Below are 57671 nucleotides of genomic sequence, written 5' to 3' on the forward strand. Positions count from 1 at the left end.
CAGGTCATGGTGGGAGATATGGAAATTCAGATTACGGATTATAACCCGGTTAACCGCAGGATTTATGAAGTGGGAGAAAAGGCTTGTCTGGATTTTGATCCAAAGGGTGTTTACATCCTGTAGTACTGTGTTAAAATAATAATAATAAGCTTGAAGGGCAGGTAACAGAGATATGAAAGGCTGGATCGGATGTGCCGGGGCCCTTTTGTGCATTGCCTGTCTGGCAGGCTGCGACAGCAGTTCCCGGACAGTGCCGGCAGAGTTTCATGGGGCTGAGGAGCTGGTGGTGTACTGCCCTCATCCCCTGGAATTTATTAATCCCATTGTATCGGAATTTGAGGAGCAGACCGGGATCAAGGTGGAGGTATGCACAGGAGGGACGGGAGAACTGTTAAAAATGGCGGAGGACAGGGAGAAACCCGAATGTGATATTTTCTGGGGAGGCTCCCTGTCTACTACCATGGCCCAAAGTGAGCTTTTTGAGCCTTATATCAGCAAAAATGAATCCATGATCCAGGAAGATTACAGGAATAAAGAAGGGAACATGACCCGGTTTACAGATGTTCCAAGCATTCTTATGGTGAATACCAATCTGGCCGGGAATCTTTCTATAGAAGGGTATGGGGATCTTCTTAAACCTGAGCTTTCCGGAAAGATTGCCATGTGCGACCCTGTCACCTCTTCTTCGGCATTTGAGCATCTGATCAATATGCTTTATGCAATGGGAGAAGGGGACCCGGAGGAAGGCTGGAATTATGTGGAGGCATTTTGCAAAAACCTTGACGGAAAGCTGCTGCAAAGCTCCTCTGAGGTATATCAGGGGGTGGCCGAGGGGCGCTATACGGTGGGCCTTACCTTTGAAGAGGGAGCAGCCCATTACATTGCTTCCGGATATCCGGTCCGTGTGGTGTATATGGAGGAAGGCGTCATATCCAAACCGGATGTGGTATGCATCATCAAGGGGTCTGCTCATATGTGGGAGGCTAAGAAGTTTGTGGATTTTGTAACGGGTAAGGCTGCCCAGACGGTTATCTCCGAAAGCCTTGGAAGGCGTTCCGTAAGGACAGATGTAGATGAACCGGAGTATCTGCTTGATAAGCAGGCAATCCACATGATTTATGATGAGGAAGCTGTGGTAAAGGAGAACAAACTGGAATGGATGAGGCGTTTTTCAGAGGTTTTTCAAGGCACCCTGAAATAGAATAAGGAGGGAGCATGAAAAAGGGACGGTATTTCAAAGATGAGCTGCGCCACCTGATCATGGGGTATGCCATCATTCCTGCTGTGGGCTTTACCCTGATCTGTACCCTGGTTTTTCTTGCGGTCCTGCTCTATGGAAAAAAAAGCGGGAATGAGTCCCACAATGCTTTCGTGGCGGAGGAATTGGAGAAAGTCCTTTCAGGGTACGAGGAGAAGCTTAAGGCGCTTTCAGATTCTGACCTGCTTTTTGACGCCGGTTCCGGCCAGGCCGGCCGGACAGCCGTGTTTGAGGAATTTTACCGGATGTCGGACCAGCTGGGATATAAGGCGGAGCTGTATGTTTTTGACGGAGAGAAGCGGGTGATTTTATCCACCAGAAAGGATATTCCGGATTACTTATCAGGCAGGGAGAACATCCGCTGGGGAATGTTCGGGGCAATGGATGAGAATCCGGGGAAAACCAGGGTGCGTTTGATGGAAGCCTGGAAGGGTCCGGATAAGGATATTGCCATGGGCATGGAGGTGACCCGGGGAGATAAAAAGGCGGGATATCTGGTTTTTACCATTAACAGCAGCCAGTTTAAGCCGGTGCTTGACCGGTCGGATAGCCAGACCATCATTGCAGACCGGTTTGGCTGGGTATATTTAAGCAGTAATTATAATCTGTTGAGCAGCAGCAGCCAGGTTTTAAAGGTGCTTGAGACGGCAGGCAGGTATCTGCCTTATGAAAAGAAGATGTTTCTCATATCCGTTCATCCGGCGTATCATCGAATGTTTTTGGTTTATTCTGTGACGGATATCCAGAACATCGTGTTTTCCCTGGGGCTTAGCAGCGCTCTCATTATAACGGCCCTTGTGCTGATGACCATATGGGTCCTGATCAGCACGAAAAAGGTAACGGAGCGGAAGACCAGGGATTTTTACCGTCTCCTTCATGTCATGGAGAAGGCCAGGAATGGGAATTTAGACGCATCCATAGAGATAGAAAGTGAAAATGAATTCCGGATCATAGCCGATGCCTACCGGGAAACCATTGCCAGCTTAAAGCTACAGATGGAGAACAACAGAAAGATGACGGAGCTGGTGGCGGCCGCACAGAATAAGCAGCTGGAATCCCAGTTTAACCCTCATTTCCTGTTCAATACTTTGGAAAATATCCGGTATATGTGCATCATCCAGCCGGAGACAGCCGGAAAGATGGTGTTCAGCCTTTCAAACCTGCTGCGCTACAGCCTGGATGGCAGCAGGGCAGAAGTGACTCTGGAAGAGGATTTAGAGCACCTGGAGAATTATCTTACCATCTTACAATACCGGTTTAACCGCCGGTTTTCCTATGTGGTTGACGTGGAGGCAGAGGCATTGCCCTGCCGGATCCCCAGGCTGGTGCTGCAGCCCATGATCGAAAATTCTGTAAAATACGGGTTTGGCAACCAGGAAAATTTAAAAGTGGAACTTAAGGCCTATATTCACGAAAACCGGCTGATCATGATCTGCAGGGATGACGGGATCGGAATGACTCCAGGAGTTTTAAGTGATATTCAGGCTCTTTTGGAGCAGGAGGAGAACAACAAAAGGCACTCCGGGCTTTATAATATACACAGGCGGTGCAGGATTCTTTACGGAAGGCCGTATGGGGTAGAGATACGCAGTGCAGAAGGGCTTGGCACAACGCTGGTTGTGACCCTTCCGGCACAAAGGGAGGAATTGTAATGTTACGGGTGATGATAGCGGAAGACGAGGATATTATCCGCAAGGGATTAATCTATACCATGGACTGGATCGGAATGGACTGTGTGGTGGTGGCTGAGGCTGCCAATGGACAGGAGGGGCTTTTAAAGATACTGGAGCATAAGCCGGATGTGGTCATTGCAGATATCTGTATGCCGTTTATGGATGGGATCGAGATGATAAAGGAAGCCTCAAAGAGCGTAAAGTTTAAAAGCATTCTTCTGACAAGCTATGCGGAATTTGAATATGCAAGAAGGGCCATATCTGCCGGGGTCAGCGAATATCTTCTAAAGCCGGTGGATGAAGAGAAGCTTTCGGTTCTTATGAAAAGGCTGGGAGAAGAAATCGCAAGCAGCCGTCAGGTGGAATATGTGATGGAACAGGCGGAATCAGACGCCGGTGTCATGAACCTGGAATATTATATGCAGCTGGACCTTTCAGAAAACAAGTATGTTTCCAGGGCGATCGGGGAAATCAGGTCAGGATATGGGGATAAGCTGAGCGTGGAATCCATATCGGATAAGCTGGGAGTCAGCGCCAGCTATTTAAGCCGGAAATTTAAAGAGGTGACAGGGCAGACCTTTCTGGATTTTTTAAACAAGTACCGGATATCCCAGGCCATTGCTCTCTTAAATACCGGGCAATACCGGATCGGTGAGGTTTCCGATGCAACCGGGTTTACGGATTACAAGCATTTTTGTGCGGTATTTAAAAAGTATACCTTGAAATCACCTTCAAAGTTTATGAAAGGGATGTAACAGAAAGCCCGGCAGCAGGCGCTGGCGGGCAATCATGGAAAAGAAAGAGTTAAAGCTTTAACAATTCGGAAATATCACCAATGGTGTGGGTCGCACCGGTGGGCAGGGGCTTAAGGGAGGGGCAGAAAAGACAGGAATCAATGCCTGCACCTACTGCACCCTGAATGTCGGAAGACAAGCTGTCTCCCACCATGATGGTCTTGTCCTTTTCCAGGTCCTGGATATTTTTAAAACAGTGCTGGAAAAATTGGAGGGCTGGCTTTTCATACCCCACTTTTTCCGATATAAACATTCCGTCGAAAAGATGGAAGATACCGGCGTTTTTAAGACGCTGGATCTGGGTGGAATAAACGCCGTTTGACGCGGTGTATAACTGCTTTCCCATTTCTTTCAGCCTGATCAGGGTTTCCTTGGCGCCGGGGATTAAATCGGAGTTATTTCCAAGATGTCCGCGGTAACGCCCTTCCGCTTCTTCTCCGCTTATTTCCATATCATAAAGGCGGAAGAATTCACGGAAGCGGGTATTAAGCAATTCATCTCTTCCTATCTTTCCCTGTTCTAATAAGTCCCATAAATGGCGGTTCATCTTTTTATATTGGGACAGCATTTCATCATTATATTCCAAATCATAGGATTGGATCATCTTTTTAAAGCCCTGCTTTTCGGCAGCGTCAAAATCCAGCAGAGTATTGTCAATATCCAGTAAAAAAATCCGGTACATATATTTATTCCTCCATAGTTAAATGTTTTATAAAAAATTCATAGCAGATCCCCAGCATCGGCGCCAGGAGAAAAATACTGATAACGGTTCCTTCCCTTATTTGCAGGGGGGTATGTGATAATATGGTCAGGCACAAAGTGACGATCAAAAATATCACATCAAAGCCCATGCGTACAGCGGTGAACTTCTTTTTAAACGCCTCACTAATAATAAGGCACAGGCTTTCCAAAGGGAATTTTATGATTCCGATGGCAAGGATGGCTCCCAGGCTGATGGAAGCGATTATAAGGCCTCCAAAATAAATCATGATTCTATAAAAATAGCTTTCAACGGTAAAAATAGAAAGTAAGTGATACAGAAACAAATTAATAATATATCCGCTTGCAATGGTCGCTATAATCTGTATTGCATCCTTATAGTTTAAACGGGAGCGCCTTAAAAGTAAATAGGAAATGAAGAACAGCGTATTGATCATATTGAGTATGGTGCCAACCTTCATCTGAATGGTGTAAGATAATGTTACTGCCAATGCATTTAAAACGCTTTGCCCGATGGCTGCCTTTAGCTGCAGCGATATTCCGAAGCCGAAAAACACAAAGGATATAATGGTTACGGCCAGGTCGTTTCTTTTTTTTCTGCTCATTGTTTTCACCTCGTGAATATGATACCATAAAATACAGGCTGCCGGCTATGAGAATTATCATATAGGGAATACTTGATTTATCAGGAGGCAAAAAGTGAAAAAATACAGTATGTATGAAATACCGAAAAGCCTTGGTGCGGCCGGAGAAGAACGGCATTTTCCTGCTGGAAAGAATATCTTTCATGTGGATGAAAGGATCACTCATTGCTATCTGATCCTTTCCGGAATGGTAAAAATCTATATTGACCATGAGAACGGACGCCGGTCCATTCTTGATTTTGCAGGAAAGGGAGACTGGCTTGGTGAGCTTTCTTTATTCCGTCAGGAGGATTACATCAAGGAGAATAAGGTGATGGAGGATGTGGTCTGTCTGGAGTTTGAACTTGACCGGTTAAAAGAAATCTGCCAAAAGGATGCGCAAGTTTCCTATTACTTTGCGTCCTATATTGCCAATAAGCTGATGGTCAGGAGTTACCGGTTGAGTGAATACTTAAATTATTCCCTGGAAAAAAGACTGGCTTCCTTTATTTTTAAATATCAGCAGAATGGGAAATACACCATACCCCATACGGATGTTTCGGAGTATATGAATATCAGCTACCGCCATGTACTCTTTGTCATGAAGAAGTTTTGTGATGACGGAATTCTTAAAAAGGATAAGGGATACCGAATCATGGATTATGAAAGACTGAAAGAAATTTCCGACGGTTTCGTATCATAGGGAAGAGAGGAACCTGCTTGCCGGGTTCTTTTATTTTGCGTTTTGGCCTTTTAGATATGTATTGTTTCTTTTCCATTTATTCGCTATAATTGGGGTTACGGGCTAAGCACAGGAAAGAGAAAAGAGGAAGATAAAAGATTGGGAATCAGATATATGGAATCAGAAACTCCTGACAGCAGAAGGGAAACAGGCGTGATTTCCTTTGATGATGGAAGCTCATATTCCTATAAAATCATAAAATCAGACAGGCGGACCATGGCCCTGCAGGTGACGAAAAAGGGAGAGGTTTTCGTAAGGCTTCCAGGATGCCTTCCCTTTAGGGCTGGACATGAGCTGGTGCAGAAGAATAAAGACTGGGTTTTTATGCAGGTGGAAAAGATCCAAAGAGCGATAGAGCAAAAGAATGCTTTTCATTGGGAGGAAGGTGCTTTGGTGCTTCTTTACGGAAACAGCCGCATCCTTCATGTGGAGCCTGATAATAAGAAGAAGGCTATTTGTATACAGGATACAAAGGAGAGTCTGGTGGTTTCCGGGCCAATGGCATCCCATGAGGAGAAAGAGCAGGAAGCAGCCGTGAAAGAGGCGGTGAAGCTTTGGTACAGACGGGAAGCCAGAAGGTATCTGGAGGAAAAGGCGGCCAGGTGGTCTGCTGTTATGGAGGTGGACTACGGGAAAATTGCAATACGGGATCAGGCGACCCGGTGGGGAAGCTGCAGCGCCAGAGGGAATTTGAATTTTAACTGGAGGCTTGTGCTCCTTCCTGAAGAGCTGGCTGATTATGTGGTGGTGCACGAACTGGCACACCGCATTCAAATGAACCATTCCCATGCATTTTGGGCAGTTGTGGAAAGGGTATTACCGGATTACCGGTTAAGGAGGAGGGAATTAAAGCGCTATGAAGCTGAAATCTATCAAAAATATTAATATTAAAACAAAGCTCCTGCTTTTAGGCGGGATCAGCATTATGGGACTGATTTTTATGGGAATGGAGTCGGTGATAACAGCCAGGCAGATCAATGAAGCAAGTACGGAAATTTCCCAGTGCTGGGTACCGGCCATCATCATTGCCGAAGAACTGAATACCAGGACATCAGACTACCGTATTAAGGAATATAACCACGTCATTACCACCGATAAGAAGGATATGGACCGTCTGGAGGAAGAAATGATCCGGATCCGGGAAGATATTGCCCGCGGCTTTAAAGATTATGAACTTTACATTTCCAGTGAATCGGACCGGAAGCTGATGGAGGCGGCGGAAGGAGAGTGGAATAAGTATTTAGAGTACAGTGACCGCCTGTTGGTCATCAGCCGTCAAAACCAGACCCAGGAAGCGTTTGATATGATCATAGGGGATTCCAGGCAGCTATTTGATGATGCCAGCAGCAGGCTTTTAAAGGTAGCCGATTTTAACCGCAAAGGATCTGAAGCGGCCAGCATTCACGGGGATAATCTTTATGGACGGCTTGCAAAGATAAAAATCATAACCATCTGCCTGATCAGCGGGATCATTTCCCTTCTGGTGCTTTATATTATTATGGCCATTGACAAGCCTGTGAAGGCCCTTGTGGAAGGAACCAGGAAAGTTGCCAACGGAGATTTGGAGGTACACCTTCCCTACCGTTCTGAAGACGAGATCGGGATTTTGACCAATTCCGTCAACCAGCTGATTGAGCGGCTTAAGCACATCATTGATGATGAGAAATACCTGTTCCGGGAGATCGGAAGTGAGAATTTCGAGGTAAAATCTACTTGTGAGCATGCATACCGAGGTGATTTTGCCCCGATCCTCTATTCCATTACCGGCTTAATGAGCCGGCTTGATGCGGCGAAAAAACGAAAGGAAAGAGGCGGATCAGCCGGGACAGCAGAAAATGAAAAGGAAGAACTGGCTCAAAGAGCCGTTTGCAGGGAGATAACGAAACATGGCAGAAGAGAAATGGATGCTTCAGACAAAAAGGGCTGATTTTGAGGAGATGGCCAGATGCTATCACATTTCACCGGTGACTGCAAGAATCATAAGAAACCGGGATGTGATGGGTCATGAAGCAGTGGAAAAGTACTTGAACGGGGGATTAGAGGATCTGTATAGCCCCCACCTTCTTAAGGATATGGACCGGACTGTGGCAATCCTTAAAGAAAAGACAGAGCAGTTAAAGCCTGTAAGGATTGTGGGGGATTATGACATTGACGGAGTCTGCTCCACCTATCTTTTGTTCCAGGCCCTGTCCCAGGTAGGAGCTGTGGTGGACTATGAGATCCCGGACCGGCTAAAGGATGGATATGGGATCAATGAATCCATTATCCGGGCTGCGGCGGAGGATGGCATTGATACCATACTCACCTGCGACAATGGAATCGCAGCAGTAGAGCAGATCAGGCTTGCAAAGGAGCTGGGACTTACGGTTCTTATCACAGACCATCATGATATCAGGAAGGACGACGGCGGTGAGATTCTGCCTCCCGCAGATGCGGTGGTAAACCCAAAGCAGGAGGCATGCCAATATCCTTATCCTGATATCTGCGGGGGAATGGTGGCCTATAAGCTGGTTCAGGCTCTTTATGAGGCATTTCATGTGCCCATGGAGAAATGGCTTGAGATGGTGGAGTTCGCTGCCATTGCAACAGTGGGCGATGTGATGAAGCTTCAGGATGAGAACCGGATCATCGTAAAGGAAGGGCTGAAACGGATCGGGCAGACAAAGAGCCTGGGGCTGTTAAAGCTTATTGAGAGAAACGATCTGGATAAGGATCAGATAACCGCCTACCAGATCGGGTTTGTGATCGGTCCCTGTTTAAATGCGGGAGGCCGCTTGCAGACAGCCAAGCTGGCCTTATCCCTGCTTCTTTGCAGGAAGGAAGAGGAAGCAGATCAAATGGCACTGGAATTAAAGGCGTTAAATGACCAGCGAAAGGTCATGACAAAGGAAGGAACCAGTGAGGCAGTGGAACAGGTGGAAGCCCTTTATGGGGAAGATAAGGTTCTGGTGGTGTATCTGCCGGATTGCCATGAATCCCTGGCAGGGATCATTGCAGGACGGCTTCGGGAATACTTCCAGAAGCCGGCGTTTGTTCTTACGGATGGGGAGGAGTGCGTCAAAGGCTCTGGCCGCTCCATTGATACCTACCATATGTTTGACGCCCTGGTAGGGGTGAAAGATCTGCTGCTGAAATTCGGCGGACATCCCATGGCAGCCGGTTTATCCCTTCTTAAAGAGAATGTGGATGAATTCAGGAAATGTTTAAATGAACAGGCAAGGCTGACGGAGGAGGATTTCATACGAAAGGTGTGGATCGACGTTCCCATGCCTCTGGAGTACATAAATGAGCCTTTGATCGAAGAACTGGAGCTTTTGGAGCCATTCGGCCAGGGGAATGAAAAGCCTTTGTTTGCTCAAAAGGGACTCTACATCCGAAGTGTCCGGGTTTTAGGAAAAAACAGGAATGCCGTGAAATTTTCCCTTGCAACGGAACAGGGAATACCAATGGATGCCATGCTGTTTGCTGACGGTGATTCCTTTTTAGAAGAGCTGGGAGACAGGCGGGCCCTGGATGTGATCTATTATCCTTCCGTAAATGAATACAATGGAAATAAAACACTGCAGATCGTGATAAAAAATTATAAGATCCCAAAGAGTGTATGAGCAGATGTGAAAGACCAAAATAGAAGATGAGAAATCCTTGACATTGTGAGGAAGAATGTCTTATAATCTACCACAACGGAAATGTGGTAAAAATAAAAAGGAAAAGCGAGGGAGTGGACATGGTAAATGAAGTAATGAAATTTATCACCGGCTACGATAAAGAAGTAGGAGAAGCCATTGAAAAGGAATGTGCAAGACAGAGAAGAAATCTGGAACTGATTGCATCGGAAAACATTGTTTCAGAACCGGTCATGATGGCAATGGGAACCGTACTTACCAACAAGTATGCAGAAGGCTATCCGGGAAAGCGTTATTATGGCGGCTGTGAGGATGTGGACATCGTTGAAACCATTGCCATAGAGCGTGCGAAAAAGATATTTGGCTGTGATTATGCCAACGTTCAGCCTCATTCCGGGGCTCAGGCCAACATGGCGGTCTTTCTTGCCATGCTTCAGCCAGGGGATACGGTTATGGGCATGAATTTAAACCATGGCGGTCACTTAACCCATGGAAGCCCCGTTAACTTTTCCGGTTTGTATTTTAATATTGTCCCTTACGGCGTAAATGATGAGGGCTTTCTTGATTATGATGAGATGGAAAGGCTTGCAATTTTGCACAAGCCCAAATTAATTGTGGCAGGTGCCAGTGCCTACGGAAGGACCATTGACTTTAAGAGATTCCGTGAGGCTGCGGACAAGGCAGGAGCCTATCTTATGGTGGATATGGCCCATATTGCCGGACTTGTTGCGGCCGGAATGCATCCCAGTCCTATCCCATACGCGGATGTAGTGACAACCACCACTCATAAGACTCTCCGCGGACCGAGAGGCGGAATGATTTTAGCAAATCAGGAAGCTGCGGATAAATTTAACTTTAATAAGGCTATTTTCCCCGGAACCCAGGGCGGTCCTTTGGAGCATGTGATCGCGGGCAAGGCTGTCTGCTTTGGTGAAGCCTTAAAGCCTGAGTTTAAGACTTATCAGGAGCAGGTGGTGAAAAATGCAAAGGCCCTGGCTGCTGCCCTGATCAAGCAGGGATTCAACATCCTGACAGGCGGTACGGATAACCATCTGATGATGATTGATTTAAGAGGAATGGAGGTAACCGGAAAAGAACTGCAGAACCGCTGTGATGAGGTTTATCTTACCCTGAACAAAAATTCAGTGCCAAATGACCCAAGAAGCCCGTTTGTAACTTCTGGTGTCCGTGTGGGAACACCTGCTGTTACCTCAAGAGGTTTAAAGGAAGAGGATATGGAAAAGATCGCGGAGTGTATCTGGCTGGCAGCTACGGATTTTGAAAGTAAAGCTGATTACATCAGAGGTGAAGTGACAAAGATTTGTGAAAAATATCCGCTGTATGAATAAAGGAATATAAAAAAGAGGCTGCCATGAGAGGCGTTATAACTGATATTGTGCATGAAATGGGTTATTTATGCGCTGTATCTGATATAATTTCTTTCATGGCAGCTTTTTCTTTTTTTAACAATTCAATGCAAGTATTTTTTCATCAGCAGGTACATATGCTCCTGCCCTGGGTATTTTGGACACGGTCTTGTTATGAAATTAAACAATACGATAATCTGGAAGAACATCTTGTAAAGTAAATAGATCGCATGAAAAACTGCGCGACATAAAAGCCGCGCAGTTTTTTCAGGAGGAAATTAAATTAGGCTGTTATACCTGGTTCTTGAAAGATTCGCAGTCAGTACACTCTTTCCTGGTAGGATTCTGTTCATGAGTTCCTACTTTAATTTTCTCCAGAGTGCAATAATCTTCGCTTTTTGCATGGTAAGTGCAGTTATCGATGGAGCATTGGATACATTCGTTTTTTCCGTTTACTAGCATGGGTAAACCCTCCTTAATTGATTATTACATCTTTATTGTGGACGAAATCAGTTGAATTATTATGGCAATTTTTTCTTAAAAAAAGTATGTTATATTTTTGTGATATTCTGATTTTTATCAAAACAGCACAAAGTTCTGCTGTATCCAGCTATGGAGGTCTAGTATATGGATAATTCAAACCAATATAATCTTATTAACAACCAGACGGCAGACCTCCGTTAAAAGTGACGGTTCCTTTTGATCTTCAACATGTTGTGGTATACTGTTAAAAAAGAGAGGGAAAAGAATGAAGAAAAAAATAATGGTCACAGGCTCAGAGGGCTTCCTTGGAGGAAGAATTGCCGCATATTATGAACGGGATTATGATGTGATCCGTGTGGGGCACAGGAACCTGGATATTACGGATGAAAAGGCGGTGGCAGAATATATAAAGGATAAAAGCCCTGATGCGGTGATCCATTGCGCCGCCATATCAGACACCAGGGTATGTGAGAACAGCCGGTTGCTTTCTGAGGCGGTGAACCGGAGAGGACCTGTAAACATGGCCAAAGCATGCAGGGAAACCGGCAGCAGGCTGCTTTTTATGAGTTCAGATCAGATTTATGGGGGTAGCAGGCAGAAAGGACCAAATAAAGAAACTGATGAAGTCCCTCTCATCAATGTTTATGGAACTCACAAAAAGCAGGCGGAGGCTGAGATCCTGGAGATTTTACCTGAGGGAATCTGTCTTCGCCTTTCATGGATGTATGATTTTCCGGTCAGGGGCCTTAAAAGCAACTCCAACCTTCTGGTCAACCTGCTAAGATCCATGGTGCAGAACCGCCCCATCAGGCTTTCGGTTTCCGATTACCGCGGTATTACCTGGGTACAGGAGGTTGTAAAAAACATAGAGCCTGCCATGGGTCTGCCTGGGGGAATCTATAATTTTGGAAGTGAAAGCACCCTTTCCGCCTACGAAATAGGAAGCAGGGTCTTTCAGATCCTTGATAAAAACGGAAACAGAGGAAATTTTGTGATTCCAGGTGAAACAGGTGCCAGGGATAATCCCAGAAATCTGACTATGGATATGGGAAAGCTTAAAGCCCATGGGATCGGCTTTTCTGAAACAGTGGAAGGATTTTTAAAATGCCTTGATGCCAGCCCTGAATATGTTCATGCATTAATAGGAGAATCTGCTGTCGAATTTTGATGAATTTAATAAAAAACCCATAAAGCCATTGTCAAAACCGGAAGGAGTATGATATACTCTTTTCGGTTTTTCTAATATATAATACATTATTTATAATATATACTAATGAATAAAATGACATTTTACTGATAGATAAGGGAAAAACGGCTAGCAGACAACGATGAACGCTTGGGAGTCAGGAGGACAGTTCCAATGATTCGATTTAAAAATTATGTAAAAGCAGAAAACCTGGAGGAAGCCTTTGTGCTGAATCAGAAGAAGAGCAGTGTTATAGGCGGAGGCATGATGTGGCTGAAGGTACAGAACCGGGTGAAGATGACGCTGGTGGACTTATCCGGCCTGGGACTTGACGGGATTGAGGAAAGGGAAGACGAGTTTTCCATAGGTGCCATGTGCAACCTCCGCCAGCTGGAAACCCATGAAGGTCTGAATGCCTGCTTTAACGGCGTTTTTAAAGAGTGCACCCGTTCGATTGTAGGTGTCCAGTTCCGCAACGGAGCGACCATAGGAGGAAGCGTGTTTGGCCGGTTTGGATTTTCTGATATCATCACCTGCCTTCTGGCCCTTGACACCTATGTGGAGCTGTACAAGGGAGGTCTGGTTCCTTTAGACGAATTCTGCCGGATGAAGAGTGACAGGGATATCCTGGTCCGCATTCATATAAAAAAGGATGGAAGGAAAGCGGCCTATACCTCCCAGCGCATGTCGAAAACGGATTTTCCTGTGATTGCCTGCTGTGCGGCAAGAAAGGCTGGAAAGCTTTATGTTTCCGTAGGGGCGAGACCGGCAAAGGCAGAGCTGGCCGTGCTTTTAGAAGACCAGGGTTGTCTTAGGGAAGAGCTTGCCAAAAAGGCATCAGAAGGCTTTACCTATGGTACCAACATGAGGGGAAGCGGAGATTACCGGAAGCATTTGGCTGAAATATATATAAAAAGGCTTTTAGAAGCGCTGGATCAGGAGGAGCGGTAAATGGAGATCGAATTTACACTGAACGGAAAATTGGTGTATGAGGAAATTGCAGATGACACTACCTTATTCCAACTGCTTAGAAGGAAGGCATGCTACAGCGTAAAATGCGGCTGTGAAACGGAAAACTGCGGGCTTTGTACGGTGCTGGTCAATGGAAAATCAAGGCTTTCCTGCTCATTATTAGCTGCCAGGGCAAACGGCTGTGAGGTGGTGACCTTAGAAGGCGTGGAAAAGGAGGCCAAATTGTTTGGAATGTATCTGGCGGAAGAAGGAGTGGAACAGTGTGGATTCTGCAGTCCGGGACTCATTATGAATGTACTGGCAATGGAAAGGGAAGAAGTTCTTGATGATGAAGGGATAAAAGAGTATCTGGCCGGGAATTTGTGCCGGTGCAGCGGCTATATGGGACAGCTTCGGGCTATAAAGAAATATTTAAGCAGAGGAGAAGATAGGGATGAATTATAAAATGCGTACGGTAAATACTTCTGTGAAAAAGAAGGATGCCATGGCCCTGGTAACCGGAAAGCCTGTGTATACCGATGACCTGGCTCCCGGAGACTGTCTCATTGTAAAGGTCCTAAGAAGCCCTCATGCCCATGCGCTGATTAAGAAGATCCATAAGGAAAAGGCGGAAAAGGTGGCTGGAATCGCCTGTATCCTTACCTACAAAGATGTTCCTCAGAAACGGTTTACCATGGCAGGACAGTCCTATCCGGAGCCAAGCCCCTATGACAGGCTGATACTGGACCAGAGGATGCGCTTTGTGGGAGATGCGGCGGCCATTGTAGCCGGTGAGACGGAAGAGGCGGTGGATCATGCCCTGCGCCTTTTAAAGGTAGAATATGAGGTTTTGGAGCCGGTGCTGGATTTTAAGCAGGCAAAGGATCATCAGGTATTAGTCCATCCGGAGGAGGACTGGCTCACGCTCTGTCCGGTGGGCGGGGATAATAAGAGGAATTTATGCGCTTCCGGAAGGGAAGAGCATGGCAACGTTGATGAGGTTTTAAAGCAGTGTGATTATGTAGTGGAACAGGTTTACCATACAAAGGCAAACCAGCAGGCAATGATGGAAACCTTCCGGGCTTATTCCTATCTGGATGCTTATGGGCGTTTGAATATGGTTGCATCCACACAGATCACCTTTCACGTTAGGAGGATCCTGGCTCATGCCCTGGATATTCCAAAGTCCCGGATCCGCATTATCAAGCCGCGGATCGGCGGCGGCTTCGGTGCAAAGCAGACCGTGGTAGCTGAGGTGTATCCGGCAATCGTGACGATGAAGACCGGCAGGCCGGCCAAGATGATCTACAGCCGGTATGAGTCCCAGATCGCCTCTTCTCCCCGCCATGAGATGGAAGTCCATGTGCGGGTGGGTGCCAATAAGGAAGGAATCCTTCAGGCAATCGATTTGTATACGCTGTCAAATACAGGGGCTTACGGGGAACACGGACCTACTACGGTAGGCTTGTCCGGACATAAGACCATCCCCCTTTACCGGACGGCCAAAGCCTTCCGCTTCGGATATGATGTGGTTTATACAAACCGCATGTCCGCAGGAGCTTATCGTGGATACGGAGCCACCCAGGGTATATTTGCGGTGGAATCTGCGGTCAATGAGCTGGCGGAAAAGATGGGAATGGATTCCGTAAAGTTAAGGGAATTAAACATGGTAAAGGAAGGCGATATCATGCCCGCTTACTATGGGGAAACTTTAAACAGCTGTGCCTTAGACCGGTGCATGGCCCGGGCCAAGGAGATGATCCGCTGGGATGAGAAGTATCCCAGGGTTGACATGGGAAATGGAAAGGTGCGGGGCGTAGGCGTAGCCATGTCCATGCAGGGGTCAAGCATTTCCGGCCTGGATGTGGCTTCCGTGGAGCTGCGCCTTAATGATGATGGCTTTTACACTCTTATGATCGGAGCTTCAGACATGGGAACTGGCTGCGACACCACCCTTGCCCAGGTAGCGGCTGATTGTCTGGAATGCGATGTGGATGAGATCGTGGTCCACGGAACGGATACGGATGTTTCCCCTTATGATTCCGGTTCTTATGCTTCCAGCACCATGTATCTGACCGGAATGGCTGTAGTAAAGGCCTGCGGGGAAATGCGGGAAAAAATAATAAGAAAAGGTGCCCGGTATCTTGACTGCCCGGAGGATTCCCTGGAATTTGACGGGAACAGGGTCTACCAGCCGTCGGGAGAGCTGGAAATATCCTTAAAGGATATAGGAAACAGGGTCATGTGCTTTAATGAAGACATGCTCACTGCCGGAGCCAGCCATACGTCTCCTGTATCGCCGCCTCCCTTTATGGTGGGAATGGCTGAGGTTGAGGTGGATAAGGAGACCGGTGAAGTAGAGCTTCTGGACTATGTGGCGGTTGTGGACTGCGGAACAGCCATTAATCCAAATCTGGCAAGGATTCAGACCGAGGGTGGAATCGCCCAGGGCATTGGCATGGCCATGTACGAAGATATCACTTATTCCGCCAAGGGACAGATGCTTCAGAATTCCTTCATGCAGTACAAGCTTCCGACCAGGCAGGATGTGGGCCATATCCGGGTGGAATTTGAAAGCAGCTATGAGCCTACAGGGCCTTTTGGAGCCAAGTCCATTGGTGAGATCGTGATCAATACTCCTTCTCCTGCCATTGCGGATGCAGTAGCCAATGCGGTAGGAGTGAGAGTAAGGGAATTGCCTGTTACGGCTGAAAAGGTGTATTGGGGAATGAATCGGTAATATTTCATGATCAGGACCAGGTATTTGAACTTAGTGTGATAGAAGAGGGATAATAGAAAGAGTGCCGGACATTTGGGTTCCGGTGCTTTTTTTTGTCTCTTTTTTCGTTTGATTATATAAATGATGACTGTTGATAAAAACAATCATCTGGCTCTATGAACAGGTGATTGCATTGATAATAACATGGGTGTATGATGGGAAAAGAGAAAGAAAGGAGGATTTATGGAGGCTTTAATCAGAGCAGAAAAAGTGTGCAAGGATTATGAAGCGGGTGAGGTCAGTGTCCAGGCCTTAAAGCATGTATCTTTTGAGATTCTCCGTGGAGAATTTATTGTGATTTTAGGGCCAAGCGGATCTGGAAAAAGCACCCTTTTAAATATATTGGGCGGGATTGAAACCGTTACCAGCGGGACTGTCTATTACGATGGTACGCCTCTTTCCTGGGGAGATTTAAAGAGCCTTACGGCTTATCGCCGGGCCCATGCCGGGTTTATCTTTCAGTTTTATAATTTGATGCCAGGACTGACTGCACTGGAAAATGTTCAGCTGGCGGCAGAACTTTCCACGGATCCTTTGGACCCGGAAACGCTGCTTGAGCAGGTGGGGCTTTTGGACAGGGCAGGCCATTTCCCAAGCAGGCTGTCGGGAGGCCAGCAGCAGAGGGTGGCCATTGCCAGAGCCTTGTGTAAGAATCCTGATATCCTTCTTTGCGACGAACCTACGGGGGCCTTAGACAGCGGCACAGGAAGCCAGATATTAAAGCTGTTGTCGGATTTTAACAGGCAGTATGAAAAGACCGTACTTTTAATCACCCATAATGAAAACATTGCAGAAATTGCAGACCGGGTTTTTTATTTTAAGGATGGGTGTCTGGAAAAGATTCGTGTCAATGAAAGACCCTTAAAGCCGGAGGAGGTGGTCTGGTAGTGAAAAGCTTCCGCAAGAACGTGGTCCGGTGCGCCAGGCAAAATCCAGGGTCTTTTCTGGGGGCGGTTTTCATCATTGCCATCGGCATATTTGTCTATGTGGCTATGATGGACACATTGAGAAACTTAGGGGACCAGGTGCAGCATTATTATGAGAGCAGTGCCATGGCAGATGTATTTGCCCAGGTTTCAGGAATCTCTGAGGTGGATTTAGAACGGTTAAAGGAGATTCCGGGGATTGAAGAGGTTTCCGGAAAAATGGCCGTTGATGTCAGACTGTTTGCCCCTTCCCAGACGGAGATCGTAACGGTGCATCTGATGTCTTACGATTCCTCAGATTCCTTAAACAGACTAATGTTAAAAGGGACGGGGACGGGAAAGGACAGCATTTATCTGGGAAACCGGATGGCCGGATTATATGGATACGAAAACGGAACACCGCTCACTCTCATGATTGATGGGAAAAGCGTGAGATGTGAGCTTGCCGGAACCTGTTACGGGCCGGATTACATATATGCCATTCCTCCCGGAGGAGCCATGATCCCTGATGGAGAGATATACGACATTGCCTGTATAGAAAAAAACAGGATGGAGGAACTGACAGGGAAAAAGGATTCCATGAATGAGCTGGGTTTCCGGTTGGCAAATGGATATACCTACGAAGACGTGCGCTATCAGCTGATGGACCGCCTTTCCGGGTATGGCCTGATTTCTATCTCTTCTAAGGAAGACCAGGTCAGCTATAATATGGTAAAGGGAGAGATAAATGAGCTGTACTCCATGGGAACGGTACTCCCTGTTCTGTTTATGTCGATTTCCGTGTTCATGCTTTATGTGGTATTAAAAAAGATGATAGACAGGGATCAGAGCCTTATAGGCACTATGAAATCCTTTGGAATGAAAGACGGGGAACTGATTTTGGCATACCTTTATCAGGGCGCTGAGGTGGGGGTTTTAGGTGCTTTGGCAGGAAGTATTCTGGCGGTTCCTTTTGGCAAGTATATGTTTCTTATATATGTGGACTTTTTTAATCTGCCGGACACGGTCTATCACAGCTACATGAATACAAGGATAAGCGGCATGGGCATCGCGGTGGGGACCGGGCTTTTAGCGGTTTATTTAGGGGTCAGGGGAATCTTAAAGATCACTCCGGCCCAGGCCATGAGAGCAAAGGCTCCTGCTGCCGCAGGGAATTTAAGGCTGCCCGCTTTTCTGGCCTCCAGGTTTGGTGCCATGGAAAAAATGGGGCTCCGCTCCGTGGTGAGGAACCCTTTTCGAGGGTTTTTGATTATCCTGGCTATTGCATTTCCTTTTTCCATGTCTTCCGTGCTTTTTTCTTTTAATGGAGTAGCAGATCAGATGTTTCTGGATCAGTTCAGCAAGGTGCAGACTTATGATATACAAATTTCCCTGGACCGCTATGTATCTCCCTCCCGGGGGGAATCGGCAGGGGAAGGAATCAGGGGAGTGGGGAAGAGCGAAGCAGTCATCCAGAAGGCAGTGGAATTAAAGCATGAAAATCTGTCGGAATTTGCCATGATTTACGGACTGAACCGGGGATCTGACATGTGGAGGATCATGGATCTCTACGGCCGGTTTTATGAACCGCCGGAGGATGGGATTATTATAAACAGCCGGATTGCAGATAAGCTCCATCTGGAGGAAGGGGATGTTATGGAAGTATCCGTCCCCGGCCTGACTGCGGAAGCAGTAAAGGTTCCGGTAAAAGCTGTCATAAAGGAGAGTCTGGGAGGCGGCTGCTATATGTCGGCAAAGGGATTTTACCGCTTTTTTGATTCTGTCCCAATGGCTGGAACCATTCTTTTAAAGGTGGAAAAAGGAAGGCTTAATGAAGTCCGGGAAGAACTTTTAAAAACCAGCCGGGTGACCTGGATGGTGGATACCGGCCGAATCACCCAGGGCTACCGGGACATGATGGGCAGCATGATGGCAATGGTCCAGATGTTTTCCTTTATGGCTGTGGCGGCAGGAGGGATTCTCATTTATAATATTTCCATGATCAATATCAGGGAACGGATCTCAGAGCTTGGAACGTTTATCATCATGGGAGGAACGGATAAGGAAACCGGAAGGATTCTCCTGTTTGAACAGGTGGTCTACTTCATTCTGGGAATTGTCTTAGGAGTGCTTGGGAGCATTGGGATAAAGTACCTTTTGGAACATCTGGTCATATCCGATTCCTATACCATTGATCTGGCTATACGGCCATCCTGCTATGGGATAGCGTTTCTTACCTGTCTTGCAATGGCAGGGGCTTCTTTGCTGGCCCAGACTCGGTTTATAAGAAAGATAAGACTCACGGATATTTTAAAGGAAAGGGAGTAAGCTTATGAAGATCCGAATGGAAGGCAGGAAAAAGAAATTGTGCTTTCTGGCTGCAGGAATCGCCCTTGTACTGATCATAGGGTGGACTGCAGTTAAAAGTTTTAAGGGGACCCCGGTGCAGACCGTGGCGGCTTCCTATGAAAACGTAGAAGACCGTTATACGGAGGAAGGAATCATTACGGCAGGAGGGGAATACCGCCTGGTTTCAGAGGTATCAGGGCCGGTAAAGGAGGTCATGGTCAGGGAAAATGATGGGGTGAAGGCAGGAGATATCCTGTTTACCATTGATGACAAGGACCTGTTGCATGAAAGATCCCTTTGTGAGAGCGCACTGGCAGGGTATAAGGCCAAGCTGGAACAGAGCCGGATCGGGCAGGTGATGACATCATCCCCTCAGGAGTATCTGGATTCCATAAGAGCGGAAGTGTCGGCAAAGGAGGCGGATTATCAGGCGGCAAAAACTCTTTTTGACGCTTCCCAGTCCCTTTATTCGGCCGGAAGCATTTCTAAAATCGAATGGGAGAAAGACAGGGCTTCTTATGAATACGCCTCTCTGGCGTGGGAACAGGCCAAGAGCCGGTATGAGGAGAGCCGGAGGTTTTTAGAGAGCTTAAAGGCGGGAGGCATTGATGAAACTACCATTAACGGAAGGTTTTATGAAAGCGTGGAGGAACAGTTAAAGGCCCAGATCAAATCCCAGGAAACTACCATGGAGCAGCTGGAAGACAGATTGAAAAAATGTGTGGTGGCTGCGGACCGGGCAGGGATCGTTACCTCCCTTCCGGTGAAGGATATGTCCTACATACAGGCAGGGGAAACTGCCGCGACCATAAGCGGGAGAGGAAAGGTCCAGGCAGAGTCTGACGTGCTTACCAGCATTGCGCCCTATCTCACTACAGGAGATAAGGTGACGGTGATCCTGCAGCTTAGGAATCAGGACCAAATGTACGGCGGGATCATAAGCCAGGTCTATGACTATGCGGCCAAAGGGACCTCTGCCCTGGGAATGGATGAATACAGGGTGCATGTGAAGATCGATATGGATGAGAATCCGGACCTGGAGGGAAAAGAAGGGTATGGGGCCAATATCCGCTTTACCCTGTATCAGGGGGAGAATAAGCTGGTGATCCCTTCAAGCGCTGTTTTTGAACTGGATGACCAGAAATATGTTTTTGTGATTAAAAACGGAAAGGCAGAAAAGCAGCCCGTTAAGATCGAATACAGGACCGCATCCCAGGCGGTCATAAAGGAAGGGCTGACAGAGGGAGAGAAGGTCATTGACCATGTGGACTCGGAAGAGATCTATGAAGGGGCAAAGGTGTATGCAGCTTCATAAAGAAATAAAAGGGCGGCAGCATGGAAATTCCAATGCTGCCGCTTCATCATATGTTATTATTTTATCTTATCGTAGCTGGATTCTTTGATGGTTCCGTCACTGTTGGTCTTGTAGTATTTACCGTCGCCATCCTGAACGTTTGTCTTGCTCTTTGCAAGCTTTCCGCTTGTACCAACTAAGTACTCTTTATCATTGTATGCTACTACTTTATACTTTTCATCTTTGTCAGCCTTGATCAGTCTGCCCTGAATGTAGATGCTGTCATCGGTGATAGTATTGTAGCCGGCTCCCTTGTTGCTTCCAGCCTTGCGGAAGTTGTAGGTGTATTTCTCGCCGTCAATATCAATGGTTGTCTTGCCGGTTGCCATAGCGCCTTCCTTTGGAGATGTGCCGAAGTAGTAAACCTCTGCTGCATCATCTACTGCAGGGAAATCGCTTTCGGTTTCGATCTCATCGTAGGTTGCGATTGTCTTGCCTGATTCAAAGGTCAGCTTATAAAGACCCTGAAGCATTTCGCCCTTTTCGTTGAAGGCATAGCTTAAACCGTTAATGGACTTAATCTGGCTTGTTGTCAGCTGTCCGTTGGTGGAAGAATAGAACCAGTATTCTGTACCGTCATCATAAGCTTCTGCATCAACCTCTTCACTTGGAACAGTCTTGAACCAGCCTTTTGCAAGCCAGCACTGTTCTGGGAGATTGTAATACTGGTTGCCAGAGCTTGTTGTTGAAGCGGAGGCTAAATCATACCATTCGGATTCAGCAGCTCCATTTTCATTGAAGCGATATTTTAAGCCGTTGATGGTTTTGGTGGTATCCTTTACTTTTTTGCCATTGGTACCGAAATAGAACCAGTAAGCTCCGTTAAAGTTGTCTTGTTCATTTTCTGAATCTTCAACTTCAATGGATTTCCATCCGTTAGCCTGAGCGCCGTCAGAGGAATCTCCTAAGTAATAGATTCCGTCCTTCCATGCGTCGTCACCGGTCTGGCGTGTGGATTCTTCATTGACCCAGCCAAACAGCATTCTTCCTTCTGAATCAAAGGAATAGTTATGGAATTCTCCATTGGCAACCTTTATGGATTTAAAGGAAGTTTTGCCGGAGGTAGGAGCCTTGAAGGCCTTTCCATTGCTGCCAAAGTAGTACCAGTAGGTATCAGGCGCATCTTCTTCATCCTGGTCGGCAGTAACTTCACGCCATTCATTTGCAACCATGGCTCCTGATGAATTTACATAATAGTAATTGCCGTCGGATTCGATTAAGCTGCTTGTAGCCAGCTCGCCATCTTCGTTCAGATAGAACCAGTTGTCACCGGATTTGCGCCAAGATTCGGTTGTTACGTCTCCATTGGAATCGTAGTATACCCAGGTGTCATTTTCCTGTGTCCAACCCTGTGCTGCAAAGGAGGTCATGGATGCACCTATGGTAAAGATCGCTGCGGCGCAGGGAATCAGCCATTTAAGTTTCTGTTTTCTCATGTTTGTTCTCCTTTCATAAGAACCCTTTTTGTTACTTTTTTCAGCAGGTCTTGCTGATGAAATGACTTTAAACCATGGAGTTGGTCTAAGGTCAAGTGATGTAAAAAAGGCGTAAGAATGCGTAAGAAAAGCCGTAGAATTTAAGAAAACCGTAATCTCACCATATTCTGGAAGCTGTTCCTGTGGCTGGAAATAGAGGACTGAAGTCAGAGATAACCTGGACCGCAAAGGGAATAAAAAAAGAGACAGGAATCTCCTATCTCTTATGCAATAATAATACCACAAAAATGACTTTTTTCAAGTCTTGTAATTTATCCCTGTCGGGAGTAGACTTTGTATTTATCAAAGGAATGGAGGAGTTTTTATGGATGATGGGAAGTGGCTGCAGACTGCAAATGACAGCTTTCAGGTCGCCATGGTAAAAGCCGCCAATGATTATACAAAGAAGTTCGGACTTGCTTTAACGGATGAGGAGGCAGCTTTGCTTATCAGGGAGGGAAGGCTTCAGGATATGTTCTACTTTTATAAAAATGAATCATTGGATGAAATTTCAGATGATGGACAGGAAGAAATGGGAGATTATCTAAAGGCCGATCTGCATGATTATTGCTTTGAACTGAAAAATGCAGTGAAAAACCAGTGCCTGGAGTCCATTCTGGCCATATAAATATGAGGAGTGGGGAGACCGCCATCCAAGCCCAGTATCTGTGTTATACTGGTGGAAGGATATCGGAAGATGGCTCATGGGAAATATTAAACACAAAAAGTCCGTAATGTAAATATATGAGTTAAAGAGTGTACATAGCTGATATGAAATGCAAAGATACCGGGAAGACGTTCGTCTCTTCCCGGTATCTTGTTATAGTGTTTCCGATGGTTCTTTTCCTCTGCGCATATTTTTCTGGGCAGTGGAGAGCATCAGCTTGATGCGGTTCAACTGGTTTACCTCGCTTGCACCTGGATCATAGTCCACGGCAATGATATTGGAGCCAGGATAAGCTTTCCGAAGCTCCTTAATAACACCCTTTCCAACGATGTGGTTGGGGAGGCAGCCAAAGGGCTGGGTGCACACGATATTGTTGGTGCCGCTGTGGATCAGCTCCAGCATTTCTCCGGTCAAAAACCAACCTTCGCCGGTCTGGTTTCCAATGGATACAAAATCCTTTGCCATATCCGCCAGATTTCCGATGTGGGCTGGGGCTGTGAAGTGTTTGCTCTTTAACAGCTCCTTCTTTGCAGTCCTGCGGAAATATTCCAGCAGGGAAATCCCCATATTGGATAAGGCTGCGGTGGTTTTCTTGCCGCCTAATTTCTGGGCCTTAAAGTTATTGTTGTAGAAGCAGTATAAAAGGAAGTCCATCAAATCCGGCATAACGGCTTCCGCACCTTCCGATTCCAGAAGCTCTACAATGTGATTATTGGCCAGAGGAGAAAACTTAACAAGGATTTCTCCTACGATTCCTACCTTGGGTTTCTGACCGGGGTTTCTTGGAAGATTGTCAAAATCTCTGATAATTCCCTTTATGTTGCGGGAGAAAGCCATCATGTCCGGGGATTTCTTAGACAGGGACTTAATACACTGTTCTTTCCATTTCTCATGAAGAGAATTGGCTGAGCCGGGCACCTTCTCATAAGGGCGGGTCGCATATAAAACTCTCATAAAGACGTCGCCGTATACCACTGCCTGCATGGCTTTTGTCAGCATGGGCAGGGTGATGGTGAATCCCGGGTTTGTCTCCATGTTGTTTGCATTGACGGAAATGACCGGGATATGTCCCATGCCTGATTTCTCCAGGGCCCGCCTGATGAATCCGATGTAATTGGAAGCCCGGCATCCGCCTCCGGTCTGGCTCATGAATACCGCAGTGCGGTCTAAGTCGTATTTACCGGAAAGAAGTGCATCCATAATCTGGCCCACCACGATAAGGGATGGGTAGCAGGCATCGTTATTTACGTATTTTAATCCGGTATCAATGGCAGAGCGGTTGTCATTTTGAAGAACCTCTACCCGGTAGCCAAAGGAACGGATGGCAGGTTCAATTAAGTCAAAATGAATGGGTGACATCTGAGGACACAGGATGGTATAATCTCTTTTCATTTCTTTGGTAAACATAATCCTGTGATAAGCGCTGGAAACCACCTTTTGCTCATAGTGGCGTTTGTCACGCACCCGCAGTGCCGCGATCAGGGAGCGGATGCGGATCCTGGCGGCTCCCAGGTTATTGACCTCATCGATCTTTAAAACCGTATAGATCTTGCCGGACCCGGTTAAGATGTCATTAACCTGGTCTGTGGTAACTGCATCCAAACCGCAGCCAAAGGAATTAAGCTGGATCAAGTCCAGGCGGCTCTCCCTTTTTACAAGAGCGGCGGCCCGGTAAAGTCTGGTGTGGTACATCCACTGGTCAGTAACCACCAGAGGGCGTTCAATTTCAGCCAGATGGGAAACGGAATCCTCTGTAAGCACTGCAAATCCATAGGAGGTAATAAGCTCCGGAATGCCGTGGTTGATTTCCGGATCCACATGGTATGGGCGGCCTGCAAGCACGATTCCGTGGCGGTCATTGTCCTCCAGCCATTTTAAGGTTTCCTCGCCCTTTTTCTCCATATCGGTTCTGGAAGCCATAAGCTCCTTCCAGCCCTTTTCAGCAGCAGCAGAAACTTCAGATGCCGGGATCTGGAATTCCTTTGCAAATATCTCTGTCAGGCGTCCGGTGAGTATTTCTTCGTTGGTAAAGGCCATGAACGGGTTTAAAAAGCGGATATTTTCCGTTTTAAGACCTTCCACGTTGTTCTTAATGTTTTCTGCGTAGGAGGTGACGATGGGGCAGTTAAAATGGTTTCCTGCCTCAGGGGTCTCATTCCGCTCATAGGGAATGCAGGGATAAAAAATGGTTTTGATTCCCTGCTTGATCAGCCATTCAATGTGGCCGTGGGCGATCTTTGCCGGATAGCATTCCGATTCGCTTGGTATGGATTCAATGCCCAGTTCATAGATCTTTCTGGTGGACTGAGGGGAGAGCACGGTCCGGAATTTCAGTTCTTTAAAGAAAACAGCCCAGAAGGGGTAGTTTTCATACATGTTTAAGACCCTGGGAATGCCAATGGTGCCCCGCTCCGCAAGATCCGGGCTAAGGGGTTCGTAATCAAACATACGGCGGTTTTTATAATCAAAGAGGTTTGGTATTTCTCTCTTTGCTTTTTCCTTGCCAAGGCCCCGTTCACAGCGGTTTCCCGTAATGAACTGGCGGCCTCCGTCAAAACGGTTCACGGTGAGCACACAGTTGTTGGTACAGCCCTTGCAGCGGGCCATGGAGGTTTCGTAATGCAGTCCCAGAATTTTATCCAGGCTCAGCATGGTGGTTGTTTTAGATTCTTCATAGCGTTCCCTTGCAATGAGAGCGGCACCAAAGGCTCCCATAATGCCTGCAATGTCAGGGCGGATGGCTTCACAGCCTGCAATCTTTTCAAAGCTTCTTAAAACGGCATTGTTGTAAAAAGTACCGCCCTGAACCACTACATGCTGGCCCAGATCGGAAGCGTTTGTGATCTTAATTACCTTAAACAGGGCATTTTTAATGACAGAATAAGCAAGCCCTGCAGAAATATCGGATACCTCGGCCCCTTCTTTTTGGGCCTGCTTTACGTTGGAATTCATGAATACCGTGCATCTGGTACCTAAGTCAGTGGGGTTCCTGGCAAATATAGCTTCCTGTGCAAAATTCTCCACCTGATAATTTAAGGAGTTTGCAAAGGTTTCGATAAAGGAGCCGCAGCCCGAGGAGCAGGCTTCGTTTAACTGAACGCTGTCCACAGTGCCGTTTTTAATGCGGATGCATTTCATGTCCTGCCCGCCGATATCCAGGATGCAGTCTACCTCTGGCTCAAAAAAGGCTGCCGCATAGTAGTGGGAGATGGTCTCCACCTCGCCCTCATCAAGCAGGAATGCTGATTTTAACAGGGCTTCTCCGTATCCTGTGGAACAGGACCATACAATCTGGCTGTCCTTTGGCAATTGTTCCTTGATTTCACTCATGGCCCGGATCGCCGTTGCAAGAGGGCTTCCGTTGTTGTTGCTGTAAAATTTATATAACAGGGTGCCGTCTTCACCAACAAGGGCCACCTTTGTAGTGGTGGAGCCTGCATCGATTCCTAAAAAGCATTTTCCATGGTAGGAGGATAAATCACCCTTTTTAACGCAGTGGTTGTTGTGACGTTCTATGAATGCGTCAAAATCAGCCTGATCCGCAAACAGGGGTTCCATGCGTTTTACTTCGAATTCCATCCGGATGCCGGAGGATAAGCGGTTTATCATTTCCTCTAAGGAGATGTCCCCTCCGTGTGTTTCCTCTGCATTCATGGCCGCACCGATAGCGGCAAATAAGTGGGAATGCTCCGGAGAGATGATCTCATCCCCGGATAAATGGAGGGTGCGGACAAACGCCTTCTGAAGCTCAGGAAGGAAGTGCAGTGGACCGCCAAGGAAAGCTACATTGCCTCTGATCGGCTTTCCGCATGCCAGGCCGCTGATGGTCTGATTCACCACTGCCTGAAAAATGGAAGCTGCAAGATCTTCTCTGGTAGCCCCTTCATTGATGAGCGGCTGGATGTCTGTTTTTGCAAATACGCCGCAGCGTGCTGCAATGGGGTAAATCGCCTTATAATTGGCCGCATATTCATTTAATCCGGAGGCATTGGTCTGTAAAAGTGCTGCCATCTGATCGATAAAGGACCCGGTACCGCCGGCACAGATCCCGTTCATGCGCTGGTCAATGCCGCCGGTGAAGTAAATAATTTTTGCATCTTCTCCGCCTAGTTCGATTGCCACGTCGGTCTGCGGGGCATAATCCTTAAGAGAGGTAGCGACTGATACCACCTCCTGGACAAAGGGAACCTTTAAATGCCTGGACAGAGTTAATCCGCCGGAGCCTGTGATGGCAGGGCGCAAATCCATAGGGCCTAACTTATCATAGGCCTTCTTTAAAAGGCCTGCCAGTGTTTCCTGTATGTTTGCATAATGCCGCTCATAATCAGCGAACAAGATATCATGATTTTCATTTAATATAGCTATTTTAACTGTAGTGGAACCGATATCGATTCCTAATGTGCGATATGTAATCATATGTGCGGGGTCTCCCCCTGCCTCCTTTTGTATAAAAGTAAGTTGCTGACTCACCGGACATCAGTTTAACATAAAATAAGAAATAATACAATTGCCATAACATGCTAAAAAAATGTTAAATCTAGTAAAATTTGTTTAAGTTCACGAAAAGGGTTTCCTTTTCATTTGACAAAAATGGCCTGGGAAATTATAATGTATAAGTCAAAGTCTGCCAATGTTTTTATTTAGATTTTTCAGCGAAAGAGAGAAAAGCTATGATTCAGATTTATAAAACAGAAGACGGCCTGATTCAGCAAAAGGATGAGCTTTCTCCTGGTTCCTGGATCGCCCTTACCAATCCTACTGCCACAGAGATTCTGGAAATCGCCAATACCTGTAAAATCGATCCTGATGACTTAAGGGCTCCTCTTGATGAGGAAGAGCGTTCCCGTATCCAGATAGAGGATCATTACACGCTTATCCTGGTAGACGTTCCCACCATAGAGGAACGTGGCGGCAAAGACTGGTATGTTACCATACCAATGGGTATCATAACGACGGAAGATGCCATTATTACGGTCTGTCTGGAAGATACCACAGTTCTCAATGCATTTATGGATGGCAGGGTCAGGGATTTCCACACGTATATGAAAACCCGGTTTATCCTGCAGATCCTGTATAAGAATGCATCTTTGTATCTGCAATATTTAAGGATCATTGACAAAAAGAGCGCAGTGGTCGAAGAGAAGCTTCACAAATCCACGAAGAACCGGGAGCTTATCGAGCTTTTGGAACTGGAAAAGAGCCTTGTGTACTTTACCACCTCCCTGCGCTCCAATGAGATGGTGCTTGAAAAACTGATGAGAAATGAAAAAATCAAAAAGTACCCGGAGGATACGGAGCTTTTGGAGGACGTCATTGTAGAGAACAAGCAGGCCATTGAGATGGCCAATATCTACAGCGGGATTTTAAGCGGAACCATGGATGCCTTTGCTTCCGTTATATCCAACAACTTAAATATTGTAATGAAGTTTCTGGCAACCATTACCATTGTTATGTCCATACCGACCATGGTGGCAAGCTTTTACGGAATGAATGTTAATTCCATGGGCATGCCTTTTGCGGATAATCCTCATGGTTTTATCATCGTTTTAGGCCTGACGCTGGCCCTGACGCTGATTGTAGCGTGGATTTTTTCCAAAAAAGATCTATTTTAATGTCCAATAAACCTGGTAAAAGTAGGAAAAGGCTGAAACACCCTGCGGGTATGTCTTTATGCCTGAAAGGCGTGGGCAGAAAAGAGGAAAGTATGAAGTTTTTTTTAAATTTTGAACGCAGATTCAGAAAGTATGCGATTCCGAATCTGATGTACTATATTATCGGCATGTATGGTGTGGGACTCTTCATGGAGATGCTTGCACCGGGATTTTACTGGCAGTACCTGTCTCTTGACGCCGGGAAGATACTTGGCGGCCAGGTGTGGCGGATTGCCACCTTCATGATTTACCCGCCGGGCGGCGGCATTTTCATGAGTCTGATCAGCATGTATTTATACTACATGCTGGGAGTAAATTTAGAGAGGATTTGGGGAGCATTCCGTTTTAATGTCTATTTCTTCATGGGAGTCATCGGTCATGTGGCGGCAGCGCTGATCGTGTATATTTTCATGGGAAAGACAGTGTATCTTACAACGGAATTTCTCAATTATTCCCTGTTCTTTGCCTTTGCCGCCACATTTCCGGATATGGAATTCCTTTTGTTTTTCGTGATGCCTATAAAAGCCAAGTGGCTGGCCATCTTTAACGGGATTTATTTCATGTATGGCTTTATCACTGGCAATATAGCGACCAGAGTCACGATATTCATGTCCTTATTGAACTTTATCCTCTTTTTCCTTTTGACAAGGAATTTAAGCCGGTTCAATCCGAAAGAGATCAAAAGAAAGCAGAATTTTCATAAGCAGATGAAGATAAAGCCCCAGGGCTGGACACACCACCGGTGCGCCGTATGCGGACGGACCGAAAAGGACGCTCCAAACCTGGAATTCCGTTATTGTTCAAAATGCGAAGGCAGTTATGAGTACTGTTCCGAGCATTTGTATACACATAAACATGTAACACCGTCCAACCCCACAAACGGTGATACGACCAACTAGCTACGGAGGATAATAATGAAGAGAACCAAAATTATTTGCACCATGGGACCTAATACCAATGACCGCGCAATGATGAAGGCACTTGCCGAGCATGGCATGGATGTGGCCAGATTCAACTTCTCACACGGTGATTATGAAGAGCAGAAGACGCGTCTTGATTCATTAAAGAGCATCCGCGAGGAACTTGATCTTCCGATTGCTGCGCTTCTTGATACAAAAGGACCGGAGATCCGTACCGGACTTTTGAAGGACGGCAAAAAGGTGAATCTGAAAGAGGGAGAAATCTATACCCTGACAACAGAAGAAGTCGTTGGAGATGAAACAATAGGGCATATCAACTATGATGGCCTGAATGAGGATGTAATTTCGGGAAACCGTATCCTCATTGATGATGGTCTGATCGAGCTGGAAGTCCTTGAGGTAAAGGGCAAGGAAATCACATGTAAGATCATTAACGGCGGCGAGCTGGGAGAGAGAAAAGGCGTCAATGTGCCAAATGTTAAGGTAAAGCTTCCTGCGCTTACAGATAAGGATAAAATGGATATAAAGTTTGGTATTGATCAGGGCTTTGACTTTATCGCAGCTTCCTTTGTCCGTACGGCTGATGCTATTTATGAAATCAAGAAAATATTGGATGAGTATGGTTCCAATATGGCTGTTATTGCCAAGATTGAAAATGCGGAAGGCATTGAAAACCTGGATGAAATCATCGAAGCCAGCGACGGAATCATGGTTGCCCGCGGCGACATGGGAGTTGAGATTCCGGCCCAGGAGGTTCCGTTTATTCAGAAGAGTATTATCGAAAAATGCAACGAAGCCTGCAAACCTGTTATTACGGCAACCCAGATGTTGGATTCCATGATCCGCAATCCCCGCCCAACCAGAGCAGAGGTAACGGACGTGGCAAATGCAGTTTATGACGGAACAGATGCAGTAATGCTATCCGGCGAGACCGCTATGGGTAAATATCCGGTTGAAGCTCTTTCCATGATGGCTTCCATCGTAGAGGAGACGGAAAAGCATCTGGATTACAGCGCATACAGAGAGCGCAAGGTTTCTGCTGTTAATGTGCATAATGTATCCAATGCAGTATGTTATTCTTCCGTTTCCACGGCTCATGATCTGGGAGCCAGTGTGATCGTGGCGCCAAGCATCACTGGCTTCACTACAAGGATGTTATCCAAATGGAGACCGGAAAGCCTGATCATCGGTCTGTCTCCAAGTGCTTCCGCCCTTCGTCAGATGCAGCTATACTGGGGCGTAAAGCCATTCCATGCAAAACGTGCGGAGTCCACTGACGTTTTGATTTATTCCTCCATGGAACTGTTAAAGGCAAAAGGCATTGTAAAGGAAAATGATACGGTAGTGGTTACTGCCGGGGTAGTGAATCCAGTGAGAAAGAATGAACCGGCAGCACATACCAACATCATGAGAGTGGTAACTGTAGACTGATTTTCACGAAAGCAATGAGCAGTGCGAAATAGGACTTAGGAAGATTTTCGTTGTGCCTGCACATAAGAAAATCTTCCTATGGCCTATTTCATAGGGCGAATGCCCGTGAGCTAGCAAAGCCTGCGGCTTTGCTAGCTCCCACTGCGGACTACCCCCACCATGAATATTTATACAAAAAAAGTGTAGACAAAGGAGTCTATCCCCGGTACAATGTAGCTTACCAGCAGTTGTGCCGGAGACAGGCTCTTTTTGCATATGGTAAGCTACGAGAGGAGAGAAACGCTATGGACAAGAGACCATTTGTTACCAGGGAGAAGTTAGAGGAAATCGTAAAAGAATATCCAACGCCTTTTCATATATACGATGAAAAAGGAATCAGGGAGAATGCCCGGAAGTTAAAGGAGGCGTTTTCCTGGAATAAAGGATTCCGGGAGTATTTTGCGGTAAAGGCCACGCCCAATCCATTTATCCTGAATATTTTAAAGGATTATGGGTGCGGAGCAGACTGCTCATCCATGACGGAGCTTATGATGTCCGACAGTCTGGGCTTCTCCGGTGACCATATCATGTTTTCGTCCAATGACACGCCTGCAGAGGAATTCCAGTATGCGGATCAGATCGGCGGCATCATCAACCTGGATGACATCACCCACATTGATTTTCTTAAGAAGGCCATCGGCCATATTCCGGAGACCATCAGCTGCCGTTTTAATCCAGGCGGTATATTTAAGATCAGCAATGATATCATGGACAATCCGGGGGATTCCAAATATGGGATGACCACTGAGCAGATGTTTGAGGCCTTCCGGATATTGAAAGACAATGGAGCCAAAAACTTCGGAATTCATGCATTTTTAGCCAGCAACACGGTGACCAATGAATATTATCCCCTTCTTGCAAAAGTGCTTTTTGAACTTGCGGTAAACCTTAAAAAAGAGACGGGAGCCCATATCTCCTTTATCAACCTGTCAGGCGGAATTGGAATTCCTTACCGTCCGGGAGAGGAGCCTAATGACATCAAGGCCATCGGAGAAGGAGTCAGAGAGGTCTATGAGGAAATTCTGGTGCCGGAAGGCATGGGGGATGTAGCAATTTACACGGAACTTGGACGCTTTATGCTGGGACCTTACGGCGCACTGGTAACAAGGGCCATCCATGAGAAGCATACCCACAAAGAATACATCGGCGTGGATGCCTGTGCGGTAAACTTAATGAGGCCGGCCATGTATGGGGCCTACCATCATATCACTGTCATGGGCAAAGAGGGAGATGTGTGCAGCCATAAATACGATGTGGTAGGATCTCTTTGTGAAAACAATGACAAATTTGCCATTGACCGGAACCTTCCTGAGATATCCATCGGTGATCTGCTTTTCATCCACGATACAGGGGCTCACGGCTTTGCCATGGGATATAATTATAACGGGAAATTAAAATCTGCAGAACTGCTCTTAAAAGAAGATGGGTCCGTTCAGATGATCCGAAGGGCAGAGACTCCCAGGGATTATTTTGCTACCTTTGATTTCTGCGATGTTTTGAAAGATATAAAATATTAATAATTTTGTAAGGAAAATGTGAAAACAAGAGAGGCGGCTTCCGGGGATTCAGGAAGTTCCTCTCTTATTTTTGCGCCAGCAGTAAAGCGTGTTTTTCCCAGCTTAACAGAAAAATCCCTGTGCCACATGACACAGGGGAGATTTTTCTTAGGATTTTCGGATTTCAAAAAGGGTGAAAGGATATTTAATACATTGTGCATTTCTTATGTTATTAGTATAGCACACCGACTCTAGAAAAGTTTGTATATTGTTTGAATAGATTATGAAGATTTTCTTAATATCATTTTCCGGCAGAAAATATTTAAAAGAGAATGGAACGTGCCAGCCTGGTGAGCACCTCCTCACATCTGAGGATATCCTCACAGGGAACAAATTCATCCGGCTTATGGGCCAGTTCCAGATCACCGGGACCGTAGGACATGCAGTTAGGATTGTGAAGCTTACCGGCGATGACGGCGGTGTCAGTATAACCTGGGAAAAAGGAAACAGGCACCGGCTCCCCTGTAGTTTCCTCAGCAGCAGTCTTAAGAGCTTTTAATAAAGGAGAGCTTTCGTCCTTTTCAATATAGGGCCTGTCACCTGTAATCTCATAGGAAGCGGTGATTCCGGGGACAGCGGCGACTGCTTTTCTGATGGCCTGTTCCACTATGGAGACGGCAGCAGCCGTGTCCGTAGGAGGGACCAGACGCATGTCGACCCAGACCTTGCAGCGGTCAGGAACCACATAGGGGCGGTATCCTCCCTCAATCTGGCCGAATGTGACGGTAGATACGCCCAAATCCTCATGGGAAGGGCATTCTCCTATCCTGCGGCGTATAGAAGAAATGATCTCAGCCATGGCGGCAATGGCGTCGGCTCCTTTCCAGGGAGTGCTTGCATGAGCGGTCACTCCGGTAACAGTGATTTCAAACCAGGTGCGCCCCTTGTGAGCGACCTGTATCTGCCGGTTGGTAGGCTCTGTATCCAGAACAAAACTTTTTTCCGTTACCCAGCCTTCCTTTATCACATCCTCAACTCCCCGCATAAAGTCTTCTTCATCAACAGTACCGATGAAAACAAAGGAATGCCTGGGAATTTTTCCGGAGGCTGCTTCCTTAGCCATGGCGGAAAAGGCGGAGAGGGCACAGGCCAGTCCGGATTTCATGTCGCAGGCTCCCCTGCCGTAGATCCTTCCGTTTATGACCTCTGCTCCAAAGGGGGCTTTTGTCCAGCCATCTCCAATGGTCACAGTATCCATGTGGCAGATATAAACAAGGGCCGGGTCGTCGATTTCTCCATTAATTTTTGCCATGATATTATAACGGCCCGGAAGGACCTCTTTTTTGATGACGGAAACAGACAGGGAAGAAAGCCAGTCAAAAATATATTTCCCAATATTTTTTTCGTATGCACCGGGATCCGTACTGTCAATGCGGATCAGGTTCTGTGTCAGCAAAGTGGCATCGGATCGATGATTTTCCATGATAATAATCTCCTTATTTGTTATTTTATCTCCATTATAGAAAGGGACTGGCAGAAAGTAAATGGTATTTGGTTAAAATCTTCCATGGTATTTCTGAGGAAAAGAAACCACCAGGGCCAAACCGGAATATCCTAATAAAAAAGGAATCAGGTAATGGACTGTGAATCAAGTAAGAGAAGCAATACACTGTGAAGCTGCCCAGCATATGGGTTTTACAGGACGTGGAATTGGAGTTGCAGTTCTCGATACGGGGATTTATCTTCATGAGGACTTTGAACATAGAATGGCGGCGTTTGTAGATATTGTACACCGCAGAAGGGACACCTATGACGATAACGGTCATGGAACCCATATTTCAGGAATCATCGCAGGGAGCGGCGGCGCTTCTAACGGAATGTATATGGGCGTTGCACCGGAGTGCCATATCATCATGCTTAAGGTATTGGATAAAAAAGGGAACGGTTATGCTTCCGATGTGCTTGCCGGACTTAAATGGATTCGTGACAACAAAGAAAGGTATGGGATCAGGATTGTAAATATTTCCGTTGGTTCCTTTTCGAAAAAAGGAATGACAGAGAATTCTGTTCTTGTGCGGGGGGTAAATGCGGCATGGGATGACGGGCTGGTGGTCTGTGTGGCTGCAGGAAACATGGGACCGGGCATGAACACGATCACAACTCCGGGGATCAGCCGGAAAGTGATCACGGTAGGGTGCTCAGACGATTATAAAGAGGTCAATGTAATGGGAAACCGGATGATTGACTATTCCGGCAGAGGTCCCACCGGTGCCTGTATCTGCAAGCCGGAAATCATCGCACCGGGGGCGGGGATCATTAGCTGTGCCAATGAAGGGGGGCAATACCTTGCCAAAAGCGGGACCTCCATGTCAACGCCTCTGGTCTCCGGGGCGATTGCACTTCTTCTTCAGAAATATCCCTATATGAGCAACCGGGATGTGAAGCTGATGTTAAGGGAGCGGGCAGTGGACCTTGGGCTTCCCATGAATCAGCAGGGCTGGGGTATGCTTGATGTGGAGAGGCTTTTGATGTAACAAGGAAATGTATGAGTATTATCAGGGCTTCTGCGGGAGAATATGCACCCGTGGAAGCCTTGATATTTTCTTGATAAGTCAGCAAAAAGGGGCTTTAGTAAAACAAATCTAAAAGTCGGATAAATCAGGAACTTGGTGCTTATTATACTGCTGGGAACTGAAAGAATAAGGGGTGTTTTCTGTATAAAAAGATTTGATTAGCAGACAGATTCATGATAAAATAACTTTGTGTAACAGGAAAGAAAGATAAGGATGCAAAGTTGTGAGCCCTCTGTTATACAAAGGAGGGTGATGCCTATGAGCATGATGGAAATACTGACATTATTGCTTGTGATATTTACGGCGTTGTCATACATAAACAATAAATACAACAAAAAATAGCATCCTCTACGCCCAAAGTTTAGGATGCTATTTTTTAGAATTCTCTATAGAGGGCATCAGATTTTGTATCTGAGCCTCTTTCTAACTTGATTATACACAGGGCACTTGAAAATTTCAAGTGCCTTTTAATGTTTTTCTCCTTATTCGTCTTAAACTTGATAGAGCACAGGCCCATCAGAAGAAGAATGTTCCATGGCATGATATGTCCCCTTTAAAATAGCTTGCAGCCATCTTTCATATATGCTATAGTAATTTTGAAGTCAGGAGGTGCTCCGCCTTCCTTTCCATTCAGTTTCAGGCGTTTCGCCACCATTTCCCTAAAGATCAGGAATCAATTTCAGCCGCACAGGCCAGGAGTGTGATGCGTATTGAGCTTAGAAGTATAAAATTCTGGTTGACATTTACCCGGAAGTATACTATGATTATAAATAGAAAAAGAACGTTTGTTCGCATCGGAGGATAATATGAATAAAGATGATAAGCTAAAGGCGCTTGATGCCGCCCTTACTCAGATAGAAAAGGCATATGGAAAAGGCTCTGTTATGAAGCTGGGCGACTCAGGTACAAATATGAATGTGGAGACAGTACCTACGGGGGCATTAAGCCTTGATATCGCTCTTGGCCTGGGCGGGATCCCTAAAGGAAGAGTTGTGGAAATCTATGGACCGGAATCCAGTGGTAAGACCACCGTTGCCCTTCATATGATCGCAGAGGTTCAGAAGAGAGGCGGTATCGCAGGATTTATTGACGCGGAGCACGCACTGGATCCTGTTTATGCCAAGAACATAGGAGTGGATATTGATAATCTTTACATTTCCCAGCCGGATAACGGGGAGCAGGCATTGGAGATCACGGAAACCATGGTCCGTTCCGGAGCCGTTGACATTGTGATCGTGGACTCGGTTGCAGCCCTGGTACCAAAGGCAGAGATCGAAGGAGATATGGGTGATTCCCATGTGGGCCTTCAGGCGAGACTGATGTCCCAGGCTCTTAGAAAGCTGACGGCCATCATCAGCAAGTCCAATTGTATTGTTCTCTTCATTAACCAGCTTCGTGAGAAGGTGGGAGTGATGTTTGGAAGTCCTGAGACTACCACAGGAGGACGTGCCCTTAAGTTCTACGCGTCTGTCCGCCTGGATATCCGGAAGATCGAGACATTGAAGCAAGGCGGAGATATGGTAGGAAACCGGGTCCGCGTAAAGGTTGTGAAGAATAAGATCGCGCCGCCCTTTAAGGAGGCAGAGTTTGACATCATGTTCGGCAAAGGTATTTCCAAGGAAGGAGATATCCTGGATCTGGCTGTAAAAGAGAATATCGTGGAAAAGAGCGGAGCATGGTTTGCTTATAATAACGTTAAGATCGGCCAGGGGCGTGAGAATGCCAAGACATATTTTCAGGATAATCCAACCGTTTGCCTGGAGGTCGAGAACAAGGTCCGCACAAAGTATGGGCTTCATGAAGAAGATAGCATAACGCCGGAGGGTGCTGGTTCAGTTGCCCCAAAGGAAAGCAAGAGGATTAAAGCAGAAGAAAGCAAGGATCAGGCTTCTAAGGAATAATTCCAGGAAGGATCTTGCGGCGGGTTCATGAGCGCCGAAAAACAGATAAAACAAGTATAATAAGGGGCATATATGACAGTTACAGAGATAGTGCCCGTTGATAAACGCAGGAGTAAAGTCATTCTGGAGGAAGACTTTACTCTTGTCCTTTATCGAGGGGAAATCAGAAAATTTGGAATTGAGGAAGGAAAGCCGCTTTCAGAGGAAACTTATCAGGTGATCCTTAAAGAGGTTTTGTTTAAAAGGGCCAGAGAGAGGGTCCTTTTCCTTCTGAAATCCTCAGATAAGACGGAACAGGAACTGAGACGGAAATTAAAGGACGGAGGATATCCAAAAGAGGCTGCCGATTACGCCATAGATTTTTTAAAAAAGCATAATTTTATCAATGATCAGAACTATGGACGCAGATACGTGGAGTTCAATTCAGGGCGGAAAAGCGAACGGCAGATCAAGTACGAGCTGCAGAGAAAAGGACTGGACAAAGAGGTGATCCAGGAGATCCTTAGTGAACAGCCGGTCGATGAGGTGGCACAGATACAGAACTATGTGAAAAAGAAGTGCTTAAACCCGGAAGAAATGGACTTTAAACAGCGAAGCAAAATGATGGCGGCATTGGGAAGAAAAGGTTTTTCCTATGATGCCATAAGCCGTGTTTTAGGCAGCATTTATAGTGATGACTGACAACAAGGAAAATGTGTATAAGTATACCGGAAACAGGGGCGAAATACTTGACATAATGTATAAAACAGTTTAAAATTGTAGTGTTGTATTGTTGTACAATGAAAATCAAATAAGGAGGTGCTCCTGTGTCAGTATCAGTATTCACGGCTGCAGTGATTGCAATCGTCGCATCAGTAGTAGTTGCTTTTATTGCCTGGTCTGCTGCCATCGCATATCGTAAGAATGCTTACGAAAGTAAGATTGGCTCTGCAGAAGAAAAATCCCGGGAAATAATAGATGAAGCATTAAAGACCGCTGAGACAAAGAAGCGCGAAGCTCTCCTTGAGGCAAAAGAAGAGTCTTTAAAGACTAAGAATGAACTGGAGAAGGAAACCAGGGAAAGAAGAGCTGAGCTTCAACGTTATGAAAGAAGAGTACTAAACAAGGAAGAAAACCTGGACAAGAAGTCCGAGGCTATGGAAAAACGCGAAGCAGGTCTGGCTGCTCGAGAGGACGCCCTGAATAAGAGAAATACCGAAGTGGAATCTCTCTATGAAAAAGGCATTCAGGAACTGGAAAAAATTTCCGGACTTACCTCCGAACAGGCAAAAGAATATCTTTTAAAATCTGTTGAAGATGACGTAAAACATGACACTGCGAAATTAATTAAGGAACTTGACAACAAAGCAAAAGAAGAAGCTGAGAAAAAGGCAAAAGAATACGTGGTGACAGCCATTCAAAGATGTGCTGCTGACCATGTGGCAGAAACTACGGTTTCTGTTGTGCAGCTTCCCAATGATGAGATGAAAGGAAGAATCATCGGAAGGGAAGGCCGTAATATTCGTACGTTAGAGACCCTTACGGGCGTGGAACTCATTATTGACGATACCCCTGAGGCAGTTGTTTTATCCGGATTTGATCCGGTTCGTAGAGAAGTAGCCAGAATCGCATTGGAACGCCTTATTGTGGATGGACGGATCCATCCTGCAAGAATTGAAGAAATGGTGGAAAAGGCACAAAAAGAGGTAGAAACCAATATGCGTGAAGAAGGAGAAGCCGCTGCCCTTGAAGTGGGCATTCACGGACTTCATCCAGAACTCATCAGATTGCTGGGCAAACTGAAATACAGGACAAGCTACGGACAGAATGCCTTAAAGCATTCCATGGAGGTGGCCCAATTGTCAGGGCTGTTGGCCGGAGAGATCGGCCTTGATATCCGCATGGCCAAGCGTGCCGGTTTACTACATGACATCGGAAAAGCCGTTGACCATGAGATGGAAGGTTCTCATATTCAGCTGGGTGTGGAGTTATGTAAGAAATATAAGGAATCTGCAATCGTGCTGAACACTGTGGAATCTCATCATGGCGATGTTGAACCACAGAGCCTTATCGCTTGCATTGTCCAGGCAGCAGACACTATTTCTGCAGCAAGGCCTGGAGCAAGAAGAGAAACTCTGGAGACATATACAAACAGATTAAAACAGTTAGAAGATATTACCAACTCCTTTAAGGGAGTGGACAAGTCCTTTGCCATTCAGGCAGGACGCGAAGTTCGGATCATGGTGGTTCCGGAGCAGATTAACGATGACGATATGGTGCTTTTAGCCCGTGATATTTCCAAGAAGATTGAAGAATCCATGGAATACCCGGGACAGATCAAAGTCAACGTGATCCGGGAGTCCAGAGTTACAGATTACGCAAAGTAATTATTCAGAGTGAAAAAATAAATGCCCTAAAACCGTAAAAAGCTAGTATTTGTACGGGATTGGGGCATTTTTTAATTTCTTCTCCTATATCAAACCATGTGAAATAATGGTATCAATTGTCGAGCAATCATAAGATCCTGTATTCCGCATTGTGATAGATTTTGTGGGAGATTTCAAGAGAGCGTTTCTGATTTTCCTTCTCTTTTCTTGACAGGGTAGCTTTCCTTAGTTTAAGCTAGAGTTATAAAAAAAATATAAAGTTGGGGAACATATGAAAAAAGTAAATTACCATACACACACAGACTATTGCAGACATGCCGATGGCAGGGCGGAGGAGTATGCCGCCGCTGCATGGGCGGAGGGGCTTTCCGTTCTTGGTTTTTCGGATCATATGCCATTTCCCGGAAATCCCTTCGGCTACCGGATGAAATATGAGGAAATAGAGGATTATTACAGCGACATCCGCCGGATAAAAGCGGCCTATGGAGCCTCACCTTCCAACAGGATCCCTGCCGGAGAGAGGAGGAGGGAAATGGAAGTATTCTGTGGTTTCGAGGGCGAGTATATCCGGGGCAAAGAACCTTACTATGAGTCCCTTCTTGCAGGAGATGACTGTGATTATCTTATATTGGGACAGCACATGTTTATGGACCAAAACGGTCAGCTTCGTAATTCCGGAGAGATGCACGGGACAAAAGATTACATCAATTATTTTGATAGCCTGATCGAAGGGATGAAAACCGGATATTTCCGGTTGATTGCCCATCCGGATTTTGTGTTTATCAACCCCTTTGCCTGGGATATTGAGTGTGAGAGGGCATGTGATAGGTTTTTTGAAGCGGCCGGACTGGGGAATTATATCCTTGAATACAACGCCAACGGCTACCGCCGCGGCATTCATTCCTTTGAGGATGGGCCAAGACTTCAGTATCCACATGAAAAATTTTGGAAAAAAGCTGCTGAGCTAAATTTGCGTGTAGTGGTTGGCTCTGACTGTCATGAACCTTCGCAAATGTATGACAGCTATGTGAAAAAGGCATATGAAGACGCGGCAGCTCTTTCTTTAAATATAATTACGGAGCTTTTTTAAAGAGTAAACGAAGAGTATATCAACAGGTCAGATAAAAGGTCAGGCAAAAGATTTGACGAAAGATACCGGAATAGAGGGAATCCTATGCGTAGAATCATCGGTTTCTGGAAAGGCCAGAACTTAAAGAAGAAATTTCTTCTGATTACAATACCCAGCGCCGTTTTTTCCAGTGTAGTCATTATGGCGGCCGCACTGCTGATTTTTCAGGCATATGAAAAGAGCGTGTACAATATGACGATTCAGAATTTGAATCTGATCATACGCCACATCGAAACAGAACTGCGGGAGGTGGATAAGGTCAGTATGAACATCATCACCGATCCTGCGGTTCAGCGGGCGCTGAAGCCAGATAAGCCCAACGTGCGGAAGCGGGAGGTCTCCTTGGACTACCTCCGTCTGGCCCAAGGCATGTACCAGGTGATGAGGGACCAGATGCAGAGAAACAGTACCATTATATCAGTTTCGATTTTTGTAGATGAGGAATGGTACTATGAGGGGAATACGAGACGTTCTCTGAATGCTTCCTTGCTTACTGATATAAAGGAAGGGATTCCAAAGGACAGCAGCAAGATATTCTGGTATGCAGAAAGCTACCCCACTGACCATTTGTACGGCGTGCGCAGCGTGAAAGATTTATACTATCATACCTTTGATGATGAGGCGATTCTGGTGGTGGAATACGATTTAAAAGGCAGCATCACAAGCCTTCTTAAAAATAATGCCAATGTTCGGTATTCGCCCGGTATGGCTGTCTTAAGCGGGGACAATTATCTGTATTCGGATTTTGAAGCAATTCCGAAAGAACAGCTTTCCCTGGCAGATGGCTCAGGCTATGATGCTGTTTCTATAAACGGGCACAAATACTTTATGGCCTGCCTTGATACTTCGGACTATGGCTGGCGATATGCTTTTTTTATTCTGTATGATAACTTATTTGGTGCGATGCGCCTTCTGAAATGCTTTTTCCTCGTTATGGCCATGGTTATGATTCTGATTTCTGTTCTCTACTGTGAGAAGCTGACGGCCCTCATCATGAATCGTTTTACCTATCTTATGAGACGTATGAGAACCGTAGAAGAAGGAAATTTCCAGACAGAAGCCAAGAATGCAATCCGCCAGGGGGATGAGCTGGAGGTAGTCTGCGAGCGCTTTGAAAAGATGGTGGGGCACGTGGATCAGTTAATTCAGGATAATTACGTCAAACAAATGCTGATCCATGAAAATCAGCTCAAGGTGCTTCAAAATCAGATTAACCCGCATTTTTTGTTTAATACACTTCAGACCATAAGCTGGAAGGCCAGGGAAAGCCGGCAGGAAACTATCTCCTATATTGCGGAAGCACTGGGGAAGCTGCTTCGCTATACCTTGAAGGAGGAAAATGATCCGGCTATTCTGGAAGAAGAGGTGGACGTCCTTATGAATTATGTGACCATCCAGAAAACACGCTATGCAGAGCGGCTGGTGATTGACGTCGATATTCCGGAGTCCGCGAAAAAACAAAAGGTGCCAAAGCTGGTTTTACAAAGTCTCGTGGAAAATGCAATTAAACATGGCTTGGAGGCCATGCTGGAACCGTGTCATATCCATATATGCGTACTGGATGAAGCTTCTGTTCTGCGGATTCTTGTCAGTGATAACGGACCAGGGATAGATCCGAACGTGCTGGAAGAAGAGCCGGTTGCCGGCGCTTGTGCTGATGACGGCCGTCCGGTCGGCTGCGGCATCGGCTTAAAAAATATCAGGCTGCGTTTGAAACTGCTTTTTGGGGAGGAGTCCGAGCTGTTGCTTTATAATACCGGAAATGGAACTTCTGTGGAAGTCTGTATTGTGAAAGAGAGGAGCTGTTTACCTGATGAAACAAATCCTTCTGGTTGATGATGAGAGAGTCGTACTGGAAAGCATCAGTAAAACTGTGAACTGGCATGCCTGCGGTGTAACGCTTGCAGGTGTCTGTAAGAATGCGTTTGAAGCGCTGGGAGCTATAAAACAACAACAACCCGATATTGTGATTACTGATATTAAAATGCCTGTTATGGATGGGCTGGAACTCATTCATAAGGTGCGGGAATTTGACTCTCATGTAGAATTTATTATCCTGTCGGGGTACGGTGAATTTGAACTGGCTAAGAAAGCCATGAAGGAGGGAGTGCGTCACTTCCTCTTAAAACCATGCAGCGAGGAGGAGATCCGGGAGGCGGTAGCAGGAGCTTTAAAAGAACTTTCCATGCGAAACAGCCGGGCCGAAAGTAATAAAACCGAACGGGATGAACTTTTGGAAGATCAATTCCGTGATTTCACGGATATAATACTGGACTATGTGCAGATACATTTTGCAGATGACGAATTAAACTTGAAATGGATCGCAAAGGAACTTGTTTTTTTAAATGAAGACTATGTCAGCAGATGTTTCCTCCGTCGTACCGGTTTAAAATTTACCAGTTATTTAAATCAGACGCGCGTGATGGAGGCCAGACGTCTTTTGGATAATTCCTCCGTCAGCTGCGAGGCGGTCGCCAGTATTGTTGGATATGGAAATAATCCAAAATACTTTGCAAAGGTATTTAAAAAATATACAGGATATACGCCAAAGGAATACAAAAACTCTTAAAATGATAAATAATGACGGTTTTCTACTCCTTTAACACGGTTTTGTTGGTTCCTTTAACAATGCGGGATCGTTATAATGAGGCCATCAACAAAAAGAGGAGGTATTTACTGTATGAAAAGGAACAGAAAAAAACGGCTTTTTACAATCGCGGCTATAGTTGCGGTAACGGGTGCTGCAATATGCGGCTGTGGAAACGGATCAGAAAAGGCACCAATAAATCCACCGGAAAATGAGGGGACAAAGGATTCGGGCTCTGATCAATCCGGAAAGGATGGAATGACTACATTCACCTTTTCCAAAAGCTCATTTCCCAGCGTTACGCTGCCAGATGGCCAGACCCCGGATAACAATGTAGTTCTTGACTATATCCGTGACAATTATCAGGTGGATATGGTGCTGGATTGGCAGGCAGAAGGATCGGAATATAATAATAAGCTGTCATTAAACATTGCGTCGGGAAGTCTTCCGGATATTTTCTACTGCAATGATTACCGTACCTTTCTGCAGCTGGCACAGAACGGACTGCTTGCGGATTTAACGGACATCTATGATGACAATATTTCAGAAACCATAAAAGGAATTGATAAATCCTACAATGGACGTAACTTTGAACCGGTAACCGTCGACGGGCGAATCATGGCGATCCCGGCGGGAAACTTAGATGGGCAGCAGGATGTGCTCTGGCTCAGAAAGGACTGGCTGGACAACCTGGGTCTGAAAGTTCCAAAGACGATCGAGGATCTGGAAAAGGTTCTGACCGCTTTTGTGAATGATGATCCTGACGGTAACGGTAAGAACGATACGGTGGGCCTTATTGTGGATGCAACGAAACCAGTGGCAGGCTATAACCATCCGTTTGGGTTAGAACCTATTTTTTATGCCATGAATGCATATCCAAGCTACTGGATGGAGAACGAACAGGGGGAAGTTTACTATGGTTCAACCGGTGCGGAGGTTAAAGAAGCCCTTGCCCTTTTAAATGACTGGTATAAAAAAGGATTGATTGACAAACAGTTTGCAACCAGGATCGGAAGCGGAGAGACGGAAGCAATGTTCACTTCCGGACAAGCCGGCGCTTATTTTGGAGCCGTGCATTCCAACTATGTTGATGCATTTACCAACAATCAGGATATCGAATTGGTGGCCGTTAATGCGCCTTTAGACGGCAGCGGAAAGTATAATTATGTATTGCCGTCCCCCATGGCGGCTATGCTCTGTATCAGCGCCAAGTGTTCCGACCCCGCCAAAGCGGTTGAAATAATCGGCATTGGAAACGACCTCTACAGAGGTTTTGACGAGAAAGCCAACGAGATTTTTAATGCGGCAGATATTGCGGCCTCCAGTAACGGACGGCGCGCCGTATTCCCCCAGGGATCTGTGACATATGATTATTTTGATATTATCAAAAAGCTTGGGAAAACGGTTCAGGAGCAGATTGATACCGGAAGCTATACCGAATATGAGGGTATGACCCAGTATGATAAGGACCAGGTGGTTTTAGCCTCTCAGTTTGCTGATGGTTCTGACAAAAATGAAGTTTCTTTTAAAGCTTATTATTACCGTTATATAGGAAGCCGCCTGCTGGACGATCATGCCCTGAATCCTTTAGAGGCCGCTTACTATTATACGACAGATTCCAGCGCTTCTTTGCAGACAGAGTTGGATACCCTTGAACAGGAGATGTATTTAAGCATTATTATCGGGGAAAAAGATGTGGATTATTTTGATGAATTTGTGTCAAAATGGAACAGCATCGGCGGTTCGGCCCTTTTAAAAGAGGTGAACCAGGTTCTGGGAAAATAGCAGCAGCGAACGAGGACGTTACTGTCACTTAAATAGACGGAGGGCTTTTGCATCAGGTTGATATGTTCCTCCCGCTTGCGGCAGCCTTCCGGAATGGAGAAAATTGTGGAATCAAATAAATTAAAGGTTAAGAACATTAAATTTACCAAAACCACCAGATACCGCCAGCTTCCCTACCACTTAATGATGCTTCCCGGAATGATCTTCCTGATTATCTTTCATATCGTTCCAATGGGCGGCTTGATTATGGCATTTCAGAATTACATTCCCATTAAAGGGCTTATTCATTCGGATTTTGTGGGACTTAAAAACTTCCAGAGACTTTTTCGACTGCCTACCTTTTGGTCTGTTCTGAGAAATACCATTATTATCTCGGTTGGAAAGCTGGTTTTAGTAACCATAGTGGCTATCACCTTTGCCATTCTTTTAAATGAATGCCGCAATGTGAAATTCAAAAGGCTGGTGCAGACAACCGTATACCTGCCTCATTTTTTATCCTGGGTAATTCTTGCGGTTATGTTCAGTAATATTTTTTCCTACTCAGGCATCATCAATCAGTTAGGGGGACTTTTTGGGAAAGAACCGGTCATGTTTATGATAAGCAATAGCTGGTTCCGGCGGATTTTGATCGGCGGAGAGGTATGGAAGGAGTTCGGCTACAGCGCAATCGTCTATGTGGCGGCCATGACCGGCATTGACCCTACCCTGTATGAAGCAGCCGGCATCGACGGGGCCAACCGCCTGAAAAAGATTCTTTACATCACTTTGCCCAGTATTGTGCCAACCATTGTGCTGATGACTACCCTAAATATGGGAAAGATATTGAGCGGTGGTTTTGATCAGGTATTTAACTTATATTCCCCGCTTGTCTACCGGACGGGTGACATCATCGACACGTATGTTTACCGCATGGGCCTGGTTGACTTGCAGTACAGCAACGGAACTGCGGTGGGTTTATTCAAATCACTAATCAGTTTTATCCTGTTGATCGCTGCCTATAAAATTGCCGATAAGACCGTAGGCTACCGTGTATTTTAGAAAGGGGCGGACTGATGAAAAGGAAAAAAATCAAAATTTCGGATGTTTTAATTTATGCTTTTTTACTGTTTTGCGGGTTGATCTGTCTGATCCCGATTATAAATACGGTTGCAATCTCTTTCAGCGACAGGACAAGCGCAGCCATGGGGGCGGTAAAGCTATGGCCGGTTAATTTCACATTGATGTCCTACAAAAATATGATGAAGGAAACCCAGTTCTGGACCTCTTTCCTGGTTTCTGTAAAGAGAGTCATCATCGGAGTTTTCTTGAATATGGTACTATCTGTCCTGATGGCGTATCCGCTATCGAAATCTCCCATCAAGTTCCGCAGCAAGAAGATCTATATGTGGACCGTGGTATTTACCATGCTGTTCAGCGGCGGGCTGGTTCCTACTTTTATGGTCATCAATCACTTAAGGCTGATGGATACTTTCTGGGCCCTGGTGCTGCCTGGTGCTGTTCCGGTCTTTAATATCATCATTTTGATGAACTTTTTTAAGGCCCTTCCGGAATCCCTGGAGGAATCTGCTTATGTGGACGGGGCAGGTCCCTGGACGGTTCTGCTAAAGATATATCTGCCGCTGTCCAAGGCTTCGTTGGCGACGATCAGCCTCTTCGCTATAGTTAACCATTGGAACGCTTACTTTGACGGGAAGATTTATATAAATTCCTTAAACAGGCTTCCCCTGCAGACATATATTCAATCTCTTGCCGCCTCCATTAATACGAACATGATGGCAAGTATGACTGCTGAAGAGATCCAGGAGCAGCTTGCTGTTTCCAGCCTTACATTCAATTCTGCAAAGGTTATTGTATCCATGATACCGATACTCTTGATCTATCCGTTCCTTCAGCGGTATTTTGTGAGCGGCATGGTAGTTGGAGCCGTAAAAGAATAAGGAGAACAGCGCTGTGAAAAATATTAAATTACACATTTTAGGAAGCTGCTCAGGGACGGAGCCGTTCCCGGGCAGGCACCACACAAGCGTGGCTTTAGAGCTTTCAAACGGCCTTTATTTTCTTGATGCGGGAGAGTGCAGCTCCTATACCGCACATCTGCTAGGTCTGGATCTATTAAAAACAAGGGGGATTTTTATTTCCCACTGTCATATGGACCATGTAGGCGGACTAGGGAATCTTTTGTGGACCATAAGAAAATTATCAGTGATACAACGGCGCGTTCCATTGGCGGATACGATCCATACTTATATCCCTTATCTGGAATCATATGAGGGGATTTTACAGAGTCTGCAGTATACAGAAGATGATTTCCGGTGTGATTACAGCCATGAGGGGCATAAGATTCAGGATGGACTTTTATACTGCAGTCCCTGGGATGATCTTTCCATAGAAGCCATCCACAATCACCATCTGGCCCATAAGGAAGGCCAGCCCTACCGATCCTTTTCGTTTCGGATCAGGACTCAGGGCAGGACAATCTTCTATTCGGGGGATACGGCCCTGAGTGATCTGGCCTACACGGTGCCGGAAAACTGTGATTTACTGATGATGGAAACCGGACACCATCAAGTGCCGGAGGTGTGCCGCTATTTACGGACACTGGATCAGAAAATCGGCCGCCTGGTCTTTTTGCACCATGGCGTAAAGGTGCTGGCAGACCCGGCGGGTGCAGCTTTGGAGGCCGCGCAGTTATGGGGGGAAAATTCAGTTATTGCTGAAGATGGAATGACAATTATCCTTTAGACGGCAAAACGCCTCCACAGATGGTTTTTATCTGACAATAGTAGAAAAAGAATGGGCGGAGGAAAATGGAGAATCAAAATGATTCCCTTAATTTTGCAGCAGGACCCCAGTCACGCATATATGAGTGACTGGGGTCCTGACTGCTTATCTGGAATTCTTTATCAGCAGCATATCTTCCCCTGCTTTCAATTCAAATTGATAGCAGCCGTTTTCCAAGGTTTCATATTTCATTTCTTGTTTTGGCTCTATGACAAACCCTGCTTTGAAATTAGGATTTATGATCAGTGGTTCTCCGGCTATGCTTTTTATATACACAAATTCTGTTTCACCATCTGTGTACCTGGCTGATATTTCAAAACCGCCCTCTGCCAGCAGTCCATAAAATTCTGCATTTCTCCATACATCTGGCATTGCCGGAAAAATTTTTACTTTACCCCCGTGGCACTGCATTAACATATAGTGGATGGATTCGTTTGCTGAAAGGGGCGTTTCAATAACGGGCCCGCCGCCTTCGGTGTAAAGGGTATTTGGGTTTAAGAAGTCTTTCAGGCCGCTTAAACGCTTATATGCGTAATTGCCGTCACCTAATGCTGCTAACATAGCAGCGCTTCCTGTAAAGGAATATCCTTGCAGATATTCCGGCATACTCATCCAGGTTTTAATTGATTTTTCAATAACCTTTCGTTCTGCTTCCTTATCTTCGCTTACTATGTGAAGGGGGAAAAACTGTAATAAGTGGGAATAATGGCGATGGGACACGGTAAGAGGCAAATCCTTTCCGATCGTATAGCCTGTCTCATCCATGGAGTAATCTGTCAGGTTTTCAAGGTGTTCTGTCCAGGTATCCATAAGGGGTTCGTCATCAATGCCCAGTTTTTTTGCTGATTCAATCAAAGTAATAAGCGCCCACCGGAACAAGGCAAGGTCATAATTGGCATCTCTGACAGGATTTGAGGTAGGATCAATGGGTCCGGGATATTCCGGTGAACTGGTCATAGGCAGATGCCATTTGCCATCCTCCTTCTTATAGGTGATCCTTAAGTAACTGTTTGCAGCTTTTTTAAGCATAGGATAAAACCTTTTTAAAATATCCTGATCCATAGTACTTTTATAATACCGATATACACAATGGAGCGCCCAGGTAATATTGCCAAGCTCGAATATAATGACGTGTTCCGGATTTTCTTCCATGATATCCTCATAAGAAGGCATATAAGATTTCATGTCACATCCGGCTGAACGTCCGATAAACCAGCCGTCGTCGATTCCCAATGGCTTTGCATTTTCCGAGAGGGTTTCGTCATAGTGCTCCAAAGTATCTATGAGAGATTCTATCAGCTCTAAATGATTCGCTTTCTGCATGGAGGAATAAATAAGCTGGACATTTAAATTCCACCATGCGGCCGGCCATGCGCTTAGAGTCGGCCATACACCCATATTGTCAATTATATGAAGGTTGCCCGGCCTGGTACAGCAGCCGAGCTTATATAGCTGCATGAGATAAAATCTTTCCCAATACTTTTCTGGTAATTTAACGATGCTTTTCCTGTAAAAATCTTCCCAGTGTTTCTGGTGGCTTCTGTATATTTCATTTAAATCAATTGCCATGACCTGTTTGATTAATTCTTCTGCTTCTTTTTCTGATGTGAATCCATGGCGGCTGAATCCTATTGAAATATACCATATCTTGTGGTTCTTACCTGCTTCTTTTGATGCAAGGGCTATAGAAAACTGCCCCTCTGGAGATAAGGACTCATTAAGGATTTTCTGATTATAAATTTCAATGTTATCTGCCATTTTTTGCTCTGCTGCCGGCGGAAAACACCTTTCCGGGACTTCATGAGCTTTTGCGGCATGGTGTTTTAAGGTCATGCCATGGCTTGGAACATATGACAGATCAAACGCAACTTCACCTTCCCATTCAGCATCAATGATGATGCAGTCTTTTTTTGCATACGCAATACTGGAGTATTTCAGGGTTCCTTTATCTGTTTCAATCACTCGATCAACCTCTGCCTTGCGCAATGAGATGGATAAGCTTTCTTTTTTGATGGGATTTTTTACTTCAAGAACAACATCCCCAAGGGAAAGCCGTTGTTGTAAACAGCCTAACTCCGGGCAGTTGGTTGGCCCGTCTATGTCACCCCGGCCGATGCCCCATTTCATGGAGGTGATGCTGTTTTTATAAATATTTGCACCGATTAAACCGTTGCCGATTAGTCCGCCATTCCCCCAATCTTTTGGGATATGAGCGATTCTGTCATTGATTATTTCCCGTATAGTTCCTTCGTGGTATTTTAGATTATCCCAAACAAAATCATAGCTGTCTAAAAATGCCTTTAAATCCAGTGTGTTTCTAAATTCACGGATCTGCTCTCTTAACATGTTTTTTCCTTCTTTCTTTTTTGCTAAGTGTATATCGCTTATATAGCTGTTACAATTGCTTTATGATTTTGATATTATTCTTTTGCAGCACCTGCCATAACTCCTTGCATAAAATACTTCTGCAGAAACAGATATATTGCAATAATTGGGCTGACAGAAACAACCAGAGCAGCCATTTTCATGGTTTCATTAAGTTGACAAAACCTCTTGATGGAGACAGTACTTCAATAACAATACTGGCAAGGACGATCCATGAAATAAGGCATATATGTAATTGTCTGCGCTGCCTTTTTAAATTTAACATTTTTTATATTGTTAAACAACAATAACAGGATAATTGGTGGAGGAAAATCGAAAATAATTTTATAAAAGCCAATAATAATGGTATTTCTGAATACGGGCCAAAAATAAATACCATGAAACATTTTAATAAAATGTCCCAGCCCATTTTCCTTTGCCCATGGACTATTAAAAATGCCAAGATTAAACTTGAACTCCTTAAATGCCAGAATAATGCCTGACACAGGTGCATATCGGAAAATCAGATAATAGAGGAGTACAGGAGATAGCATTCACGGATTACCCATCTCAGTATAGAAAACAGCATACCAAGGCAATATAGTTTTAAATGTTTTTCTTGAATATAGCAAAGATTTGATGTATTATAATATAAATGCCTTTTTTCAGACCGGTCTGAGGTCGGAAAGATCCTTAAAGTTAAGGAATCTGGGGGCAGGTTATAGATTATGCGAAGTAAAATAATGCCTTAAAACCGTATAATAATCTGAATGCGGCTTTAAGGCATATTTCATGTCAGGAGGATGATACGTGAATCGGAGGATAAAAGTACTGATTAGCTGCATATTGGTTAGTCAGATGTTTCTTATGACTGTATTTGGCGCACCGGACTGGCCGTCTGATACAGGCATCCAGGCGGAAGCCGGAATTGTGATAGACGGGGATTCGGGAGCCGTTATTTTCGGCCAGAATATCCATGCACCCTATCCGCCGGCCAGCATAACGAAAATTTTGACTGCCCTTATTGTTTTGGAGAACGCAAAACTTGACGACATGGTGACTTTTTCAAAGGATTCTATTTACAATGTGGAAGAGGGCAGCGGAAATAAATTAAATGTGGATACAGGAGACAAGCTTTCTGTTGAAGACTGTCTTTATTCTGTGATTCTCCATTCCTGCAACCAGGCAGCCAATGCCCTTGCAGAGCATGTGGCCGGAAGCAGAGAGGAATTTGTCCGCATGATGAATGACAGGATCAAAGAGCTTGGCTGTACGGAAAGCCATTTTGACAATCCTTCAGGCCTTAATGGAGATACCCAGTATGTGACTGCCTATGATATGGCGCTCATAGCAAAGGCGGCTTACAGCAATAAAAAGCTTGTGGAGATCAGCTCTGCGATCAGCTATAATATCCCTCCCACTTCCAATAATCCGGAGGGGCTTACCATTTACAACGAGCACCGTCTGGTAAAGACCAAGGATCCAAAGAATGAGTTTTATTGTCCTTCGGCAGTGGCCGGAAAGACCGGGTATCTGATTAAGGCCGGAAATACCGTTGTTACTTATGGGGAGCAGGATGGAAAAAGGCTTATTTCCGTCATTTTAAAGGGAAGCCCAAAACAATATTTTATTGACGGAAAAACTCTTCTGGAATTTGGTTTCGGCCGTTTTGATAATGTCCCTGTTACAGGAAATGAAACCAGTTATATATCAGGGGAAGATCCTGTTGAAATTAACGGGACATCTTATAAGCCCTCTGATCTGGAATTGGAACCGGACCGTGTCATAACCCTTCCTAAGGGAGCTGAGTTCTCTCAGGCGGATAAAACTTTGGTGACTGAGCTTCCTAAGGGAAGCCCCAAAAAGGCGGTTGCCATGATCCAGTATACCTACAATGACAGAAAAGTGGGCCAGGCCTACTTAATGGAAAAGAAAGGTCCAGAGCCAACGAATCAGGAATCGGAACAGGGAACCACAGATGGAAAATCTGAAGAATCAGAAGCAAATTCAGGAAGCAATAAAAAGTCATCTGGAAAAAAGGGCAGCAGAGTGCTTGCAGCAGCAGGAATTGCGGCCCTTCTTGGACTGGCAGGCGGCGGAACCGGATTTTTTATTTATATGAAACGGAAAGAGGCCAGAGAGATCGCTCTCCGAAGAGAAGAGAGAATGCGGCGTTTAAAAGCGGAAGGATCGGAAGAAGCATTTGAGCGGATTTTAAAGCAGCGCCGGAATAAAAAGAGAAAATAAGAAAATGAAAAGGACCAGCTGGGGAAGCTGGTCCTTTTTCGGAGAAGGTATTTCGTTTCTTATGGGGTGTAGCAAAAACTATATAATGTATTGGGGGGGGTTACATGTAATAATATAACTCATTTTTCTGAAAAAGTGTCAACAAACATTTATTAATTTTAAAATTAAAATTGTGCATATTCTCTCTGATTATCCGGACAGTTGTGGAAAAAACATAGAAATATGGAACGAATACAGGTCTTCCTTGTGCGTTCTCTCTCCGGGCTTTTAAGGGGAATTTTTGTAAAATATGCCTTCTTGTGGTAAAATACATAAAAATAACTTGTGTAATGGTGGGTACAAGTAATAAATTAGTAGTAAGAGGATATTTTAGTTACTCTCATGAAAAAAAAGAGGAACCAGTGTATGAGATTTTTTGCAGACACGGCAAACATTGAGGAATTAAAAAGGCGGACATGAGTCAGGAGGGGTTCAAATGATGGATAAACAAATAGGGGCATGTATCAAGGAAGGGAAAACCGCTCTGGGAATCGAACTTGGTTCCACAAGAATTAAGGCCGTACTGGTAGATGAAAATCACAATCCCATTGCTTCCGGCAGCCATGACTGGGAAAACCGGTATCTAAATGGTATGTGGACCTACTCCATTCCGGATATATGGGAAGGCGTAAGGGAGAGTTATAGAAAAATGGCAGAGGAGGTCAAGGTGCGGTACGGGGAAACTCTTACCACGATTGGGGCCATCGGTTTTTCTGCCATGATGCATGGGTATATGGCATTTGACAGGGAAGGAGAGCTGCTGGTGCCCTTCCGGACCTGGAGGAACACCATGACGGAAGAGGCTTCAAAAAAGCTGACGGAGTTGTTTTCCTTTCAAATTCCCCAGAGATGGAGCGTTGCCCATCTATACCAGGCAATCCTTAATAAGGAAGAGCATGTGCCAAAAATTGATTACCTGGTCACCCTGGAAGGCTATATCCACTGGAAGTTAACAGGAGAGCGGGTTCTTGGCATCGGTGACTGTGCGGGGATGTTTCCTGTGGACAGCGGAACAAAGGATTTTCATAAGCGCATGGTGGAGCAGTTTGATGAGCTGGTCGCTCCCCGGCAGTTTCCCTGGAAGCTTCGGGATATTATGCCCAGGGTGCTGACAGCAGGAGAGAGGGCAGGAATACTTACTGAGAAAGGAGCAGGGCTTCTTGATGCCAGCGGGAATTTAAGGCCAGGAATCCCATTATGCCCGCCGGAAGGGGATGCTGGGACAGGGATGACAGCTACCAACAGCGTGGCAAAAAGAACCGGCAATGTATCCGCCGGTACCAGTGTATTTGCAATGGTGGTGCTGGAAAAGGAGCTTTCCAGGGCTTATCCGGAAATCGACATAGTGACCACTCCGGCCGGGGATGCGGTGGCAATGGTTCACTGCAACAATTGTACGTCAGATCTAAATGCCTGGGTTTCCCTGTTTGAAGAATTTGCGGACGCAATGGGAATGAAAATCGACAGGAATACCCTGTTTTCCACTCTTTATCAGAAAGCCCTGGAAGGAGATAAGGATGGGGGAGGAATGCTTTCCTACGGATACTTATCCGGAGAACATATTACTCATTTTGAAGAAGGGAGGCCTGTGTTTGTCCGGACACCGGAAAGCCGGTTCAATCTTGCAAACTTTATGAGGGTTCACCTTTATACGGCTTTGGGGGCCCTTAAGATGGGTATGGATATCCTGTTTGAGGAAGGAGTCCGGCTTAATGTGCTTTTGGGCCATGGAGGACTTTTTAAGACCAGGGAAGTGGGACAGAGGATCATGGCTGCCGCCCTTGGCGTTCCGGTTTCCGTTATGGAGACAGCCGGTGAAGGAGGAGCATGGGGAGCCGCACTTTTGGCCTCCTATATGCTTCATAAGGAGGAAGGGGAAACCCTGGATCACTATCTGGCTGAAAAGGTATTTAAGGATAAAGAGGCAGCCAGGCTGGAGCCTGATCCGGAGGATGAGGCAGGCTTCCAGGCCTTTATGGAACGGTACAAAAAAGGGCTTTCTATTGAGCGGGCTGCGGTGGACAGCTTGAAATAATCCGGGAATCCTGCAAAAATCGGTGGATTTAGAGGGAAACGGACCGGAGTTTTCCCATGTAAAAAACGCATCCCAGGATCAGGATCCCGGAAAGAAGGAAGAGCAGCTGCATTCCGGTTATGGGAACTCCCCCTATTTCCAGGGAAGGAAAAACCCTGAGAAGAAAGGCTCCAAGCAGAGTGGAAAGAAAGCCGCAAAGCCCTGCATAGGAGGAATTGGAGCTGACATAAAGCACCCGCTTATCCGCAGGGGCATAATGATACTGAAGGTTAAAGACGGATATGGCAATGCCTCCCCAGGCAGCGCCGGACAATGCCTGTAAGACAGGTTGAAGGGTGTAGCAGGTGTCAGGAGTCATGAAAAGCCAGCTGGCATGGACAAGGCCCAGCATTCCCATGGAACAGCGGGCTGCTAAAAGCCAGGAGGATGCATCGGCTAGGCGTCCCCATAGCCAGGCCGCCAGGACACGGACGGTCGAGGAGATGAGGCCTAAAAAGGTAATGTATGTATAATTCAGTTTAAGTCCTGTGACCATGTAGACGCTGAAAAAAGGACCTGCGATCTGAAGGGCCAGGTTCCAGAACATATAGGTGAGCATGACCTTCCGGTACTCTTTATCAGCTAATGGCTTCCATAAAGCATCCTGAAGCTTTTGGCGGTGGGGAATGCTTTCCGGTTCACTGATGGAGGAAAGGCACCAGAAGTCCGTACAGGCGATGAAAAAGACTACGGTCCCGACCACAAGAAAACCGGTCTGTTCCATGGAAGAGCTGCGGAACCGGTCCATGACCCAGCCCATGATCAGGCTTAAAATGGTGGAAAAGGCAAAAGCAAACGAATCCTTTTTCCCCAGATAATTCCCTCTCATGTGCTGGGGAACCAGCTGCAGAATCCAGTTCCCGGTCCCGGTTCCGATAAAGGCTCCAAAAAAATGGGCCGCTCCATAGATGCTGATTGCCGCTGCCAGGCGGAGTCCTGGAGTTTTTATATACAGGGGCACAAAAAAGACCGAGGCCAGAAGAAGCCTGTGGATAAATGAAAAACTGGAAATCAGGCATTTTTTCCGGCAGAGGCTTTCCAGAAGGATGGAGGAAAACATCTGAAGAGTGCAAAGAAGGACCGGGATGGAACCGATAATCCCGTTTATGGAATCAGTGGCTCCCAGTGAATTGGCATAACCGGAGAGGAATGCTCCGGTGGTCAGTGTAACAATTCCGTTGGCACAGCAGCCCTCTGCAATAAAGAGTCTTCTGCCTTTGGAAAAATCTGCTTCTGTCATGGCGGTTCCGCTAAAATAGGTGCGGGACACTTTTTCTTTTAAGAGTAATACAGCTTCTATCATCGAACTTCTGCGGCATAACTGCCACAATCCCCTTTTCTTTTTGTTAGATATCTGATATTCTTTTTTTAAAGGTTTTTCTTCTTTCTATATTGCCAGTATAATGGAAGGGATACAAGAGGAAAAAGAAGCGAAAAACTGGAGGATTCCGACTGGGGTGACAGGAGGTTGCGATGGAACATTACTTAAATTTAAAGGCTGTGCTTCCGGTGAGGGCGTTAAATGCAGGGTATCTGACGACTGGAGGCAGGGGACGCCATGCGGACCGGGTCATGGATTCCTTTGAAATCATCTATGTAAATTCCGGAATCCTGGGAATTGCCGAAGAGGACGTAACGTATAACGTGGAGGAAGGGGAAGCGCTGATCCTGTTTCCTGGAAGGCATCACTGGGGGACAAGGGAGTTTGAGGAAGATTTGAATTTTTACTGGCTTCATTTTCACCTGGAAGAGGAGGCGGTGAGGCTAGGACGGGATATTATGTCCCTGCCCCAGCTCATCCGCATCAGAAAGCCAGAGCAGTTTGAGGAACTTTTCCGCCGTTTCATCAAGCGGCAGAATGTCTGCCGGGATGACCGGACCATTTTAAATCTGGTGCTTTTAGAGCTGCTGTGTGAGCTCAGCGATTCCCTTTCTCCAATGGAAGTGAACGGTCAGAAAGTGCTTTTGGCAAACCAGGCGGGGCAGTATATCAGAAATCATTTTGAAGAGCCTTTATCCTCTTCCATACTGGCTGATAAGCTGGATTGCAGCCCGGACTATCTGGGACGTGTCTACAATGCGGTTTATGGGAAGACGCTTACAGAGGGGATCCATGAGGCACGGCTTAATAAGGCATGCAGAATGCTCATAGAGACAAACTTAACAGGGAATGAGATCGCTTATCAGTGCGGATATCATGATGTGGATTATTTCAGAAGAATCTTTAAACGGTATATGGGAATAACGCCAAAGGAATACCGCCAGACCTACCGTCTGGTGGGAAGATAAAAAATGCGGCAGGGGAGGGAAGCTCACCTTGCCGCTTTTCTGTATTCTCCGGGAGAAGTACCGGTTTGTTTTTTAAAGATCCGGCTGAAGTATAAGGGATTGTCATAGCCGACAATGCTGCCGATCTCTCCGATGCCGTAATCAGTGCTTTCAAGCAGCTCCTGGGCTTTTTTTACACGAATGGAAGTTAAATATTTGCGGGGAGGCATTCCTGTATACTGCTTAAAGCTGCGGATAAACCAGCAGGTGCTCATATGGAGCTTTCCGGCATAATGCTCAATTTCAATGTCCGTGGAAAAATTTTCATGAAAGTAATGGACCGCTTTTTCCATTTCCTTCTGGATCTCTGTTTTTTGAAATCCTCCTTCTTGTCTTTGCCGCTTTAAAAGAAGGAAAAGCTGCCTTAGATGAAGGGAGGTCAATTCTTCGAAACAGGGGCGGAGGAGCTGGAGTTCCCGGATTATGGTAAGAAATATTTCCTGGTATTTGGAAGAAACACCGGTGTATAGGATATGGCTGTCATCAAAGCCTGCCTGCAGGGCGAGAATTCCGGCTTCTTTGCCTGTGAAATGAAGCCAGAATACCTCTGGCTTATCTTCCAGATAATAGGCATACTGCTGAGGCTCGTCAGGCTTATAAAGCACCATGTTTCCGGCGGAGACCTCCATGGTCTTCTTTTGGAAGGTAAACCATGCTTTTCCTGATGAGATGTATAAAATCTGGTAATCAGGGCGACCCAAGGGCCGTATGGTGGACATGACGGGACGGGTGAGCAGACGGTAGACGCCGCCGCAGTTTGTCCTTAGAGGAAGAGTGCTGTCTTCCAGTTCCTCGTCTGTTAGGTTCATGTAGCCTGTGTTGGTGTACATTTATGGATTCCTTTTTCTTTGTTTATGGGGAGGAGGGCTGTAACTTGAATCCTCAGGATTCGCCCACTCACGGGCTTTTGCTGTATGAAACAGGACAAAGGAAAATTTACTTATGTGCGGGCACAACGAAAATTTTTCTTTGTCCTGTTTCGTACTGCGCATTGCTTTCGTGAACATTATA

Annotated in this window: 44 protein-coding genes (1 of these 44 cut by a window edge); 35 read left to right on the plus strand and 9 right to left on the minus strand. The window is 45.9% G+C overall.

Annotated features, from left to right (window positions below):
- The 4 genes in view from ABFV83_RS20005 to ABFV83_RS20020 are tightly spaced (at most 49 nt apart) and all read left to right on the plus strand, a layout consistent with a single transcriptional unit that may run on beyond the window.
- Positions 1–123 carry the end of an ABC transporter ATP-binding protein gene (locus ABFV83_RS20005; protein ID WP_349946389.1) on the plus strand. It extends 954 nt beyond the left edge of the window, so only the last 123 of its 1077 coding nucleotides appear in the window; its start codon lies beyond the left edge, outside the window; it ends in the stop codon at positions 121–123.
- Positions 124–172: 49 nt separating this feature from the next.
- Positions 173–1201, plus strand: a complete 1029-nt coding sequence (locus ABFV83_RS20010; protein WP_349946390.1) for an ABC transporter substrate-binding protein — start codon at positions 173–175, stop codon at positions 1199–1201.
- 14 nt (positions 1202–1215) lie between these two features.
- On the plus strand, positions 1216–2910 hold the full coding sequence (locus ABFV83_RS20015; RefSeq protein WP_349946392.1) for a histidine kinase: 1695 nt from the start codon (positions 1216–1218) through the stop codon (positions 2908–2910).
- Positions 2910–3686, plus strand: a complete 777-nt coding sequence (locus ABFV83_RS20020) for a response regulator (RefSeq protein ID WP_349946394.1) — start codon at positions 2910–2912, stop codon at positions 3684–3686. The genes ABFV83_RS20015 and ABFV83_RS20020 overlap by 1 nt, the downstream gene beginning before the upstream one ends.
- 49 nt (positions 3687–3735) lie before the next feature.
- On the opposite strand, the gene ABFV83_RS20025 is transcribed toward ABFV83_RS20020, so the two are convergent.
- Entirely contained in the window at positions 3736–4407 is a 672-nt protein-coding gene (locus ABFV83_RS20025) for a YjjG family noncanonical pyrimidine nucleotidase (RefSeq protein WP_349946396.1), read from the minus strand.
- A 4-nt stretch (positions 4408–4411) separates the two neighbouring features.
- Entirely contained in the window at positions 4412–5050 is a 639-nt protein-coding gene (locus ABFV83_RS20030) for a hypothetical protein (RefSeq protein ID WP_349946397.1), read from the minus strand.
- 94 nt (positions 5051–5144) lie between these two features.
- Here ABFV83_RS20030 and ABFV83_RS20035 point away from each other — a divergent pair, with 94 nt between their 5' ends.
- The 5 genes from ABFV83_RS20035 (at position 5145) to glyA (ending at position 10782) form a co-directional block, all read left to right on the plus strand.
- Positions 5145–5771 (plus strand): cyclic nucleotide-binding domain-containing protein, encoded by a 627-nt coding sequence (locus ABFV83_RS20035; RefSeq protein ID WP_349946399.1) that lies wholly within the window; start codon positions 5145–5147, stop codon positions 5769–5771.
- A 138-nt stretch (positions 5772–5909) separates the two neighbouring features.
- Positions 5910–6695 carry a SprT family zinc-dependent metalloprotease gene (locus tag ABFV83_RS20040; RefSeq protein WP_349946401.1) on the plus strand — a complete coding sequence of 262 codons (786 nt, stop codon included), beginning with the start codon at positions 5910–5912 and terminating at the stop codon, positions 6693–6695.
- Positions 6667–7737: an MCP four helix bundle domain-containing protein gene (locus tag ABFV83_RS20045; protein ID WP_349946403.1), complete on the plus strand. Its 1071-nt coding sequence runs from the start codon at positions 6667–6669 to the stop codon at positions 7735–7737. The genes ABFV83_RS20040 and ABFV83_RS20045 overlap by 29 nt, the downstream gene beginning before the upstream one ends.
- Positions 7697–9415 (plus strand): single-stranded-DNA-specific exonuclease RecJ, encoded by a 1719-nt coding sequence (gene recJ / locus ABFV83_RS20050; protein WP_349946405.1) that lies wholly within the window; start codon positions 7697–7699, stop codon positions 9413–9415. Before ABFV83_RS20045 ends, recJ begins: the two co-directional genes overlap by 41 nt.
- A 119-nt stretch (positions 9416–9534) precedes the next feature.
- Positions 9535–10782 carry a serine hydroxymethyltransferase gene (gene glyA / locus ABFV83_RS20055; protein ID WP_349946407.1) on the plus strand — a complete coding sequence of 416 codons (1248 nt, stop codon included), beginning with the start codon at positions 9535–9537 and terminating at the stop codon, positions 10780–10782.
- A 309-nt stretch (positions 10783–11091) separates the two neighbouring features.
- On the opposite strand, the gene ABFV83_RS20060 is transcribed toward glyA, so the two are convergent.
- Entirely contained in the window at positions 11092–11262 is a 171-nt protein-coding gene (locus ABFV83_RS20060) for a DUF1540 domain-containing protein (protein ID WP_349946409.1), read from the minus strand.
- Positions 11263–11548: 286 nt separating this feature from the next.
- Here ABFV83_RS20060 and ABFV83_RS20065 point away from each other — a divergent pair, with 286 nt between their 5' ends.
- From ABFV83_RS20065 to ABFV83_RS20095, 7 genes are all read left to right on the plus strand, one after another.
- A complete protein-coding gene (locus ABFV83_RS20065) occupies positions 11549–12451 on the plus strand; it encodes a sugar nucleotide-binding protein (protein ID WP_349946411.1) in 903 nt (300 codons plus the stop codon).
- A gap of 192 nt (positions 12452–12643) precedes the next feature.
- On the plus strand, positions 12644–13420 hold the full coding sequence (locus ABFV83_RS20070; protein WP_349946413.1) for an FAD binding domain-containing protein: 777 nt from the start codon (positions 12644–12646) through the stop codon (positions 13418–13420).
- Positions 13421–13885, plus strand: coding sequence for a 2Fe-2S iron-sulfur cluster-binding protein (locus ABFV83_RS20075; RefSeq protein WP_349946415.1), 465 nt, complete (start codon positions 13421–13423; stop codon positions 13883–13885). It begins immediately after the preceding gene.
- Between the two features lies 1 nt (position 13886).
- A complete protein-coding gene (locus ABFV83_RS20080) occupies positions 13887–16160 on the plus strand; it encodes a molybdopterin cofactor-binding domain-containing protein (RefSeq protein WP_349948957.1) in 2274 nt (757 codons plus the stop codon).
- A gap of 222 nt (positions 16161–16382) precedes the next feature.
- Entirely contained in the window at positions 16383–17087 is a 705-nt protein-coding gene (locus ABFV83_RS20085) for an ABC transporter ATP-binding protein (protein WP_349946417.1), read from the plus strand.
- Entirely contained in the window at positions 17087–19432 is a 2346-nt protein-coding gene (locus ABFV83_RS20090) for an ABC transporter permease (protein WP_349946419.1), read from the plus strand. The genes ABFV83_RS20085 and ABFV83_RS20090 overlap by 1 nt, the downstream gene beginning before the upstream one ends.
- A 4-nt stretch (positions 19433–19436) precedes the next feature.
- Positions 19437–20768 carry an efflux RND transporter periplasmic adaptor subunit gene (locus ABFV83_RS20095; protein WP_349946421.1) on the plus strand — a complete coding sequence of 444 codons (1332 nt, stop codon included), beginning with the start codon at positions 19437–19439 and terminating at the stop codon, positions 20766–20768.
- A gap of 56 nt (positions 20769–20824) precedes the next feature.
- Here ABFV83_RS20095 and ABFV83_RS20100 read toward each other — a convergent pair whose 3' ends face one another.
- Complete coding sequence (locus tag ABFV83_RS20100; RefSeq protein ID WP_349946423.1) at positions 20825–22243, minus strand: cell wall-binding protein; 1419 nt, start codon at positions 22241–22243, stop codon at positions 20825–20827.
- Positions 22244–22607: 364 nt separating this feature from the next.
- Between ABFV83_RS20100 and ABFV83_RS20105 the strand changes: the two genes are divergently transcribed.
- A complete protein-coding gene (locus ABFV83_RS20105) occupies positions 22608–22910 on the plus strand; it encodes a hypothetical protein (RefSeq protein WP_349946425.1) in 303 nt (100 codons plus the stop codon).
- A gap of 192 nt (positions 22911–23102) precedes the next feature.
- Here ABFV83_RS20105 and ABFV83_RS20110 read toward each other — a convergent pair whose 3' ends face one another.
- Positions 23103–27365, minus strand: a complete 4263-nt coding sequence (locus tag ABFV83_RS20110) for an acyl-CoA dehydratase activase-related protein (RefSeq protein WP_349946426.1) — start codon at positions 27363–27365, stop codon at positions 23103–23105.
- Between the two features lie 254 nt (positions 27366–27619).
- On the opposite strand from ABFV83_RS20110, the gene ABFV83_RS20115 reads away from it, so the two are divergent.
- The 4 genes from ABFV83_RS20115 (at position 27620) to ABFV83_RS20130 (ending at position 32507) form a co-directional block, all read left to right on the plus strand.
- On the plus strand, positions 27620–28561 hold the full coding sequence (locus ABFV83_RS20115) for a magnesium transporter CorA family protein (protein ID WP_349946428.1): 942 nt from the start codon (positions 27620–27622) through the stop codon (positions 28559–28561).
- A gap of 92 nt (positions 28562–28653) precedes the next feature.
- Positions 28654–29499 (plus strand): hypothetical protein, encoded by an 846-nt coding sequence (locus ABFV83_RS20120; protein ID WP_349946430.1) that lies wholly within the window; start codon positions 28654–28656, stop codon positions 29497–29499.
- Between the two features lie 15 nt (positions 29500–29514).
- Positions 29515–30951 carry a pyruvate kinase gene (pyk, locus tag ABFV83_RS20125; protein ID WP_349946432.1) on the plus strand — a complete coding sequence of 479 codons (1437 nt, stop codon included), beginning with the start codon at positions 29515–29517 and terminating at the stop codon, positions 30949–30951.
- A 284-nt stretch (positions 30952–31235) separates the two neighbouring features.
- Entirely contained in the window at positions 31236–32507 is a 1272-nt protein-coding gene (locus ABFV83_RS20130) for a diaminopimelate decarboxylase (protein ID WP_349946434.1), read from the plus strand.
- A 301-nt stretch (positions 32508–32808) separates the two neighbouring features.
- Here ABFV83_RS20130 and ABFV83_RS20135 read toward each other — a convergent pair whose 3' ends face one another.
- Complete coding sequence (locus ABFV83_RS20135; protein WP_349946436.1) at positions 32809–33969, minus strand: M20 family metallopeptidase; 1161 nt, start codon at positions 33967–33969, stop codon at positions 32809–32811.
- A gap of 160 nt (positions 33970–34129) precedes the next feature.
- Here ABFV83_RS20135 and ABFV83_RS20140 point away from each other — a divergent pair, with 160 nt between their 5' ends.
- The 11 genes from ABFV83_RS20140 to ABFV83_RS20190 all read left to right on the plus strand — a co-directional run bounded on the left by ABFV83_RS20140 (position 34130) and on the right by ABFV83_RS20190 (position 47569).
- The gene (locus ABFV83_RS20140; RefSeq protein WP_349946438.1) at positions 34130–35020 is read left to right on the plus strand and encodes a S8 family peptidase; all 891 of its coding nucleotides are present in this window, start codon (positions 34130–34132) and stop codon (positions 35018–35020) included.
- An 845-nt stretch (positions 35021–35865) separates the two neighbouring features.
- Positions 35866–36960: a recombinase RecA gene (gene recA / locus ABFV83_RS20145; RefSeq protein ID WP_349946440.1), complete on the plus strand. Its 1095-nt coding sequence runs from the start codon at positions 35866–35868 to the stop codon at positions 36958–36960.
- 72 nt (positions 36961–37032) lie between these two features.
- On the plus strand, positions 37033–37641 hold the full coding sequence (locus ABFV83_RS20150) for a regulatory protein RecX (RefSeq protein WP_349946443.1): 609 nt from the start codon (positions 37033–37035) through the stop codon (positions 37639–37641).
- Between the two features lie 125 nt (positions 37642–37766).
- The gene (gene rny / locus ABFV83_RS20155) at positions 37767–39326 is read left to right on the plus strand and encodes a ribonuclease Y (RefSeq protein ID WP_349946445.1); all 1560 of its coding nucleotides are present in this window, start codon (positions 37767–37769) and stop codon (positions 39324–39326) included.
- Between the two features lie 271 nt (positions 39327–39597).
- Entirely contained in the window at positions 39598–40416 is an 819-nt protein-coding gene (locus ABFV83_RS20160; RefSeq protein ID WP_349946446.1) for a histidinol-phosphatase, read from the plus strand.
- 84 nt (positions 40417–40500) lie between these two features.
- Positions 40501–42291, plus strand: a complete 1791-nt coding sequence (locus tag ABFV83_RS20165) for a sensor histidine kinase (protein WP_349946448.1) — start codon at positions 40501–40503, stop codon at positions 42289–42291.
- Positions 42269–43024, plus strand: coding sequence for a response regulator (locus ABFV83_RS20170; RefSeq protein WP_349946450.1), 756 nt, complete (start codon positions 42269–42271; stop codon positions 43022–43024). The genes ABFV83_RS20165 and ABFV83_RS20170 overlap by 23 nt, the downstream gene beginning before the upstream one ends.
- Positions 43025–43135: 111 nt before the next feature.
- Positions 43136–44827 carry an extracellular solute-binding protein gene (locus tag ABFV83_RS20175; protein WP_349946452.1) on the plus strand — a complete coding sequence of 564 codons (1692 nt, stop codon included), beginning with the start codon at positions 43136–43138 and terminating at the stop codon, positions 44825–44827.
- A 105-nt stretch (positions 44828–44932) separates the two neighbouring features.
- Positions 44933–45865, plus strand: a complete 933-nt coding sequence (locus ABFV83_RS20180) for an ABC transporter permease subunit (RefSeq protein ID WP_349946454.1) — start codon at positions 44933–44935, stop codon at positions 45863–45865.
- Between the two features lie 14 nt (positions 45866–45879).
- Positions 45880–46764 (plus strand): carbohydrate ABC transporter permease, encoded by an 885-nt coding sequence (locus ABFV83_RS20185; protein ID WP_349946455.1) that lies wholly within the window; start codon positions 45880–45882, stop codon positions 46762–46764.
- A gap of 13 nt (positions 46765–46777) precedes the next feature.
- Positions 46778–47569, plus strand: a complete 792-nt coding sequence (locus ABFV83_RS20190; protein ID WP_349946457.1) for an MBL fold metallo-hydrolase — start codon at positions 46778–46780, stop codon at positions 47567–47569.
- Between the two features lie 144 nt (positions 47570–47713).
- Here ABFV83_RS20190 and ABFV83_RS20195 read toward each other — a convergent pair whose 3' ends face one another.
- Complete coding sequence (locus ABFV83_RS20195; protein WP_349946459.1) at positions 47714–49954, minus strand: glycoside hydrolase family 95-like protein; 2241 nt, start codon at positions 49952–49954, stop codon at positions 47714–47716.
- Between the two features lie 828 nt (positions 49955–50782).
- On the opposite strand from ABFV83_RS20195, the gene ABFV83_RS20200 reads away from it, so the two are divergent.
- Both ABFV83_RS20200 and ABFV83_RS20205 read left to right on the plus strand, forming a co-directional pair.
- Positions 50783–52219: a D-alanyl-D-alanine carboxypeptidase family protein gene (locus ABFV83_RS20200; protein ID WP_349946461.1), complete on the plus strand. Its 1437-nt coding sequence runs from the start codon at positions 50783–50785 to the stop codon at positions 52217–52219.
- 475 nt (positions 52220–52694) lie between these two features.
- A complete protein-coding gene (locus ABFV83_RS20205; protein WP_349946463.1) occupies positions 52695–54293 on the plus strand; it encodes an FGGY-family carbohydrate kinase in 1599 nt (532 codons plus the stop codon).
- A 28-nt stretch (positions 54294–54321) separates the two neighbouring features.
- Here the strand turns inward: ABFV83_RS20205 and ABFV83_RS20210 are convergent, their stop codons facing one another.
- Entirely contained in the window at positions 54322–55635 is a 1314-nt protein-coding gene (locus ABFV83_RS20210; protein ID WP_349946465.1) for an MFS transporter, read from the minus strand.
- Between the two features lie 170 nt (positions 55636–55805).
- On the opposite strand from ABFV83_RS20210, the gene ABFV83_RS20215 reads away from it, so the two are divergent.
- The gene (locus tag ABFV83_RS20215) at positions 55806–56621 is read left to right on the plus strand and encodes an AraC family transcriptional regulator (RefSeq protein WP_349946467.1); all 816 of its coding nucleotides are present in this window, start codon (positions 55806–55808) and stop codon (positions 56619–56621) included.
- 23 nt (positions 56622–56644) lie between these two features.
- Here the strand turns inward: ABFV83_RS20215 and ABFV83_RS20220 are convergent, their stop codons facing one another.
- A complete protein-coding gene (locus ABFV83_RS20220; protein WP_349946469.1) occupies positions 56645–57490 on the minus strand; it encodes an AraC family transcriptional regulator in 846 nt (281 codons plus the stop codon).
- Positions 57491–57671: the final 181 nt, after the last annotated feature.

This window comes from Lacrimispora sp. BS-2, assembly GCF_040207125.1.
Lineage (GTDB): Bacteria > Bacillota > Clostridia > Lachnospirales > Lachnospiraceae > Lacrimispora.

Coding starts and splice junctions, on each gene's coding strand:
- ABFV83_RS20120 (WP_349946430.1), top strand. CDS start 28,654: ATGAAGTTTTTTTTAAATTTTGAACGCAGATTCAGAAAGTATGCGATT.
- ABFV83_RS20070 (WP_349946413.1), top strand. CDS start 12,644: ATGATTCGATTTAAAAATTATGTAAAAGCAGAAAACCTGGAGGAAGCC.
- ABFV83_RS20205 (WP_349946463.1), top strand. CDS start 52,695: ATGATGGATAAACAAATAGGGGCATGTATCAAGGAAGGGAAAACCGCT.
- ABFV83_RS20135 (WP_349946436.1), bottom strand. CDS start 33,969: ATGGAAAATCATCGATCCGATGCCACTTTGCTGACACAGAACCTGATC.
- ABFV83_RS20015 (WP_349946392.1), top strand. CDS start 1,216: ATGAAAAAGGGACGGTATTTCAAAGATGAGCTGCGCCACCTGATCATG.
- ABFV83_RS20060 (WP_349946409.1), bottom strand. CDS start 11,262: ATGCTAGTAAACGGAAAAAACGAATGTATCCAATGCTCCATCGATAAC.
- recA (WP_349946440.1), top strand. CDS start 35,866: ATGAATAAAGATGATAAGCTAAAGGCGCTTGATGCCGCCCTTACTCAG.
- ABFV83_RS20085 (WP_349946417.1), top strand. CDS start 16,383: ATGGAGGCTTTAATCAGAGCAGAAAAAGTGTGCAAGGATTATGAAGCG.
- ABFV83_RS20110 (WP_349946426.1), bottom strand. CDS start 27,365: ATGATTACATATCGCACATTAGGAATCGATATCGGTTCCACTACAGTT.
- ABFV83_RS20115 (WP_349946428.1), top strand. CDS start 27,620: ATGATTCAGATTTATAAAACAGAAGACGGCCTGATTCAGCAAAAGGAT.
- recJ (WP_349946405.1), top strand. CDS start 7,697: ATGGCAGAAGAGAAATGGATGCTTCAGACAAAAAGGGCTGATTTTGAG.
- ABFV83_RS20025 (WP_349946396.1), bottom strand. CDS start 4,407: ATGTACCGGATTTTTTTACTGGATATTGACAATACTCTGCTGGATTTT.
- ABFV83_RS20175 (WP_349946452.1), top strand. CDS start 43,136: ATGAAAAGGAACAGAAAAAAACGGCTTTTTACAATCGCGGCTATAGTT.
- glyA (WP_349946407.1), top strand. CDS start 9,535: ATGGTAAATGAAGTAATGAAATTTATCACCGGCTACGATAAAGAAGTA.
- pyk (WP_349946432.1), top strand. CDS start 29,515: ATGAAGAGAACCAAAATTATTTGCACCATGGGACCTAATACCAATGAC.
- ABFV83_RS20095 (WP_349946421.1), top strand. CDS start 19,437: ATGAAGATCCGAATGGAAGGCAGGAAAAAGAAATTGTGCTTTCTGGCT.
- ABFV83_RS20105 (WP_349946425.1), top strand. CDS start 22,608: ATGGATGATGGGAAGTGGCTGCAGACTGCAAATGACAGCTTTCAGGTC.
- ABFV83_RS20165 (WP_349946448.1), top strand. CDS start 40,501: ATGCGTAGAATCATCGGTTTCTGGAAAGGCCAGAACTTAAAGAAGAAA.
- ABFV83_RS20045 (WP_349946403.1), top strand. CDS start 6,667: ATGAAGCTGAAATCTATCAAAAATATTAATATTAAAACAAAGCTCCTG.
- ABFV83_RS20150 (WP_349946443.1), top strand. CDS start 37,033: ATGACAGTTACAGAGATAGTGCCCGTTGATAAACGCAGGAGTAAAGTC.
- ABFV83_RS20030 (WP_349946397.1), bottom strand. CDS start 5,050: ATGAGCAGAAAAAAAAGAAACGACCTGGCCGTAACCATTATATCCTTT.
- ABFV83_RS20170 (WP_349946450.1), top strand. CDS start 42,269: ATGAAACAAATCCTTCTGGTTGATGATGAGAGAGTCGTACTGGAAAGC.
- ABFV83_RS20130 (WP_349946434.1), top strand. CDS start 31,236: ATGGACAAGAGACCATTTGTTACCAGGGAGAAGTTAGAGGAAATCGTA.
- ABFV83_RS20065 (WP_349946411.1), top strand. CDS start 11,549: ATGAAGAAAAAAATAATGGTCACAGGCTCAGAGGGCTTCCTTGGAGGA.
- ABFV83_RS20020 (WP_349946394.1), top strand. CDS start 2,910: ATGTTACGGGTGATGATAGCGGAAGACGAGGATATTATCCGCAAGGGA.
- ABFV83_RS20100 (WP_349946423.1), bottom strand. CDS start 22,243: ATGAGAAAACAGAAACTTAAATGGCTGATTCCCTGCGCCGCAGCGATC.
- ABFV83_RS20210 (WP_349946465.1), bottom strand. CDS start 55,635: ATGATAGAAGCTGTATTACTCTTAAAAGAAAAAGTGTCCCGCACCTAT.
- ABFV83_RS20010 (WP_349946390.1), top strand. CDS start 173: ATGAAAGGCTGGATCGGATGTGCCGGGGCCCTTTTGTGCATTGCCTGT.
- ABFV83_RS20220 (WP_349946469.1), bottom strand. CDS start 57,490: ATGTACACCAACACAGGCTACATGAACCTAACAGACGAGGAACTGGAA.
- ABFV83_RS20195 (WP_349946459.1), bottom strand. CDS start 49,954: ATGTTAAGAGAGCAGATCCGTGAATTTAGAAACACACTGGATTTAAAG.
- ABFV83_RS20215 (WP_349946467.1), top strand. CDS start 55,806: ATGGAACATTACTTAAATTTAAAGGCTGTGCTTCCGGTGAGGGCGTTA.
- ABFV83_RS20080 (WP_349948957.1), top strand. CDS start 13,887: ATGCGTACGGTAAATACTTCTGTGAAAAAGAAGGATGCCATGGCCCTG.
- ABFV83_RS20075 (WP_349946415.1), top strand. CDS start 13,421: ATGGAGATCGAATTTACACTGAACGGAAAATTGGTGTATGAGGAAATT.
- ABFV83_RS20160 (WP_349946446.1), top strand. CDS start 39,598: ATGAAAAAAGTAAATTACCATACACACACAGACTATTGCAGACATGCC.
- ABFV83_RS20185 (WP_349946455.1), top strand. CDS start 45,880: ATGAAAAGGAAAAAAATCAAAATTTCGGATGTTTTAATTTATGCTTTT.